General features: G+C 44.1%; 37 protein-coding genes and 4 pseudogenes. 23 read left to right on the forward strand and 18 right to left on the reverse strand.

The genetic code is table 11. The annotated features are described in order from the left end of the window. Positions 1 to 448: 448 nt before the first annotated feature. The 3 genes from VTH8203_RS10345 (at position 449) to VTH8203_RS10355 (ending at position 1,877) form a co-directional block, all read left to right on the forward strand. Positions 449 to 1,048 carry a glutathione S-transferase family protein gene (locus tag VTH8203_RS10345; protein ID WP_096993607.1) on the forward strand — a complete coding sequence of 200 codons (600 nt, stop codon included), beginning with the start codon at positions 449 to 451 and terminating at the stop codon, positions 1,046 to 1,048. A 19-nt stretch (positions 1,049 to 1,067) separates the two neighbouring features. Next, a complete protein-coding gene (locus VTH8203_RS10350; RefSeq protein ID WP_096993608.1) occupies positions 1,068 to 1,355 on the forward strand; it encodes a hypothetical protein in 288 nt (95 codons plus the stop codon). Between the two features lie 168 nt (positions 1,356 to 1,523). Then, entirely contained in the window at positions 1,524 to 1,877 is a 354-nt protein-coding gene (locus tag VTH8203_RS10355) for a hypothetical protein (protein WP_096993609.1), read from the forward strand. A 512-nt stretch (positions 1,878 to 2,389) separates the two neighbouring features. On the opposite strand, the gene VTH8203_RS10360 is transcribed toward VTH8203_RS10355, so the two are convergent. The 4 genes from VTH8203_RS10360 to VTH8203_RS10375 all read right to left on the reverse strand — a co-directional run bounded on the left by VTH8203_RS10360 (position 2,390) and on the right by VTH8203_RS10375 (position 7,965). Further along, complete coding sequence (locus tag VTH8203_RS10360; protein WP_096993610.1) at positions 2,390 to 2,665, reverse strand: HU family DNA-binding protein; 276 nt, start codon at positions 2,663 to 2,665, stop codon at positions 2,390 to 2,392. Positions 2,666 to 3,150: 485 nt separating this feature from the next. After that, positions 3,151 to 6,015: an aminomethyl-transferring glycine dehydrogenase gene (gcvP, locus tag VTH8203_RS10365; protein WP_096993611.1), complete on the reverse strand. Its 2,865-nt coding sequence runs from the start codon at positions 6,013 to 6,015 to the stop codon at positions 3,151 to 3,153. A gap of 227 nt (positions 6,016 to 6,242) precedes the next feature. Beyond that, a complete protein-coding gene (gcvH, locus tag VTH8203_RS10370; RefSeq protein ID WP_006069462.1) occupies positions 6,243 to 6,623 on the reverse strand; it encodes a glycine cleavage system protein GcvH in 381 nt (126 codons plus the stop codon). 34 nt (positions 6,624 to 6,657) lie between these two features. Next, the gene (locus VTH8203_RS10375; protein WP_096993612.1) at positions 6,658 to 7,965 is read right to left on the reverse strand and encodes a serine hydroxymethyltransferase; all 1,308 of its coding nucleotides are present in this window, start codon (positions 7,963 to 7,965) and stop codon (positions 6,658 to 6,660) included. Between the two features lie 393 nt (positions 7,966 to 8,358). On the opposite strand from VTH8203_RS10375, the gene VTH8203_RS10380 reads away from it, so the two are divergent. The 4 genes from VTH8203_RS10380 (at position 8,359) to VTH8203_RS10395 (ending at position 12,987) form a co-directional block, all read left to right on the forward strand. Beyond that, positions 8,359 to 8,979 (forward strand): helix-turn-helix domain-containing protein, encoded by a 621-nt coding sequence (locus VTH8203_RS10380; RefSeq protein ID WP_096993613.1) that lies wholly within the window; start codon positions 8,359 to 8,361, stop codon positions 8,977 to 8,979. A gap of 392 nt (positions 8,980 to 9,371) precedes the next feature. Beyond that, entirely contained in the window at positions 9,372 to 10,505 is a 1,134-nt protein-coding gene (gene gcvT / locus VTH8203_RS10385) for a glycine cleavage system aminomethyltransferase GcvT (RefSeq protein WP_096993614.1), read from the forward strand. Positions 10,506 to 10,735: 230 nt separating this feature from the next. After that, a complete protein-coding gene (locus VTH8203_RS10390; RefSeq protein WP_158296115.1) occupies positions 10,736 to 11,809 on the forward strand; it encodes a S1 family peptidase in 1,074 nt (357 codons plus the stop codon). A gap of 128 nt (positions 11,810 to 11,937) precedes the next feature. After that, positions 11,938 to 12,987 (forward strand): S1 family peptidase, encoded by a 1,050-nt coding sequence (locus tag VTH8203_RS10395; protein WP_096993616.1) that lies wholly within the window; start codon positions 11,938 to 11,940, stop codon positions 12,985 to 12,987. Positions 12,988 to 13,011: 24 nt separating this feature from the next. Here VTH8203_RS10395 and VTH8203_RS10400 read toward each other — a convergent pair. The 4 genes and pseudogenes from VTH8203_RS10400 to fruB form a co-directional block, all read right to left on the reverse strand. Next, positions 13,012 to 13,257: pseudogene (locus VTH8203_RS10400) on the reverse strand (mechanosensitive ion channel domain-containing protein); the annotation flags it as partial. A gap of 165 nt (positions 13,258 to 13,422) precedes the next feature. Then, on the reverse strand, positions 13,423 to 15,159 hold the full coding sequence (gene fruA, locus VTH8203_RS10405; protein WP_096993617.1) for a PTS fructose transporter subunit IIBC: 1,737 nt from the start codon (positions 15,157 to 15,159) through the stop codon (positions 13,423 to 13,425). Positions 15,160 to 15,218: 59 nt separating this feature from the next. Further along, complete coding sequence (pfkB, locus tag VTH8203_RS10410) at positions 15,219 to 16,169, reverse strand: 1-phosphofructokinase (RefSeq protein ID WP_096993618.1); 951 nt, start codon at positions 16,167 to 16,169, stop codon at positions 15,219 to 15,221. 10 nt (positions 16,170 to 16,179) lie between these two features. Beyond that, complete coding sequence (fruB, locus tag VTH8203_RS10415) at positions 16,180 to 17,313, reverse strand: fused PTS fructose transporter subunit IIA/HPr protein (RefSeq protein WP_096993619.1); 1,134 nt, start codon at positions 17,311 to 17,313, stop codon at positions 16,180 to 16,182. A 311-nt stretch (positions 17,314 to 17,624) separates the two neighbouring features. Between fruB and cra the strand changes: the two genes are divergently transcribed. Further along, positions 17,625 to 18,602 (forward strand): catabolite repressor/activator, encoded by a 978-nt coding sequence (cra, locus tag VTH8203_RS10420; RefSeq protein ID WP_096993620.1) that lies wholly within the window; start codon positions 17,625 to 17,627, stop codon positions 18,600 to 18,602. 160 nt (positions 18,603 to 18,762) lie between these two features. Beyond that, positions 18,763 to 19,242: a hypothetical protein gene (locus tag VTH8203_RS10425; RefSeq protein ID WP_096993621.1), complete on the forward strand. Its 480-nt coding sequence runs from the start codon at positions 18,763 to 18,765 to the stop codon at positions 19,240 to 19,242. Positions 19,243 to 19,329: 87 nt separating this feature from the next. On the opposite strand, the gene VTH8203_RS24505 is transcribed toward VTH8203_RS10425, so the two are convergent. The 6 genes from VTH8203_RS24505 to VTH8203_RS10450 form a co-directional block, all read right to left on the reverse strand. Next, entirely contained in the window at positions 19,330 to 19,503 is a 174-nt protein-coding gene (locus VTH8203_RS24505) for a hypothetical protein (RefSeq protein ID WP_158296117.1), read from the reverse strand. A gap of 160 nt (positions 19,504 to 19,663) precedes the next feature. After that, complete coding sequence (locus tag VTH8203_RS10430; protein WP_096993622.1) at positions 19,664 to 20,500, reverse strand: carbohydrate ABC transporter permease; 837 nt, start codon at positions 20,498 to 20,500, stop codon at positions 19,664 to 19,666. Then, complete coding sequence (locus VTH8203_RS10435) at positions 20,490 to 21,494, reverse strand: carbohydrate ABC transporter permease (protein ID WP_096993623.1); 1,005 nt, start codon at positions 21,492 to 21,494, stop codon at positions 20,490 to 20,492. The genes VTH8203_RS10430 and VTH8203_RS10435 overlap by 11 nt, the downstream gene beginning before the upstream one ends. 26 nt (positions 21,495 to 21,520) lie before the next feature. Next, on the reverse strand, positions 21,521 to 22,606 hold the full coding sequence (locus VTH8203_RS10440) for an ABC transporter ATP-binding protein (protein ID WP_096993624.1): 1,086 nt from the start codon (positions 22,604 to 22,606) through the stop codon (positions 21,521 to 21,523). Between the two features lie 74 nt (positions 22,607 to 22,680). Continuing rightward, positions 22,681 to 23,931, reverse strand: a complete 1,251-nt coding sequence (locus VTH8203_RS10445; protein WP_096993625.1) for an ABC transporter substrate-binding protein — start codon at positions 23,929 to 23,931, stop codon at positions 22,681 to 22,683. A 119-nt stretch (positions 23,932 to 24,050) separates the two neighbouring features. Next, positions 24,051 to 26,159 carry an ADP-ribosylglycohydrolase family protein gene (locus tag VTH8203_RS10450; RefSeq protein ID WP_096993626.1) on the reverse strand — a complete coding sequence of 703 codons (2,109 nt, stop codon included), beginning with the start codon at positions 26,157 to 26,159 and terminating at the stop codon, positions 24,051 to 24,053. Between the two features lie 393 nt (positions 26,160 to 26,552). Between VTH8203_RS10450 and VTH8203_RS10455 the strand changes: the two genes are divergently transcribed. The 3 genes from VTH8203_RS10455 to VTH8203_RS10465 all read left to right on the forward strand — a co-directional run bounded on the left by VTH8203_RS10455 (position 26,553) and on the right by VTH8203_RS10465 (position 30,099). After that, positions 26,553 to 27,965 (forward strand): GH1 family beta-glucosidase, encoded by a 1,413-nt coding sequence (locus tag VTH8203_RS10455; protein WP_096993627.1) that lies wholly within the window; start codon positions 26,553 to 26,555, stop codon positions 27,963 to 27,965. An 89-nt stretch (positions 27,966 to 28,054) separates the two neighbouring features. After that, on the forward strand, positions 28,055 to 29,101 hold the full coding sequence (locus VTH8203_RS10460) for a substrate-binding domain-containing protein (protein ID WP_244181191.1): 1,047 nt from the start codon (positions 28,055 to 28,057) through the stop codon (positions 29,099 to 29,101). Then, positions 29,098 to 30,099 carry a LacI family DNA-binding transcriptional regulator gene (locus tag VTH8203_RS10465; RefSeq protein ID WP_096993629.1) on the forward strand — a complete coding sequence of 334 codons (1,002 nt, stop codon included), beginning with the start codon at positions 29,098 to 29,100 and terminating at the stop codon, positions 30,097 to 30,099. The genes VTH8203_RS10460 and VTH8203_RS10465 overlap by 4 nt, the downstream gene beginning before the upstream one ends. A gap of 74 nt (positions 30,100 to 30,173) precedes the next feature. Here the strand turns inward: VTH8203_RS10465 and VTH8203_RS10470 are convergent, their stop codons facing one another. Next, positions 30,174 to 31,565 carry a glycoside hydrolase family 1 protein gene (locus tag VTH8203_RS10470; protein WP_096993630.1) on the reverse strand — a complete coding sequence of 464 codons (1,392 nt, stop codon included), beginning with the start codon at positions 31,563 to 31,565 and terminating at the stop codon, positions 30,174 to 30,176. Between the two features lie 278 nt (positions 31,566 to 31,843). Here VTH8203_RS10470 and VTH8203_RS10475 point away from each other — a divergent pair, with 278 nt between their 5' ends. Then, on the forward strand, positions 31,844 to 33,592 hold the full coding sequence (locus VTH8203_RS10475; RefSeq protein ID WP_096993631.1) for an SgrR family transcriptional regulator: 1,749 nt from the start codon (positions 31,844 to 31,846) through the stop codon (positions 33,590 to 33,592). A gap of 48 nt (positions 33,593 to 33,640) precedes the next feature. On the opposite strand, the gene VTH8203_RS10480 is transcribed toward VTH8203_RS10475, so the two are convergent. Continuing rightward, entirely contained in the window at positions 33,641 to 33,907 is a 267-nt protein-coding gene (locus VTH8203_RS10480; RefSeq protein WP_096993632.1) for a DUF5062 family protein, read from the reverse strand. A gap of 381 nt (positions 33,908 to 34,288) precedes the next feature. Between VTH8203_RS10480 and VTH8203_RS10485 the strand changes: the two genes are divergently transcribed. Then, entirely contained in the window at positions 34,289 to 34,756 is a 468-nt protein-coding gene (locus VTH8203_RS10485; RefSeq protein ID WP_096993633.1) for an exoribonuclease R, read from the forward strand. Positions 34,757 to 34,859: 103 nt separating this feature from the next. On the opposite strand, the pseudogene VTH8203_RS10490 reads toward VTH8203_RS10485, so the two are convergent. Together VTH8203_RS10490 and VTH8203_RS10495 are read right to left on the reverse strand one after the other, a co-directional pair. Further along, positions 34,860 to 35,588 (reverse strand): annotated as a pseudogene (locus tag VTH8203_RS10490) (helix-turn-helix transcriptional regulator). Between the two features lie 13 nt (positions 35,589 to 35,601). Next, positions 35,602 to 35,901, reverse strand: a pseudogene (locus VTH8203_RS10495) (YbhB/YbcL family Raf kinase inhibitor-like protein); the annotation flags it as partial. Between the two features lie 279 nt (positions 35,902 to 36,180). Between VTH8203_RS10495 and VTH8203_RS10500 the strand changes: the two are divergent. The 9 genes and pseudogenes from VTH8203_RS10500 to VTH8203_RS10540 all read left to right on the forward strand — a co-directional run bounded on the left by VTH8203_RS10500 (position 36,181) and on the right by VTH8203_RS10540 (position 46,626). Further along, positions 36,181 to 36,714 (forward strand): RNA methyltransferase, encoded by a 534-nt coding sequence (locus VTH8203_RS10500; RefSeq protein ID WP_096993641.1) that lies wholly within the window; start codon positions 36,181 to 36,183, stop codon positions 36,712 to 36,714. Between the two features lie 144 nt (positions 36,715 to 36,858). After that, entirely contained in the window at positions 36,859 to 37,230 is a 372-nt protein-coding gene (locus VTH8203_RS10505) for a GntR family transcriptional regulator (protein ID WP_096993634.1), read from the forward strand. Further along, complete coding sequence (locus VTH8203_RS10510; protein WP_096993635.1) at positions 37,227 to 38,084, forward strand: ABC transporter ATP-binding protein; 858 nt, start codon at positions 37,227 to 37,229, stop codon at positions 38,082 to 38,084. The genes VTH8203_RS10505 and VTH8203_RS10510 overlap by 4 nt, the downstream gene beginning before the upstream one ends. After that, entirely contained in the window at positions 38,084 to 38,914 is an 831-nt protein-coding gene (locus VTH8203_RS10515; RefSeq protein ID WP_096993636.1) for a hypothetical protein, read from the forward strand. The genes VTH8203_RS10510 and VTH8203_RS10515 overlap by 1 nt, the downstream gene beginning before the upstream one ends. Before the next feature lie 437 nt (positions 38,915 to 39,351). Continuing rightward, positions 39,352 to 39,600 (forward strand): annotated as a pseudogene (locus VTH8203_RS10520) (immunoglobulin-like domain-containing protein); the annotation flags it as partial. Positions 39,601 to 39,755: 155 nt separating this feature from the next. Beyond that, positions 39,756 to 41,207, forward strand: coding sequence for an amino acid permease (locus VTH8203_RS10525; protein ID WP_244181192.1), 1,452 nt, complete (start codon positions 39,756 to 39,758; stop codon positions 41,205 to 41,207). Between the two features lie 85 nt (positions 41,208 to 41,292). After that, positions 41,293 to 42,396 (forward strand): efflux RND transporter periplasmic adaptor subunit, encoded by a 1,104-nt coding sequence (locus tag VTH8203_RS10530; protein ID WP_096993638.1) that lies wholly within the window; start codon positions 41,293 to 41,295, stop codon positions 42,394 to 42,396. Between the two features lie 10 nt (positions 42,397 to 42,406). Further along, entirely contained in the window at positions 42,407 to 45,517 is a 3,111-nt protein-coding gene (locus VTH8203_RS10535; RefSeq protein ID WP_096993639.1) for an efflux RND transporter permease subunit, read from the forward strand. A 77-nt stretch (positions 45,518 to 45,594) separates the two neighbouring features. After that, positions 45,595 to 46,626, forward strand: a complete 1,032-nt coding sequence (locus VTH8203_RS10540) for an IS630 family transposase (protein WP_167385813.1) — start codon at positions 45,595 to 45,597, stop codon at positions 46,624 to 46,626. Positions 46,627 to 46,927 lie beyond the last annotated feature (301 nt).

A 46,927-nucleotide genomic window follows, 5' to 3' on the forward strand; every position in this document is an offset into this window, starting at 1 on the left:
CATGCTGACTACCTAGCACTCACCCGATTTTGTGGTTATCAGGAGGATCGTCCTCTCACGATTTAGATCCCGATTGGCAAATGCCAACCTTCGTTACATTGTCAGAGCCGCTACTTTATTCAGGCTCCTAGGTTCATCTGGTGATACAGATGGTTCACTCGTTAAGCGGTGAACAGCGCTTCATACGACTTCACGTCGCACGCCCCAAAGCTTGTTAGATCACATACTCTACTCATTTTTGGGGCGTGCGTTTGACCTACTAAAACTTATCCGATTAACTTGATAACTTAGCATTCCCGTTTTAGGCGACATCTTGCAGCCTAATTTTCCCTTCATGTGGCATAACTTATTGATTATTAGTTGAGTCAATATGAAAAAGGCTGCATTATGGAAGGATGAAAGACGACAATTTATCGTCTAATAAGCGTTATGCTTTTCGGGAGGATGTATGGAAGTTTCGCTCTATAGCGCAAAAGGCTCGAATAGTTCTGAAAGGGTGGAGTGGGTACTCAATTTTAAGGGTATACGTTACGATAGAATTGAGATCAGCTCTGACGAACTAACGACAACATACCTAGATATAAATCCTTTTGGCTATGTCCCATCTCTTTGTGTTGATGGCTCGGTATTTTCTGAATCAATGGCAATTATTGAGTATTTGGAAGAACGCTTTCCTAATCCAAACTTATTTGGCAAAAGCCTCAATGAAAAAACTCACATCCGCAGAGTTTGTGAGTATGTGAACTCCAGTATTCACTCTCCCCAAAACAGAACAGTATTAAGGTTTATGCGTCCAGAGTTAGATGAGAGTTCAAAGCGAGGACTTCGTGGGGACTGGATTATGCGTTGCTTAGAAAAGTTAAGTATATCGATCTGTTGTGAGTCAGGATTTGCAGTAGGTAACGACTTTAGCGTAGCCGATATATTTGTGGCTTCAATCTACAAAAAAGCGTTGCAACATGGTTGTGCGAGAAACGGCTTTTACGACAAGCATTTGATGTACATTAGGGCAAATGACATTGTTGTGGTTTCAGAACCACAAGCATAACGTTTAAGGTTTCAAAGGTATGAGTGAAGAAGAACAATATGTTGAGTGTTGTACTCACGGAAAGCATCAGGCTACGTATGTATGTCAGCATGTCGTAGAAAGTCTTCGCGACGGAAAGCCGAGAGGGTTTTGGTCGGCAGAGTCGGAGTCTGGTAATGAACGCCCGGATTCTTGGTGCAATGCTTGTGAAGACAAGGTAAATAGCGATGGTGGTGAGTGGAATGATGAATCTGAAGCGTTTGCTGGCGTAACACTACTATGCGGTGCTTGCTATGACCGTGCAAAAGAAATGAACGTTAATAACTAGTTACATTACAAGAACCTTATAACAACAATAAATTTAAGCAGATTCGCAGTGCTTGGCACTTTCGGTTTGAATCAGCTTTAGTGTTTACAGCACAATGCTTTAGGTAGTAGGCAGCGTTGCTCACTACTTAATTTGGCGTTATTTAGCTAGGTCAGGAATGGAGTATAAATGCTTAGTTTAGTACGATTTGTAGTGGTTGCAAATGTAATAGCAGCCGGAATAGTTGTTGCGCTTGAGATGTCTACAGGCTTCTTTGGAATTAAGTTTGTTTCGGACTACGCATTTTTCATCGTTCTATTTTTATGGGGTACAACAGCCTTATTTTTCTTGTATCCACCTCTGGGTGGTATGGGGCAGTCTGACGACAAGGTTGATAGAGTTACAGACTCAATGGTTGACCGTAGTGTTGCGGACGAAATCGATGATGAGCGGTTATCAGAAAATACAGCCTTTTGTATCAAACTGCTTATAGCTGGGGTTCCTGCATTCCTGGTTTGTGTCCTTGCGAGCATCACAACATAACAAATAAGAATTAAGCGTTGCGTAGCCAACATTAAATCCCAAGTGTTGAACAAGCCCGAGCATTTATATAAATTGTGCGATCTGCTCTAGAAGGGTGGCGGCCTTGATGCTTTTCTCAAGGCGATCTTGGAAAGGCAGAGATTTCGACACATCATCCGGTGCGTTCTGCACGTCAGTTTTGCTATTTGCTACACCTGTATTTATTCATGGTTTACTAATGTTCGATTTTCCGAAACGCATTTTTGTCCAAAGACGTGCTGACGCCGATCTCCGCAAATTGTGATCTCCGCAAATTGTGATCTCCGCAAATTGTGATCTCCGCAAATTGTGATCTCCGCAAATATATTGAAGGTGTCCAATTGACGGCCTCACGTGTTTCCCTAGATGAAGCTGAGATATTCGTTGAGTGCTTACTATCGATTGATGTTAGCTGTATTACCAAGGAAAAACCCACCTTTAGTTGTGGGTTTTACTTAGGTGGTTATTTATCTTAATAGTGCCAAGTGAATATCTTAATGATTACAGGCTTCCTTTAAAGCTTTGCCTGCTTTAAAAGCGGGGACTTTTGCGGCGGGAATATTTAACTCCTCGCCAGTTTTTGGATTTCTACCAATACGAGCAGAACGGTCATTTACTTTGAACGTCCCGAATCCTACTAATGATACCTCACCTCCATCAGACAGGGCTCCGACAATTGCATTTATTGTAGAACTTAAAGCCCTTTCAGCATCTGATTTTGATAATTCAGCGTTTTTTGCAATATGCTCAACCAGCTGAGATTTATTCATGTATCACTCCTCATTTGTGAACCAGCATCAATTATTAGATAGGCATTAAACTTGGTAAATGCAAACTTTTTAAATATAAACCCTTAACTTACATATGTTTTGATGAAACTTTGACCATTTTTTTAGAATGACAGTTGTCAGTATGACACATGTTGAGTATTATTGGCTATGCATACTTTGCTTGAAATAGTAGTAATACCTACTTTACCCACTCTCATCCAGTTTGACAGTGGGCTTTTTTTCATCCTGTCATACCTATAGTTATTCATGATTTGCTAATGTATGGTTTTCCGAAAATGATTTCTGTCCATTTTCGAGTTAGAGAGCCTCTAATTTGATTAACGCCAGATAGTTTAGTCCACAAAGCAAAAAGCGAACCTTGTAAGGGTTCGCTTTTGAATTATTAGGAATTAACCAACTCCATTAAGATAACCATCTTCATTAAATCGTTAACCAACTTAATTAGTTATCCTCAACAGAACTGCCTAGTCTTCGTAGTTCTCGATACCAGGGCAAGAACAGATCAGGTTGCGATCACCGTACACATTATCGACGCGGTTTACTGTTGGCCAGTATTTCCAGGTTCTTTGATGCGTTGACGGGAAGCAACCTAGTTCGCGAGAGTATGGGCGATCCCATTCTTCTTTTGATAGGTCTACTTGCGTATGCGGCGCGTTAACAAGCGGGTTGTTATCGAGCGGCCAAACCCCTTCTCTCACTTGTGTCATTTCGTTGCGGATAGCAATCATTGCGTCACAGAATCGGTCTAGCTCTTGAAGGTCTTCAGACTCTGTTGGCTCGACCATTAGCGTGCCAGCAACCGGGAATGACATCGTTGGTGCGTGAAAGCCATAGTCCATGAGACGCTTGGCAATGTCTTCTTCACTGATGCCTGTTTCTTCTTTAAGTGGACGAATGTCGATAATACATTCGTGCGCTACACGGCCATTAGTGCCACGGTAAAGAATAGGGTAGTGCGGAAGTAGACGTTCCATGACATAGTTCGCGTTTAAAATCGCGACTTTCGTTGCGTCAGTTAGGCCTGCTTCGCCCATCATTGCAATGTATGCCCAAGAGATAGGTAGGATAGATGCACTACCTAAATCTGCTGCAGATACTGCGTAATCGTTCCCTTCAACACCATTTTCGATGTGACCCGGAAGGAAAGGCGCTAGGTGCGATTTAACACCGATAGGCCCCATGCCCGGACCGCCACCACCGTGTGGAATACAGAAGGTTTTGTGAAGGTTCAGGTGAGAAACGTCAGAGCCGATGAAACCAGGGTTAGTCAGACCAACCTGTGCGTTCATGTTCGCGCCATCAAGATAAACCTGACCGCCAGCTTCGTGAACCATCTCGCACACTTCTTTCACATGCTCTTCGTACACGCCGTGTGTAGAAGGGTAGGTGATCATGATGCTTGATAGGTTTTCGCGATGTTTTTCAATCTTCGCTGCTAGGTCATCAGTGTCGATGTTACCGTTGTCGTCACACTTCACTACGACTACTTTCATTGACACCATTGATGCTGTTGCTGGGTTAGTACCGTGAGCAGAGCTTGGAATCAAACAAACGTTACGGTGACCTTCGCCGCGGCTTTCATGATAGCGTTGAATCGCAATTAGACCTGCATATTCGCCCGATGCACCTGAGTTAGGTTGTAGCGAGAATTCATCGTAGCCAGTGATTTCACATAGCTTTTTCTTCAGATCGTTCGCAAGCGCTGTGTAGCCCGTCGCTTGCTCAATTGGTGCGAACGGGTGAATAGAACCAAACTCTGGCCAAGTCACTGGAATCATTTCAGCCGCTGCGTTTAGCTTCATGGTGCAGCTGCCCAGTGGAATCATACCGTGCGTCAGTGAGAAGTCTTTGTTCTCAAGCTGTTTTAAGTAGCGCATCATCTGTGTTTCGCTGTGGTGCGTGTTGAACACAGAGTGAGTTAGGTAACGAGAAGTACGACGGCAGTTCTCTGGAATTGCAGCAAACTCATTATCCGCGATTTCAGCCGATAGAGTTTCTACTTTCTCTTTCACTTCGAAGACAGCAAACAGAACGTTAATGTCTTCAACTGTCGTTGTCTCATCAAAGCTGATACCGATTTGACCATCGAGTTTACGTAGGTTGATGTCAGACGCGACTGCTTTTTGAAGCAGTTTATCTGTGTTTTCGCCAGTATTGACGGTGATGGTGTCAAAGAAGCTGTTGTGAGCCAGTTCGTAGCCAGATTTAGTCAGTCCCGCGGCGAGGATTGCTGTTATGTGGTGTGTACGACGAGCGATGGTTTTAAGGCCTTTTTCACCGTGGTAAACCGCATAAAACGAAGCCATGTTGGCAAGCAGTGCCTGTGCAGTACAGATGTTTGATGTCGCTTTCTCGCGGCGGATGTGTTGCTCGCGAGTTTGCATTGCCATACGAAGAGCTTGGTTACCATTAGTATCGATAGACACACCGATAACACGACCAGGCATAGTACGCTTGTGCTTATCTTTTGTCGCCATAAACGCGGCGTGTGGACCGCCGTAGCCCATTGGTACACCAAAGCGTTGTGCAGAGCCGATAACCACATCAGCGCCCATTTCACCCGCAGGCTTAAGTAAGGCAGAAGCAAGAAGGTCAGTTGCCACTGTGACTAGCGTTTTGTTTGCTTGAGCTTTGGCAATGATATCAGTGAGGTCACGTACTTCGCCTGTTGTGCCAGGGTATTGGACAAGGGCACCGAATACGTCTTGTTCAGGCAGTGACTCTAGAGAACCTACTTGAACGTCGAAGCCAATGAACTTTGCACGAGTTTTTACGACTTCAAGTGTTTGCGGGTGAACATCGTCAGCGACGAAGAAAACACTACTCTTGCTCTTACCTGCGCGCTTGCACAGCGTCATCGCTTCTGCTGCCGCAGTTGCTTCATCAAGCAAGGAAGCGTTCGCGATTTCCATACCAGTTAGGTCCATGACCATTTGTTGGTAGTTTAAAAGTGATTCAAGACGACCTTGAGAGATTTCAGGCTGATAAGGTGTGTAGGCGGTGTACCAGCCTGGGTTTTCAAGAACATTTCGCAGAATCACGTTTGGCGTGAAGGTGTTGTAGTAACCCTGACCGATGAATGTGCGTTTAACTTGGTTCAAATCCGCAAACTTTTTCATTTCAATCAACATGTCCGCTTCGCTCATTGGAGCATCTAGCGTCATTGGTGTTTCAAGGCGGATTTGTGCTGGGACAGTCTCTTTAATTAGCGTATCTAGATTCAATACGTTAATCGCGTCCAGCATCTTTTGTTGGTCAGATTTGTTTGGCCCATTGTGGCGTGCAACAAATTCATTTTGCGTACTTAGGCTTTGAAGTAATTCAGTCATGATTCCTTTACCTTCTCAAAGATCCTCTGCGAGATCTTTAAAATCGTTGCTCGAATCTTATACGTCATTCCCGCTTTTTATGTCATTCCTGCGCAGGCAGGAATCTACAAAAAGCATGTGCCCAACTAACATAAGATCCCTGCCTACGCAGGGATGGCGACGTTTTTACGAATACGCTGATTCAAGTTAGGCGACACTAAAGCTGACGAGCAACGTCTGTATGATGCTTACTCGTCTTCGATAGAAGCTTGGTACTCTTCTGCACTCTTAAGGTTTTCAAGCTCAGAGGCGTCAGACATTTTCACCTTAACAATCCAGCCGCCTTCGTACGACTCTTCGTTGATAAGCTCTGGGCTGTCTTCAAGCTCTTCGTTGATTTCAACGATTTCACCTGAAACTGGCGCGTAAATGTCGGAAGCTGCTTTTACTGACTCGACTAGAGAGAAGCTTTCGCCCGCTTCGATTTCATCTTCGACTTCTGGTAGGTCAACGAACACTACGTCACCTAACATTTCTTGAGCGTGCTCTGAAATACCGATAGTCACAGTACCGTCACCGTTGTCACGTACCCATTCGTGGCTGTCAGAAAACTTCAAAGTGTTATCCATTGCTTTATCTCCAATATTAAGGATGTTTTATTCTTTAAGTGTAAAGTGGGAAGCGTGCACACAGTGCCTTCACTTCTTTACGAACGCGTTGTTCGACTTCTGGGTTACCCTCTGGGTTTTCTACCAGACCGTCAAGAACATCGCCAATCCACTCACCGATGAGTTTGAATTCTTCAGTGCCAAAACCACGCGTGGTTCCAGCTGGCGTCCCTAAACGAATACCAGAAGTAATCATAGGTTTTTCGGTATCAAACGGTATGCCATTTTTGTTACATGTGATCCCGGCACGCTCTAACGCTTCTTCAGTTTGATTGCCCTTCAAACCTTTAGGGCGAAGATCAACAAGCATAAGGTGCGTATCAGTACCGCCAGTGACTATGTCACAACCGCGAGTTTGCAATACTTCGGCGAGAACTTTTGCGTTCGCGATCACTGAATCGATATAAGTTGAGAACTGAGGACCTAAAGCTTCGCCAAATGCCACAGCTTTGGCTGCAATGACGTGCATTAGTGGGCCACCTTGAAGACCCGGGAATACCGCTGAGTTAATCTTCTTAATAATGTCTTCGTGGTTAGTCAGGATCATGCCGCCGCGAGGGCCGCGTAGTGTTTTGTGTGTTGTTGTAGTGACAACATGCGCGTGTGGCAATGGGCTAGGGTGAGCACCTGTCGCAATAAGACCCGCGATGTGTGCCATATCTACCATCAGGATTGCCCCCACTTCGTCAGCGATTTCACGGAACTTGGCGAAATCAATAACACGTGGAATGGCACTACCACCTGCAATAATCATTTTTGGTTGATGTTCAATAGCGAGAGTACGAACGTCGTCGTAGTTGATCTCTAATGTTTCTTTATCAACCCCATATTGAACGGCATTAAACCATTTGCCAGACAGAGCAGGTCTTGCACCGTGAGTTAGATGGCCGCCAGCGTCAAGCGACATACCCATGATGGTGTCGCCCGGTTGTAAAAGAGCCAACTTAACCGCGCCGTTAGCTTGTGCACCGGAGTGAGGTTGAACGTTTGCGTACTCGCATTTAAAAAGAGCTTTTGCGCGTTCGATAGCGATAGCTTCGATGGTATCGACGTGTTCACAGCCGCCATAGTAGCGACGATTTGGGTAACCTTCTGCGTATTTGTTGGTTAGGCAGGTGCCTTGAGCTTGCATCACCGCTTTAGAAACAATGTTCTCAGAAGCGATAAGTTCGATTTGTTCATTTTGACGGACAAACTCAGCTTGTATTCCGGTGAATACCGCATCGTCTGTAGCAGACAGGTTGGTTGAGAAGAAGCTTTCTAGGCTGTGATTTTGGTAGCTTTTCAAGTACTGAGCATTCATGGCGGTAAACCTTCCATTGTTCAATCAGTGCCTTTTCTTACCTATTTAGCGGACTGACTGAGGCTTGTCTTAGTACTGCTTGGACCAAATATGAGTCCATTGTTGCAGCGCGAGAATATCCTAAATGTAGGACTAAATCATTCTTAAAAACGGCGCAGATCGATGTTAAAAACGCAACGAACCTGCACGGGCTAACGCATCTCTTCATCTAACAAGCTGATAACATACCTTTCTCGGCACCAATAATCAATCAAAAATTTCCTATAGGAAACACATTTTCCAAAACTGTTACCAAGAGCACGGTTTATTTTTGTACATGGTCTTTAATAAAGACATGGCTTCATGCAACAATGAAAATGAGTCACAGGAAGTCACTAGTAGAAGAGGGAAAGCATGTCAGAAGACATCTATGATGAATACCCATCGCTGACTTTAGCGAAGGATGGCTATGAGAACATTGAGCCTCTAAAACTAGGCGAAAGAATCAAAGATATTCGCGCGAAATTAGGTTTGACATTAGAAGAAGCAAGCCAAAGAACTGGGCTCGCACGTTCAACGTTAAGCAAAATTGAAAACGAACAAATTTCGCCGACCTTCCAAGCCATGCAAAAACTTGCACTGGGCTTGCACATAGATATGCCGCAACTCTTTGAACCGCCGAAGAAAAAAGTGGCTACGGGACGTCGTGATTTTACTCTCCGAGGTGAAGGGAAGCCACACCCAACACCAACATACGAGCATGAACTTTTGGCGACTCAGTTATCTAACAAAAAGATGATGCCTTTTAAGAGTACTGTTAGAGCACGCACGTTTGAAGAATATGGTGACTGGGTTAGACATGATGGTGAAGAATTTTTACTGATTCTTTCAGGGGAAGTGAAGTTCTTTTCTGAGTTTTACGAGCCGATGGTTATGTCAGCGGGAGACAGCGTATATTACGACGCAAATATGGGTCATATGTTGATATCGACCAGTAAAGAGGATGCGCATATTTTGTGGGTTACGGCGAAATAAACATCAAACAGACGAGTTTCCTATAATAAAGGCAAACGTTTGCTTTTGTCTCTAAATGTCTTGAATTAGCGTTCTTTTGGTGAAAATATCGTCGAAACCACGCTTTTTTGATATATGTGATTCTGTGAATGGAATGTTAAGTGTCACATTTTTGTGTGTTCATATCTTGTTAAAGGTGAAAAATGCGCGCATTCTTGTTTACTATAGGAAACAAGGTTTCCAGAAGACCAACATCTAATGTTCGTATAGGCGTCAATGACTAGACGTAAAGTGCGATAACTCACGTTCCGCTAATCTCACTGCCTAGCAGATAGAGGCCGAATAGTGGAATTTAGACATCCCCAATTTAGGAGCAGGGCTCGTCAAAGCGGTCCAACCCAATGGAGAATACAATGGCTCAAGAACAAGCAACCCAAGATTTGTTGAAAACACCACTGCATGCATTACACGTGGAAGTGGGAGCGAAGATGGTTCCATTTGCCGGCTATGATATGCCGGTTCAGTATCCGCTTGGTGTGAAGAAAGAGCACTTACATTGTCGCGACGCGGCCGGTCTGTTCGATGTGTCTCACATGGGGCAAGTACGTCTATACGGAGAAAAAGCAGCGACGATTCTCGAGTCCTTAGTGCCTGTTGATATCATTGATCTGCCAGAAGGCAAGCAACGCTATGCTTTCTTCACTAATGAACAAGGTGGCATCATGGATGACCTGATGGTTGCCAATCTGGGCGATCACCTGTTTGTTGTCGTAAACGCTGCATGTAAAGAACAAGACATCACTCATTTAGAAGCACACCTTACTGATGGCGTGGAAATGGAAGTGATTGAAGATCGTGCGTTGCTTGCGCTGCAAGGTCCAAAAGCCGCTGAAGTGTTGGCACGTTTACAACCTGAAGTAGCAGACATGCTGTTTATGGATGTGAGAAAACTCGACATCAATGGTATTGAGTGTATCGTGAGCCGTTCCGGTTACACGGGTGAAGACGGTTATGAAATTTCAGTGCCGTCTACCCATGCCGAAGCCTTGGCGAAAACACTGACAGACTTCGAAGAAGTAGAATGGATTGGTCTTGGTGCACGAGACTCACTTCGCTTGGAGTGTGGTTTGTGCTTGTATGGTCACGATTTGGATACCACAACGACGCCGGTTGAGGCGAGTCTATTGTGGGGTATTCAAAAGGTTCGCCGTACAGAGGGTGAGCGCGCTGGTGGCTTTCCTGGTGCAGACATTATCCTTAAGCAAATCGAAACAAAAGACGTTGCACGTAAACGTGTTGGTCTAGTAGGTCAGACCAAAGCACCAGTTCGTGAAGGTGCTAAGTTGTTCGATGCTGATGACAACGAAATCGGCATTGTTACAAGTGGTACGGCAGGCCCTACAGCGGGTAAACCCGTGTCTATGGCTTATGTCGCCACTGAATTTTCTCCGATTGGTACTGAGATTTTTGCCGATGTACGAGGTAAGAAGTTGGCAATGACGGTAGAGAAAATGCCGTTTGTCCCTCAGCGTTACTATCGTGGCTAAATTCAATCGATAGACGGAAAAAGCATCGCAATCGCGATGCTTTTTTTATAGGAAATGCGATTTCTAGCGCTCTTACAAAAGACCAGAAATACTAATCATGGAATAGTTTTTCTAAATTGTGACGTGGTTATGCACAAAAGTGCACACCTAATTTGTATGTATGGTGTGTAAATGATATCAAAAGTAAATGAATCTCAGTTCGTCGATAGTATATAAGGAGTAACTGTCTAGTGATTCTTTCATTACCAAGCAAACGTTCAACATACACTGTGCTCGCATCCACCGCGTTGTCACTCTCTATTATCTCATCGGTCCATGCTCAAACCGATGCAAAACCTTATATCGTCAATGGGAGTGCTGCCAATGTGGCCGACTATCCCTCGTTTGTCAGCTTGTATTTGGATGCTCAGGAGTACGGGGTAGGGTATTCAACGTCGCCATATTGCGGTGGGACCCTGCTTAACTCTCAATTTGTATTGACGACAGCACATTGCGTGTATGGCGATCGTCAGTCACAACTTCTCACTATGGCTGCACCAAATTTGCAGTATGAGTCAGATTATCGTTATTCAGAGAAAAGACGCGTAGTCGAGATATACCATCCTATGGGATATATCGATGATATTGATAAATTGATCCCCAATGACATTGCGATACTTAAACTAGACTCCCCCCTTGGTACAGGCATAGCCATCAACCGCCCAAACAATGAAAGCTACCGAAATGTTGGCGCTGTATTTACTGCTGTCGGTCATGGGAATACCAAATATGGTTATGATGCATTCGATATTTTACAGAAAGTGAATCTCACTTATGTAGACAACGCCGTGTGCGCAGGTGCTTTCTCTGACGGCAGCTATTTGACCCAAAAACAAATCTGTTTTACCGGTGATTACAGCAACGTGACTGATCTGTTAGCTGGGACTTGCCAGGGTGATTCCGGCGGCCCTATCTACTGGGATAATAATGGACTACAAGTTCAGATAGGCGTCACGAGTTTTGGCCCACTACCGTGTGGCGATAAACAGCGTGCTGTTACGTCAGTCTTTACTGAGATTGCCGATTATTCAGATTGGATCAATCGTGTGCTCAATGGACAAGAGACACCTAATTATGTTTCTGATGATCAAGCAAGGCGTAATTACCTGATTAGACAAGGCTATACCATTAGCCCATCGGGCAATAATGGTTCGTCAGGTGGAAGTTCGAGTGACTCTGGTGGCGGTGGGGCACTACACTTTGCACTTACAGCCTTGCTAATCGGCCTAGGTCGGATCAGGCGCCGAGGGTTCAATCACGTTTGAATGCTATGTCGGTACTGAGCATTGGACGACATTTACACCAACTCTCTAGTGAAACGTCTATACTTATCATTGAACGAACACACTGATGGTGTCGTAGATAAAGTTGAGTCGCAAAAGGAGTTGTTACTATGAAATCTTGGCTTTTAACCCCCACCCTTTTCTTGTTGCCCTGCGTCTGTGCATTGGGGACGTTTGCTTGGCCGGTCAAGGCGAGCGGGGTTGATATTGCTCGAATGATTGTTAATGGTGAAAATGCCTCTATCAACGATTTTGATTCTTTTGCTAGTCTATATATTGAGTCTATAGATTATGATGGACGTTATTCAAGCGCTGCCTATTGTGGAGGCACATATCTAACCTCTGAATATGTAATGACCGCAGCTCATTGTCTGGAAGGGGATATGGGCGCACTGCTTTTTACTTCTGCGGTCGCTATGTTAGAAAATGAACAAGACTTCTTGAACGCTGACCGACGTCGTGTAGTTGAAGTGTATATCCATCCTGACTTTACCAACAATGTCAACTTACTGCTTCCTAACGATATCGCTATTTTGAAGTTGGAGACTCCTGCCTCATCAGGCAGTAATGTGACTCGAGCTACGACACAAACATATCGCAACATTAATGAGACTTTTGTTACTGTTGGCCACGGCAATACTCAATCGGGAGTCGATGGCACTCCTATTTTACAGAGGGCGAACTTGCTCTGGGTCAGTAATGCAGATTGCGCCACAAACTTTGATAGAGGCAATGAACTGACCGGTAAACAAGTTTGTTTTACTGGTAGTCAAAGTCAATCAACAGGTCTTAGAGCGGGAACGTGTCAGGGTGACTCTGGTGGTCCTATTTATTGGTATCACAACGGCATGTATGAGCAAGTGGGGATCACGAGCTTTGGGCCTACTATCTGTGGTGACCCGAGCTCGGATGTAACGGCAGTGTATACCGAAGTGGCGAGTTACAGCTCTTGGATAGATAGCGTACTTGCTGGTTCACAAACGCCATTTATTACTTCAGATGAGCAAGAACGTCTTGATTATCTAGCCGCTAATGGGCGGGTTGTTTGGACAGGAGGCTCAACCATTAATTCATCAGACGGTGGGGGCGGGGGCTCAGTAGCTTGGTTCCTGTCACTGATGCTGGCAGCGGTAGCCTATTACCGTCGTTCTGTTCACTAGTTAGGGATTTTTCTGAATCCGAGTTTAGATCTGCCTCGCCGTGCTCCGATTTTTCTTGGCTGAGAGTTTTATCACGCTTTTCTGAGGCGTTAGGTTGTTTGGATAAGTAATCAAATTACCACTGTCGTGTTTAATCAAAACGTGAAACATTCGTATATCTTGGATAATGCCTGAAATATCCTCATCTCGGTCAACGACCTTAATGCGATCCCCAACACGATAATGAAAAACCAAGAAGATCAAAAAGCTTACGGTAATGATACTAAGCATTCAAAGATCGTTAGCAAGATATAGGGAATATGGAGCCATGAGGAGTGGAATACAAGAAAATAGCCAGATACGACAAAAAAGCGCTGCGAGGAGCAGCGCTGAAAAATGCCTATTTTGGGGGAGGCATTGTGCCAAGTGAGCATGCTCACTTGGACTTTTACAAAGTTAAGCTGTCGCCACGTCTTTGCTTTCTTCACGACGCTTTAGGAAAGCGTAAGTGAAGCCCGTGACGGCTGTACCTGCTGCGATAGCCACCAAATACATCAGCACTGGTGAGATAGCACCTGGAATCAGTAAAACAAACAGACCACCATGTGGCGCCATGAGCTTCGCACCGACTAGCATAGACAGCGCACCTGTTAACGCACCACCAAGCATACAAGATGGGATAACACGCATTGGGTCTTTTGCTGCGAATGGAATCGCACCTTCAGAGATGAAGCACATACCCAGTACAAAAGAGGCTTTACCCGCTTCACGCTCAGCTGCTTCGAACTTGTCTTTAGCTAGGAACGTTGCCAAGCCCATACCTAACGCAGGAACCATACCAGCAGCCATGATTGCTGCCATCGGCGTGTAAGTTTGAGAGGCCAGTAGGCCAACTCCAAAGGTGTATGCTGCCTTGTTGACTGGACCACCTAGGTCGAAACACATCATTGCACCAAGGATAATACCCAGTAGTACTGCGTTCGTGCTACCCATGTTGTTTAGGAAGTCAGTCATTGCTGCCATGATGCCTGCAACAGGACCACCAACGATGTAGATCATGACCAAACCAGTGAATAAACTTGCTAGGAATGGGATGATCAAAATAGGTTTAAGCGCTTCCATTGACTGTGGCAGAGACACTTTGTCAGCAATCAACTTCGCTGAATAACCCGCAATGAAACCGGCTGCAATACCCCCAAGGAAACCTGCACCTGTAGAGCTTGCCAGCATACCGCCGATTAAACCCGGAGCAAGACCCGGACGGTCTGCGATAGAGAAAGCGATAAAACCTGCTAATACAGGGATCATCAGAGCGAATGCACTGCCACCACCGATGGTCATTAGCGCAGCCGCTAGTGTGCCTTCTTCTTTAAACGCTTCGATACCGAATACGAACGACAGAGCGATGATCAAGCCACCTGCTACAACAACAGGTAGCATGTGAGATACGCCAGTCATAAGGTGCTTATAAACGCCTTTTTTCTCTTCCGTTGCGCCTGCTTGGTTGCTTGCACCAGAGTGAGTATAAGTGGTCGCTTGAGCAAAAGCTTTATCGATTTCTTGTTCGGTTTTCTTAAGCGCTAGACCTGTAGTGGTTTTGTATAAACGCTTGCCGTCAAAGCGGTCAAGTGGCACTTCAATATCAGCGGCAATGATGACTAAATCAGCATCTGCGATCTCTTGAGCCGTCAGTTGATTTTTTGCACCTACTGAGCCGCGAGTTTCCACTTTAATTGTGTGACCTAAACGCTTACCGTGCTCTTCTAGTGCTTCCGCCGCCATAAAGGTATGTGCAACACCTGTAGGGCAAGCCGTGATAGCAACGATTTTCTTCGCGCCACCAGTTTGTTCAACTGCAACTGGAGTAACTGATGTACTTTGGGTTAGCTCAGTTGCTTTTTCGATTGCGTTAGCTAGGAACGCTTTTGGATCCGTTGTGCACTCGGAAATGCTAGCTTCGTAGACTTTCTTACCTACTAGGCGCTGTGTATCCACAGGCGCATTTGTAGCAACAATCACCACTTCCGAGTCAGCAATTTGCGCGTCAGTCAGTGTTTGTGTTTCAACAACACTAGAGTGACATTCGATAGAAGCATCGTGTTCAAGTGCTTTAGCCGCTTGATCGAGCAATCCGGCTGCGATAATGCTGTTTGCTACCCCACTAGGGCAGGCTGTAATAATTGAAATTTTCATAGGTTTGACCTTTGTGTCCATAAGTGCCACACAACATCAGAATCAAAGATTCAGAAAGATTAGCGGCTCAGCTCTTGTAACAGTATTTGTTGTTGTATTGATTTAACTTCTTCAATGCTTGGTACACCAACACCTACCTGGCTTACAGCCAACGCAGACAGTGCGGTTGCAAAGGAGAGCAATTCTTTTTTAGCGAATGATTGCATGTGACCCCAACATAGTCCTGCAACCAGAGTATCGCCCGCACCAACGGTGCTAACGACATTCATTCTTGGTGGTTTTGCTTGTAGCCATTGGTTGTTTTCAAGCCAAAGCACGCCATCGGCACCCATAGAAACAACAATATTGGTAATGCCTTTGTCTGAAATTGACTCTGCTGCTTCTAAACATTGTTCTTGAGTTTCTAAATGACGACCAACGAACTGAGACAGTTCTTCGTCGTTAGGTTTGATTAGCCATGGCTTAGAATCTAGACCTTTGGCGAGCGCTTCGCGGCTGCTATCGAACAGTACGCGTTTGCCTTTTTGCTCTAATCGCTTAATCCAACTTGCACATTGCTCGCTACTAATACCGCGAGGCAAACTCCCCGCGAAGACAAAGTAATCGTGATCTTGCATCAGTTCATCAAGCGTGGCTTCAAATTGACGGATTGCTGCTTCGTCGACTTCTACACCTGGGAAGTTAATGTCGCTCACTGCGCCGTTCTTCTCGACCAGTTTCACGTTGATGCGAGTAGAGCCTGAGACTCGAATAAAATGGTCTTTGGCACCCATCTGCTCGAAAAGTTGGCAGAACAGCTCTTGGTTGTCGCTGCCTAGGAAACCTGCCACAGTAACGTTTGCGCCTAAATCACTAAGTACTTTCGCTACGTTTACACCTTTTCCCGCAGCATGTAGAGAGCTTTGATTAACCAGACTCACCGAACCTGTATTTAAGGTATCTAAACTCCCTGTGAGATCTAGTGCGGGGTTAAGTGTAATAGTTACCACTTTATTAGTTTGTGCTGTCATGACGAGCTCCTTAACCTTCACCAAGGCCGGAAGCGATCGCTTTACCAATGGCTTCTAGTGCCTCTGCTGCATCAAGGCCTTCAGCAGAGAACTGCAATTCGTGACCATGTTTTACCCCTAGAGCAATCACTTTCATTAGGCTCTTCGCGTTAACCGCTTTACCTTCACCGTTTAGGTTAGAAACCGTAATGGTTGATTCGAACTTCTTCGCTTCTGCCACTAACATTGCACCTGGACGAGCGTGCAAACCATGCGCATTCTTAATCTTAAATACGGCAACGTTTCCGTCATTTGCATCGGCACTTGCTACTTCTTCGCCAGTGAAGAAACCCAGCACCTGTTCTGCGGATAGTGATAGCAACTTCTCTTGCTCTTGTTTGAATACCACTTCAGTGATTTTGTCGAGCATAGATTGGTGAGCATTGTTACAAGCTGCGAATGCGATCAGAGCGTGTACTGGTGTACCGTCTAACTCACATTGATTGATAGTTGAAACAAACGCCATACCTGTGCGAGTCACTGCCTTGTCGCTGCTCACTAGCCACAAACCTTTACCTAGGTGAGTAGGGGATTTAGTCACTAGGTCTGCAACGAATTCTGTTCCAGCACCGCCAGTATTTTTTAGCAGACCGCCAGCGACTGCTGCCATTTGAACCATGTCGCTTGCAGGGAAGTTAAGTTGGATAAGTGATGCGTCAAAATCTGCTTCAAGCTGAACATCACCATTAAGTAGGGCGATGATTTCGTTTGTTGACTTCGCATGCTTAAGCTTTTGTTCAACGCCGTCAGCAGACAGTACTTTGGTAAGCTGTTTTAGGATGCCTAAGTGCTCATCTGATTTTGCGGCAATACCAATTGCGACGTAAGCAGTGTTGCCGTCGCCCCAATCCACACCGTTAGGGAAGTGATGAACCGCAACGCCAGTTTGCTGAACTAGGTCGCGTGTGTCTGTCGTGCCGTGTGGAATGGCAATACCGTTGCCCAAGAAGGTAGAGTTTTGACCTTCACGATTAAGCATCCCGTCGACATAACCTTCCTGAACTAATCCCTTTTCTGTGAGATCAGCTGCGATCACTTTGATTGCGCTTAGTTTGTCGTCCGACGATTGATTGAGTTTGATGTTGTTATTGTTTAGTTCAAGCATGTTCGCTTACCCACGTTGTTCTGTTCTTGAATCGATTTTTGGTTTTTCTTTACGCTAACTGAATCGATTCAGCAAAATTTTAAAAAAATTCAGCAAAGCGTGTTTGTTACCCTCCGACTTTGCTGTCGCTAGTCCCTATGTAGACAGACACGTTGTGTTGTTCGTGTCGCTGTAAATATAGGCCAGTTTTCAAAACTGTGAACTTTGCTGAATCCTTTCAGCTTTTATACTGAACCGATTCAGCTTATAATTCAACTTGTCAGTTAGGTTTGAATTCATTTATATGATCTAAAGCACAAAAAGGATCGAGTATGACTTTAGATGAAATAGCGAAGTTAGCAGGGGTGTCAAAGACCACAGCAAGCTATGTAATCAATGGTAAAGCGCAGAAATATCGAATTTCTGAAAAAACCCAAAAAAAGGTAATGGCGGTTGTCGAACAGCATAATTACCGTCCCGATCACGCTGCGTCATCACTACGTGCTGGCCATAGTCGTTCATTTGGCTTAATCATTCCTGATCTAGAAAACACCAGTTACGCACGCATTGCAAAACTGCTTGAACAAAATTCTCGTAAAGCAGGGTTCCAAATTCTTATTGGCTGCTCGGACGACGATCCTGAAACGGAAAAGTTGGTGGCAGATGCCTTAGTCTCGCGTCGAATTGATGCATTGTTTGTGGCCAGTGCGATTACCGAGGCCAGTGACTTTTATCTCACCATCCAAAATCGTGGTACTCCAGTAATAGCGATTGACCGTTCGTTAGACGATGAACACTTTAGTTGTGTGATTAGTGAAGATTTTGGCGCTGCGTTTGAGCTGACTCACTCGGTTATCGACACCAGCACTCAATCTATTGGGCTTATCGGCGCGTTGCCTGATTTGAACATCTCTCGCGAACGACACTTAGGTTTTGAGTCTGCTGCGAAAGAGGCGGGTATTAAGTGCTTCTTCACCTATGGTGAGCATTTTAACAATGATGAAGGTAAGCGGGTGTTTAGTGACTGGGTCAAGTCGAACTCTATACCTGACGCGATTGTTACGACGTCCTATACCTTGCTGGAAGGTGTCTTGGATGTACTTATCGAGCAACCCGAATTAATGGGTAAGATTAAACTTGCCACATTCGGTGATAATCGGTTACTAGATTTTCTACCAACAAAAGTGAATTCATTACCTCAGCAGTTTGAACTGATTTGCGATAGTGCCTTGGAGCTGGCATTAAATGCCTCTGCAAAACGCTATAAGCATGGTGTTGAATTGATCCCTAGAAAACTGAAAACTCGCTAAAAGATAAAAACTATCATGTCGTGGTAGTGACGATAGAAGGCACCGAGACGGCACAGTTTGCAAACAGAACCAGCTCCCAACTCATCACACCCTCAACTCATAACAATAGACAGGTGGCCTATAATTAATGGGACACAGGTTATTCGTAGGAGAGAAATCGATGGTTTTAAGAAACGTTCTAGGACTAGGGGTGACCGGGTTTGGTATTTATGTTGCGCCTAAGATCATTGAAAACTATGAGACAGCAATCTCCATGCAAGGCCCATATAATCCAAACGGCAGTACTCGGGTGGATGCAATTCTTGCCACAAATCATTGCCGACATGGTCAAGTGGGATTTGGGGTCAATGGTTGTATCAAGATGATTTATATCGGGATGAAAACATTTGGCGAAGCGGAGATCGTCAGTGTGTTTTGCAGTCGTAACGTACAGAGGATGCTGTCTGCGCCGAGTACGTGGCCCGATCATTTGGCGGTTGCGAAAGCGGAAGTCAAATATTGGCAAGGTATTGCAGACAATCCTAAAGATTGGGAGCAGACCATCGGCTCTAGTGTTGCGACTATGTTTAATGCTCAGAGTAGGGTGGTGATACAAGGAACGATGGAACAGTTCAGAAATAAATTGCTTGGCAAGAGTTAGTGCTGTTCTGTGGGAAATGTAAGGGTCTTAACCGTTCTTGCTTGAGGAAAAAATCCCTTGTTACTTAATGCAACAAGGGATCGTTTATTACTGTTGAGCGCAGTTGATATCGCCTAAGGCCGTGCAAATCTCTTTCTCACGCTGAGCATCTTGCTCCATTTTGTTGCCAATTTCTTGGTTATTGCGATATTCATTTGATGGGGCGCAACCAGCGATCAAAATGAGCGCGCCCATTGCCAATAATGCTTGATACTTCTTCATGCTACCACTCCTCATCCTTGGGTCATTTATTCTGTATTTATAAGCAAACACTATAGATTGAAAGAGATTGCTGTACAACCATATGAAATTTGGTTGGTGGTGAATTGAGCAAATGGGCGCCAACAATGGGTACTAACCCAGTAGCACCCGAAAGGCTGACTTAACCCTTTACCGCACCGGCGGTCAAACCGTCAATAAGCTTACGAGAGCTAATCACGAACATCACCATAAGAGGCAGTACGGCAATGGTAACGCCACTGAAGATTGCGCCATAAGGGACTAATCCAGTGCTTCCTTGCAGCGCTCGCAGCGCGAGAGGTACGGTGTACATCTCCATGTCGTTCATTACCACTAGTGGACCCATGAAGTTGTTCCATTGACCAATGAAGACGACAAGCCCCAGCGTGCCCAACGCAGGTTTGATCAATGGTACGACGATACGCCAGTAGATGCCGAATTCACTGCATCCATCCACTCTTGCCGCTTCAATGAGCTCTCTAGGTATGGCACTGCCAATATATTGTCTCATCAAAAAGATGCCCATCGCACCGCACGCCATGGGGACATAGAGTGCTTTGGGAGTATTCATCCAACCAAGAATCGACATGATTAAAGCGGTTGGAATCATGCTTAAAAACGCAGGCAGCATGAGAGTACCCATAATAAATACGAACAACACCTTTTTATACCGAAACTCAAACATGGCGAATGCGTAACCGGCTAACGAGCAAAACAATAAGTTTAATGCAGTGGTAATAGCAGCGACGTAAAAACTCCAACCTAAGTTTTTCCAAAAGTAAGGTAAGTATTCGATAAGGGCTGCCAAATTATTGCTTAGTTCATTGCCAAACCACATGGGTGGCGGAACAGACATAATGGCCGTGTTATCGTGAGTTGCGAATACAAACATGAAGTAAAAGGGCGCTAGCATAACGATTGCACCGAAGGCGACAAAACCATACGCCGTGATTTGCCCAGCGGAGAAATTAGTTTTCATCGCTCTCTCCTTGGTTTTTATCTGAGAACAGTTTGTTATTGCCCCAAGATAAAGTGGCAATGATCATAAATAGAATCCAAGAAATTGCTGATGCCGTACCAAAATCCCCTTCTTGGAACGCGGTAATGTACATGTGCATAGCGGCAGATTTTCCTGCTTGATCTATACCGCCTGTACCATTGGTGATGATAAACGGTTCTTCGAAGATCTGCAGACTGCCAATGATAGACAGCGTAATGGCAAAGAACATCATTGGTTTGAGCATGGGCAGCGTAATGTAGAAGAACTGCTTTATTCTGCTTGCACCATCGATAGTGGCAGCTTCATACAGATCTTTTGGAATAGTTTGCATTGCTGACAGGTAAAGAATGGTATTCCAACCGACATAGCGCCAAAACACAACGAATGAAATCATGCCTTTGGTATATTCAGGTTGGTTCCAATCGATATTTTGTGTTGGGAAAATCCAAGCAAAGGGCTCGATGCCGCCGATAGAGATAGTGCCAATAGAGGTAAGCACCATATTCACCAAGCCGTAATCTCGAGAGAATAACGTCGTAAAGATCATCGCGACAGCGACGGTTGAGGTGATGTAAGGTAAAAAGTAAACGCCGATGACCCCATTTCTGGCGCGTTTAAAACTGGTATGGATGAAGAAAGCCAGTGGTATAGCGACGAGGTGCTGAGGGACACCTGATGCTAATGCCATCCAAAATGTGTTGTAGAGTGACTTGTGAAACCAGTCATCAGTGAGGGCAAATTGATAGTTCTCCCATCCTACCCATTCCATGGCACTGAGTCCCGCAGCAGGTTCCCAATAATGGAAAGAGAGGTAAAGGGAAAATAGCATCGGGAAAATACCAAATACCAAGAATATAATGAAAAACGGGCTGATAAATAGGTAGGGTACCCATTTATGGCTTTTGGCTCGCCATTGATGCCAGGTCGTCGTTTTTTCAGTCGGTTTACTAGTGGAAATAATGTTAGCGGACATATAAAACTTCCTGTAACTATTCTCGATTAGGCAGCATGCAAAACTTTGCCTTCAGTGTTAAAGACATGCGTTCGTTTCACATCAAAAAACAGCTCGATGTCTTCACCTTCAAGTCGAGTGAGAGAATCCGAAGAGTCGATTTCTGCAAGGATTTTGTTGTCGCCTAATTGACAGTGTAAGTGGTACATTGACCCAAGAAGTTCAGCATGAATCAAGCGCACTTTAACGCTGGAAACGTGGTCAGACTCAATGGCTTGTCGATTAAGGTACAGATCGCTTGGGCGCACGCCATATTCAATGCCTTCGTGCGAGTTATGCAAACTGCGGTCAAGCTCCACCACTTGATCATTAATATGCAGTCCCCGTGAACTCGACATGCTGGCAGGAATAATATTCATCTCTGGGCTACCAATAAACGTCGCGACAAACCGACAGGAAGGGGAGTCGAAAATCTCCTTTGGTGTGCCAATTTGGGCAATATAACCATCTTTTAAGATAACGACGCGATCCGCTAGGCTCATAGCTTCTACTTGGTCATGCGTTACATAAAGTGTGGTGGTTTTAAGCTTTTGGTGCATGGCTTTAATTTCCGCGCGCATGCTACCCCTTAGTTTGGTATCAAGGTTGGAAAGTGGCTCATCAAATAGAAATACTGATGGCACACGGACCATAGCACGGCCCATGGCAACACGTTGTCTCTGACCGCCAGAAAGCGCTTTAGGATAACGTTTAAGCATCTGAGTCAGCTCTAAGGATTCTGCGACAGCAGCGACTTGTTGTTTAATATCCTCTTTACTGTGGCCTGCCATTTTGAGTGGGAAAGCGATGTTTTGCTCTACGGTCATGTGTGGGTAGAGGGCGTAGCTTTGAAATACCATCGCGGTATCGCGGTCGGTAGGGTGGAGGTCATTTACTAAACGATCACCAATATAGATTTCACCTTCAGAGATGTCTTCCAATCCAGCGAGCATTCGCAGTGTGGTGGACTTCCCACAGCCAGATGGCCCCAAAAATACGACAAACTCGCCATCGTTAATGTGCAGGTCAAACTGCTTAACGACTTCAGTTTTGCCATAGCGTTTTTTCAAATTCTTAAATGTTACAGAAGCCATAGTTATCTACTTACCTAAGATGGAGGGCCTCCTAACAATGGCTAGGAGGCGCTTTGAATATTGATGAAACTAGGTTAGCGGCGTGCGCGACGTTTAATTTGACGAGCGGCATCGGATAACGCTTGATCAATCTCGACGTTACGTGTCAGTACAGATTGAAGCGCATCATCGACAATCTGCTCAGCGATAGGGTCGTGGCGATGTGCTTTGATAGCTGGAATGTTGGCAGCAGCCAGTTTCCACTGCATGCGAGCTTGAGTACCGCCTAAGTATTCAACAGGCTGTTCCATAAACTCAGAGTTTTGCGCTTCGATTAAAGAAGGGAAGATATTGAGCTGTTCGAATACTTCCATCTGAATATCAACACGTTGACTCATAAACTCAATAAACTTCCACGCTTCATCTTTGTGTTCTGCGCGTTTTGGAATAGCCAAGAATGAGCCGCCCCAACTGGCGAACGTATTGGCAGGAAGATCCGCGGTACGCCACACATTTTCTCCCGGAGAGATCCACCCATTAAAATGACCGCCAAGCCACGACCCCATCATTTGACTGGCAATATCACCACGGCGAAGCCCTTCGGTCCACTCGGTACTCCACGCTTTAACCTGAGCATCTAGCTTTGCATCGCGCACTTGTTTAGCCAGCTTGAAGGCTTGTTTGAAACGGTCGGATTCGACCATGATTTTGTTGTTTTGGTCAAAGTAGATAGATTCGCCATCTTTTAAACCGGAGCGAATGACAATGTCTTTCACATCCACCGCATCAGCCACGAGATAGGAGCCGGTTTTCTCTTTGATCTTCTTACCAGACTCAATGAAAGAATCCCAATCGCGAAGCAGCTCTTCTTGAGTGACACCAGCTTTTGCTAACACTTCACTGTGATAGAAAATCGCACCTGGGCCGATATCCACGGGTAGGCTGGACTGTTCACCTTTTGTATTTTGACCGAGTGGAATCGTAAATGGTGAAAACGAATCAGCAAACTGACCAGCATTGTAAGGTGGCAAGTTAAGATCTTCTAAACCGCCAGCATTGGCAAAACGGCCGATGTAACCGACTTCAATCGCCATCACGTCTGGGACGTTCGCACCAGTGGACAGTGATGTTGTCATCGCCGTGTGATGGTCATCAAATGCTAATGAGGTTAGGTTTATCTTAATGTCTGGGTTTTCTTTCTCAAACATAGGGATCGCCATGCGGATCGCTTGGTCATAGTTAGCAAACGCTGCCACATTTAATGTCGTTTGCGCCCATGCCGTGCCAGATAGTGTTGCTAGCGCGATAGCAGAGACAAGTTTGGAGTATTTAATTGCTGTTTTCATTGCTATATCTCTTTAATGTTAGGGTAAGCGCTCAGTTTTTTATTGTTGTCCGCTGAGTCACTTTAGTGTTGATGCTAGTGACCAATCAAGTCACTAGGTCAGGTAAGCGTAAGTTTGTTCTAGAGTGCGACCACCGTCATATCTGTAAAGTGAACCGGGCCTAATTGGTTATAAAAACCTACACCGCCGGAGTAGTAATTTTCTGGCATGGCGTCATCGGTCGCAGTCAGAATGGTGCTACCGTTAATCGAGCAAGCAAACTGATTTCCAATCACTGACAGATCGAACTGATAGCTTTGGTGAGGCTGCCAATGGAACGACTCAGCGGCAATGACAACGTCGTTTCCATAGTCTCGACGTATCAGTGTTAACTGATTCTGTGCATTGAGTTCAAATCGGTAATAGCGCTCAAGTCCTTGATATCGAACGATGGGGCCAAAGGGCTGTTTAATTTGTGGCTTAAGCTCAATAGATAGCGTGTAATCTTGCCAATCATTACTTCCGTAAACGTAGACTCCTGGTCGAGAAGCATCATTGTTCACCAAACGATAGATGTTCTGATTGTCAAACTTAATGCAGGTATCCATGGTATTAATAAAACTGCTTCCCCAGATTTCATGGATTGGATTGCAATCGATACCGATGGTTTGTGATGGCGTGCCATGCCAATCCAACGAGTGCAGTTTTATGTGTCCTGAATCGTTACCCGAGTGAGGGTTGCTAATTTGAAGTCCAACCGATGCAATCATGACATTATCGAGTTTTGGTAAAGTCCACTTGTGACACTCTGGCTGTACGTCGATGTCAAATGGTTGGCTGAAAATACGATTGGTACCCATCTGGCTATCGTAGGTCTCTATGAAGAAATGAACACGAGCGTAGTTACAGTCGGTGGCACCAGATAGCGTGGCTTCAATCACTTGCGAAGGGTAGAGCGTCGGGCTGCCAACAATGTGATATGAAGACTCGTTGACTTTACTCCCTAAAGGCGTGTGCGTGGCGGTACTAACTTGCAACGGTACACCACAGACCAAATGCGAGAAATCTAGACGCAGCGCTTGCTCACTATTACTAAGACGGGCATTTTGGTTGTAATTCAAATCAGGATTGATGGAAAATCCTTGCAATGATCCTTTAGGCGTGAAGTGGAACCTTGGACGTCTCGGTAGTCGCTCGTTGTTATGTAATTGATGAGCGATGGCATAAAGCTTGTCTGCTTCTTGAACGGCATCAAAAATGTGATCTTGAATGTTGGCACTTGGAAGAAGAATTCTGTCTGCAACAGGTGTGCGCCAATCAAAACCGTCGTCAAGAGCCGCTAAGCCCAGTCGTATGCCGTTTAGGCAACCCACATTGGCTGCGTTGCAATCAGTATCCCAGCCTAGTGTATTCACAATTTTCATCGCTTCATGGAAACTGTCTGCGCCGTATAACAGGGATAAAATAATTAATCCGTGGTTTGGCACGACGTGACAGGTGCCGTTGAACTTGTCATAACCATAATTCGCCTTAAGCTGTGAGAACGCCCAATTCCAATCGTGCGGGTTTTCAACATGCCAGCGGCGAACAGCGTTAATGACCTCAGCAATTTTCGAGTCTGTTGGAATATAGCTCAGCCCAAGATCGATTAAGGTTTGCAGGTCGCTTTCGATGAAGGCTTGTGACTCCATCACGGCCAGTAAAACTGCAGCATAAACCGCTTCACCGTCGTGGCTAACTTGAGCCGCTTGTGCTGCCAAGTACGCTGCTTTGTCTGGCATTGCAGGGTTAATCAGTGCCCAACCATCAATAAAAATTTGGGCACCGATTTGTTCAGCAACGGTCTTTCCATTCGTTTCGATGGAGCCACTTTGAGGAGCCTCAATCCCATTGCGTAAGTTGATCCATGCGGTGTGCTCAGTAGATTGTCCATAACCACCCCACCAAAGAATCGTTTTTCCTTCAATTAGGTTATCTAACCAAGATTGGCCAATGTGACGGCTAGAAAAGTCTGGTCGATAATGGTGGTCTGCCAGCGCATGAGTAAATAAGAAAGTCCCTGTAATATCATCGTCACTAACGATAAGAGGGTGATTAACTTGTTCGTTGACGTAACGATTTATCTCTCCGAATTTGTCGACAATGCTCTCGTTAATCCAACCTTCAAAAGGTCTTCCTGCATATACGCCAATTATTTTTCCTAAGATGCCAGCGTATAGCTTTTCGTAATACGTATTATCTAATTTCATTCTTGTTTTAGGTCTCTATATAAATCCGATTGAAAATGCACAGGACAAACATGCGGTGACTGAACGTCTAAAATTATGCTATCGAACAATAATGTGAGGTTTTGTGATCTAATCCACTCTGTCTAATTTGCATAACTCACAGGTTATGAAATATTTTTCATGATAAAGTATTGATATAAAGAGGTTTAATGTTCTGATTTGGAAAATATTTCATGGCATTGTCGTAATTCTAAATATTGTTCATGGTTTCGATATAAATAAAAAATACGGCGAATGTAGTGAGACAAACATCACTCAATTAAAACAACAATTTGTTTAGCCTTGTCGTATTACCGAGCCGAGGAAGGTGTAGCGAACTGCATTGACCAAAGCCTATAAGAACAAGGAGCAACAATGGCGTTTAGAGACGATTTTATTTGGGGTGCTGCTGCAGCGAGTTATCAAATTGAAGGTAACACCCAAGGTGTGGATGGTTGCGCAGAGTCGGTTTGGGACATGTGCTCTCGACGCAACGGATTTGTGAAGGGGACCAACACAGGCTTCATGGCTTGCGATCATTATCACCGTTATGAGGAAGACGTAAAAATCATGCAATCCATCGCTTTACAAGCGTATCGGTTGAGCATTATGTGGCCAAGAGTGATGCCTGAAGGAACGGGTAAAGTGAATACTCAAGGTCTAGATTTTTACGACCGTTTAGTGGATGAGTTGCTTGCTAAAGGGATTTCCCCTTGGGTGACCTTATTTCATTGGGACTATCCGATGGCTCTGTTCCACAAAGGAGGATGGCTAAATGATGACTCTAGCGATTGGTTCGCTGAGTATACCAAAGTCATCGTCGACCGTTTGTCAGACCGTGTGGAGAATTGGTTTACCTTAAACGAACAAGCGTGTTTTATTGGTTTAGGTCACCAAACTGGCGTGCATGCTCCGGGTCTTGAACTGCCTGTAAAGGAAGTCAATCGTGCGTGGCATAATGCGTTACTTGCTCATGGTAAAGCGGTGCAAGTGATTCGTTCACATTCGAAACGCCCAGCTAAGGTTGGGGCAGCGCCTTGTTTTAGAACGGCAGTACCTATGACTAACAGTCCGGAAGATGTTGCGGCTGCAAAAGCTCATACGTTCAATGTTATTAACAAAGAAATGTTTAACGCGAGCTGGTGGATGGATCCTGCTTTTAACGGTGAATACCCAGAGGATGGATTAGCGTTGTTTGGTGCAGATGCTCCGGTTGTCAAGCCTGGTGACATGGAAACGATTTGCCAGCCATTGGACTTTGTTGGCTTTAATGTCTATCAGTCAGAAATGGTGCGTGCCACAGCCGATGGAAAACCGGAAGTGGCCTATCCAAACAACTATCCGAAAACCCATTTCGATTGGCCGATCACCCCTGAAGCACTTAAATGGGGTACTGAGTTCTTATATGAACGTTATCACAAGCCGATTATTGTGACCGAGAATGGACTCAGTACCAACGACTGGGTCAGCTTAGATGGCAAAGTGCATGATACGACACGTATCGACTTCCTACATCGTTATTTATTAGGTCTAAAAGAAGCGTCTGCGAATGGCGTCGACATTATGGGTTACTTCCAATGGTCAATACTCGATAACTTTGAGTGGGCTGAAGGTTATAAGCAACGCTTTGGTCTGGTTCATGTTGATTACGAAACGATGAAGAGAACGCCAAAGGAATCCGCGCTTTGGTATAAGTCTGTGATCGAATCGAATGGAGCCTCACTGGGAGAGGCGAGTGCGCTGCAAGGCTGGATGAAACCGAGCGACTTTAATCGAAATACTTGTTAATGCTCTCGGTTTAATTTTGTCAACTCGGGTAAGCTATAAAGCGTCTATGTTTAGGCGCTTTTTTTATGGGCGCTGATGTTGGTAGGACCATGAAAAAAGAAAAGGAAAGTAAAGTTACCTCAACTGAGGTCGCAAAACGCGCAGGTGTCTCTCCTAGTACCGTTTCCCGTTATTTGAATCGAACCAGTTTCATTGCCAAAGACAAGGTGCTCGCCATTGAAGAAGCGATGTTCGCCTCCGGCTTCAAAAGTAAACCTCGAAAATCGCAACCTGTCACTAAACGTAGTATGTCTATTGGCGTGGTTGCAGCATCATTTGATAGTCCACATATTGCAAGAATCTTAAAGGGCATGGACAGCACTGTGCTCAACCATTCGTATCAGATTATTGTTGAGACAAGTCATTGGAATAAAGCGCGTGAAACAGAAATCCTTAAGCAGTTTAAACACCGAAATGCTGATGCGATAGTGTTAATTGGTAGCTACCTCAATGATGCGGAAGTCAAAGCAATCTTAGGTAAAACGCCAGTCCTGCTGCTAGGAAGTCCGGTCTACCTTGCACCAACAGATACCATTACCGGTATACCTCAGGTACTCGTTGATAATGAGCTAGGGGGATATTTAGCAACAAATCATCTGATTCAACTAGGGCATACCAGAATTCTTCACCTGCGCGGCGCTATTGGCAACAATGATGCAGATGAACGGGTAGTGGGATACCGACGCAGTTTAGAGAAAGCAGGTATTGAAGTGTTGGATGAACTCATCATTGAAGGCGGGTTTAAGTCAGAACAGTCACTTGAAGCTGTGAAAGCAACGATAGACCAAGGCATAGAATTCAGTGCTATCTTCGCTTCTAACGATGAAAGTGCTTATGGGGCGATTCAAGCGCTGGATCAACGGGGTTACAAAGTGCCAAATGATATGTCGTTAATTGGCTTTGATGACTTGCCCTTTTCGAGCTACTTGATACCGCAACTCACCACAGTAAAACAGCCGCTCGAGATCATGGGGTCCATTGCAATACGCTATGCACTTGATTTGATTAGTGGAGTTAAGCCAAACTACCAAGTCCCACCAGTGGAAGTGATTGTCCGAAACAGTACACAAAGGAATGCGGTGAAATCGGCCATATGAAAGAGAAGAAAGCCACCATATACGATGTTGCTAGAATGGCTGGCGTATCGCCAAGCACCGTCTCTCGATATCTAAATAGAACGACTTTTATCGCTAAAGATAAAGTTGATACCATCGAAAATGCGATTTTTGAGCTCGGTTTTAAACCTAAAGGCCGCAAAGCACAGCCTAAAACCAAACGAAATATGAAGATCGGTGTCGTCGCACCTTCATTTGATACTCCTTATGTCAGTCGCATTTTATACGGTATGGACCGAAGGATGCGTAACCACAGTTACGACATTATTATCGAAACTACGAACTGGGAACAAAGTCGTGAACGTCACGAGCTGCAAGATCTGGTGTCGCGACAAGTGGATGGCATCATTGTTGTCGGTGGTGATTTGGCGGAAGAAGATATCGCAGCGCTGACGGGGAAAATCCCAACGTTGTTGATGTGTCGAAGAGGTAAGGGGATCCTGCCTCTTATTAACGTTGATAATGAAATGGGAGGCTACCTAGCCACTAACCACTTAGTTCAGCTAGGCCACAAGAAAATCATGCACTTAGCTGGTCCTAGCGGCAATATAGATTCAGAAAATCGGATTGCAGGCTATTTACGCTCGCTACAAAACGCAGGATTGGTCGCCGAACCTGGTATGGTTATCGACGGTCACTTTGAATCAAGAAACGCCTTTCAAAATTTGACCACGGCCTTAAAAGGCGGAATTAAACCCACCGCAATATTTGCCGCCAATGATCATAGCGCTTTTGGTGCAATTCAAGCTTTACATCAATACGATTTGCGAGTCCCTGAGGATGTCTCGGTAATTGGCTTCGATGATCTCCCCATTGATGAATACTACATTCCCCGATTAACGACGGTACGCCAACCGTTTGCTGAAATGGGAGAAATAGGAGTCAGATACCTGCTCGACCTAATCAGTGGCAACAAACCAAACTACGATATTCCTCCAGTTCAAGTCATTATCCGCGATAGTACCCAAACTCAGAGTTAATGAATGCGCCTTTTGGCTTACAATCAATCCGGTAAACAAAAGCCAGACGTGTTGTCTGGCTTTTTTCTTTTGGGTTATTCGCTTAGTGATTTACCTTGGGTTTTAATCACTTCTTGATACCAATAGAAGCTTTTTTTACGCTTCCGTTCTAGTGTGCCGTTGCCGTCATCATGTCGGTCGACATAAATGAAACCGTAACGCTTACTCATTTCTGCGGTGGAGTTCGCTACAAGATCGATAGGACCCCAACTAGTGAATCCCATTAGTTCAACACCATCTTCAATCGCTTCTCTCGCTTGTACTAAATGGTCATTTAGGTACTTGATGCGGTAGTCATCGTCAATATTGCCATTTGCATCAATTTCGTCTCGCGCACCTAGGCCATTCTCTACAATAAACAACGGCTTTTGGTATCGATCGTGCAGGAAGTTAAGCAAAATGCGCAGTCCTTTCGGATCGATCAACCAACCCCACTGACTTTTCTCAAGGTATGGGTTTGGCACACTATCAACGATATTACCCACTTCTTTTTGCTTTGGATCGGCACTTGCACAGCCACTGGCGTAATAGCTAAATGAAATGAAGTCAACAGATGCAGCAGCGATGGTTTCTAGATCACCTTCGTGAATATCGAGTTCGATGTGATTTTCACGGAAGTAACGCAGCATGTAGCCTGGGTATTGACCACGAGTTTGTACATCTCCGAAGAAAAGCCATTTGTTGTTTTCGTGCATAGCAGCAATAACGTCGTCAGGATTGCATGTGTATGGGTAGTTTAACGCCCCCAACAGCATGTTACCGATCTTGCCATCTGGAATGATTTTTTGGCAAAGTTTGACTGCTTTTGCATTGGCGACCAATTGATGATGGATAGCCTGATAGATTTCTTGTTCTGTAGCATCTTCTTGCAAACCTACACCAGTAAAAGGCGCGTGCAATGACATGTTGATTTCATTGAATGTCAGCCACAGTTTCACTTTGTCTTTGTAACGTTCAAATACTGTTGTAACGTAACGTTCAAACATTTCAATCAGTTTTCGGTTACCCCAGCCACCGTAGTTTTCTACTAACGCATAAGGCATCTCGTAGTGAGACAAGGTCACGAATGGTGTCATGTTGTACTTCGCTAACTCATCAAATAGACGGTCGTAATAAGCAAGTCCCGCTTCGTTTGGTTGTGCGTCATCACCATTTGGGAAAATGCGAGTCCAAGCGATGGAAAGTCTTAAGCAGTTAAAGCCCATCTCATCAAAAAGCGCAATGTCTTCTGGATAACGGTTGTAGAAGTCGATAGCAAGATCCTTGATACCAGGTGTACGTTGATCGCGAGTTTGGTGAGGACTCAAAATGCCTGAAGGCAGCATGTCTGAGGTCGAGAGTCCTTTGCCATCAAGGTTATAAGAACCTTCAACTTGGTTAGCAGCAATGGCGCCACCCCACAGGAAGTTATCCGGAAACTGAGTCATATGAAACCTCTAAGCTTATTTGCTTTGTTGATTGGGATTTGTCGCTAATGAGCTTGCTGTCAGCAACAATCTGTAAGTAAAACGACTATAGACCTAGTATTGAATAATATAGGGAATGAAAAAAGAGCGAATGTTTTTTTATAATCTTCCTCAATATATACTTTTAAACGAATTTCAGCGCTATATAAGGGGTTCTGGATTTAAATGGGGAATAAAATGTATCGTTATTTTCCCGGTTGTGCTTCGAAAACAGTATTCTTAGGTAATTGAGGGATGAGATGAAAGACCAACGCGCACTGCATTATTATGAACGTTTACTGCCGCTAGGAACCAAGTGTGATGTGTTGATTTCTCTGTCTGAAGTGGCGGAGAAACTTTGTACTACGACTCGTCATAGTCGAACCTTGTTACAAGAACTTCAGCAACGACAATGGCTTACTTGGCTACCTAAAGTTGGTCGGAACCAACGCTCAATGATACACCTTGCTTTTGAACGTGCTGAACTTCGCCAACTATTGGCAAGGGTACAAATAGAGGCTGGATACTATGAAACAGCGATGGCGTTTCTCGAAGAGGATCAACGCCAGTTCGGAGCTTTATTGCGTCAGACTTCAGGTGCCATTGTGCGTGAAGATCAGTTGCATATTCAACTTACTTATCAACGGGTCTTTAGTGAATTACTGCCTCATATTCCACTGAGGAACAGTGAACGATTCTTAGTGAGACAAGTCTATGCCTGCCTAACAGGGTGTGACAAAAATGGGCAGCTAACCCCTCAGCTTTCTCATGCATGGACCAGTAATGAACACGCGACCATTTGGCGCTTCTATGTTCGTCCACAACTTAAATTTCACTCTGGTGAGATTATCTCTGCCGCACTTATCAAAGACCTATTTGAGCAGTTGCGCCATCTTCCAGAATATCGTGAAGAACTGTCGCATGTGGTGGCTATCTCCTATACGAAGCAAAGTGTGACGTTTGAGCTTAGCAGTCCAGATCTTGGTTTTGCCGCCTTGCTGTCTGATTTACGCTATTCCATTCAGCCACCTAAGCAAATCGGCTCTGATCTCCTAACGACAGTCGATGGATCTGGCGCGTTCCAAGTTGTCGAGCAATCGGGTGAGCGCTTGAGGTTACAAGCAAATGACTTTTATTTTGGACTGCGCGCTTTGACCGACACGGTAACAATTTGGCAGTTAGCCAATACGCCGAGTGAACGCATTCAGTTAGGCCATTATGACCAGCCTAATCTTTTAGATAGGCCTGACTACTTAATTGAAAACCGCAGTGATGTTCGGGAAAGCACCCAGACTAGAATCGAAAATGGCTGCCTGTATATGTTGTTTAATGCAGCCAGCACGCAACAGTTAACGCTTGCACAGCGGCGTTGGTTGGTGAGCGTACTTTCACCTGAAACGATATTGCAACATGATCAATTGTCAGAACTGTTAATGGCGTCGATTCCAGCTTATAACTTCTTACCTAGTTGGACACAGATTAAACCCTGTCAACCTGAACCGGCATCGCTTCCAAGTTGTTTGGATATAGCGGTTTACGACCATCTAGTAATCAAAGATTGCGCTCAAGTGATGAAACACACTTTGAATCAATTGGGTATCGACTGCACCATCAATGTCTACTCACTAGAAGAACTGCATAAGTTGTCGCAACACCGTGAGCTCAATGAACCGTTAGTGATTGCCAGTTTTAATGTAGATGATAATTTGCCTATCTCTGTTTATCGATGGTTGATGTCAGATTCTATTTTGCACCAAGGTTTATCGGATGATGCTTCAGCGTGGCTAAGAGCTGAAGTGGTCAATGTTCGTGAACATAGCCAAGTGACTCATTATTTGGCGAAGCTAGAGTCTATTGCGACAACGATGCATTACCAGAACTGGCTTACACCTCTATTTCATCATAGACAGACATTACGTTGGAAAGGGGTGCTGCAGGGGGTATCTATTACGGATTGGTCTTGGCCAGATTTTAGAAATGTTTGGATTGAGGATGACATCGAGCACTAGTGAAAGTGTCATGGTGCCTGCGAAACAACAGGCTCCATGACATATTGGCTATTTTAGAGGGTCATTATCAGGCAAGGCACTGTGAAGCCAGATAGCGAGTCGTTTTTTGATGTGAGGTCCATCTTCTTTGTCTTCTGGGAGAGGGACGATTTGTTTTACTTCTATAAGAAAATGATAGAGAGCTTTTGCTTTGGTTGCGGGGGTTGCCGATTGATCCTGAATCGGATAACCCTGCATCGCTGCCATTTTGCAGCCTACTTCCAATGCCTTTTTGAATAACTTGTCTTCGTTTTCGAGCTTCGTTGTTTTTGACATTTTTTACCTCGCACGCTGATAGCTATGATGTTATTCGATGGTGGTCATTACGTGATGGTGCACTACCACCGTGATGAGTATTAAGCTTAGTCGAATCCATTTACGTAGTATTTTTTTAGAAGACGAAAAATAATAAACCTCACGGTATCGCAAGGCTCAACCGAGATTCTTACCTTTTTATGGTCTTCTTCAAATTCTGCAAAGACTTAGCCATATTTTCTGCCGTTGCGGATGCGAAGACGGATAACTTAACGAATTAGCGTTGTAATTTAGATAGTGTGGGACACAGTCAACCCCGGAACTTTAAGGAAACAGTGGAAAATTGCCGTAATCTTATTAGAATGCGCGGTTCAATTTGATCGTTAACCAGAGCGACTTTATATGCTTCGTGATTACACCTTTAACTGCCTAGTAACCATGCCACGTCATGAACTGGAAGAGTTCAGTCTTCGAATGATTAGCCGAATGGTGCCAGAAGATGTGATGACTGAGTTGTTTACCTTTGAACACGAAGAAGTAGACAGCGAAGAGCGCATGATGACAGCGCGCCTTGACGCAACGTTGCGAATGACAGCGATTGCTCTAAGCGAGATTCAACAAGCGTTTGATGACTCTGACAACGCTAAGCAGAACAGTGAGCGAATGACTCGATTAGTGCTTTGGCACTTTTACGCCATTTCATTCAATTTAGAGACGGCAATTACGTTGGAAGCGCACTGTGAACAGGTCGAAAAACTATTGATTGACCCTCCACAAGATGCGTTTGGCTGGGTGAAAACATTGACTGAGTTGCTGCACACGTATGCGAAGATAAACGCTGATCTTAATCCGCAACAAGACGCGGAATAATTTACTGACAACTCGAATGTAGTTAGGAGTACGCCTTGAGAGCTGGGGACGTTGTCCTAGAACTTAGAGGCTTAACAGGTCCAGTTAGAGCGGGTTCCTAAAACTATGTCGTGACGGTCTTAATATAATCCTTGGGGGTTAAGCCAAACTTGCCTTTGAAGCGTTGACTAAACCTTCCTTCCGACTGGTAACCACACGACTGCGCCAACAAAGCGATATTACGAGTCCCACCCTGTATTCAAGACAAAGCATGATTTAATCGCACTTCTACCAATAGTTCTCGGTACTGTGTGCCTTCTTGTTTAAGTTTACGAATCAAAGTGGCACGACTCATCGCAAAGTGGATCGCAATGGTTTCTAGCGCATGCTCTTCACTGGGAGAAAGTGAAAGGTAGCGACTTAACTTTTGACTAAATAGGGTGTTTACGTCGGAGAATAACTGATGCAATGCACCGATTTCCGCTAATTGTTGGTAAAACCCCATCACCCAAAAGGTACGTGTTTCGTTGCTCATGTTGTACTGATCAAACGAGAACAAAGCATTGAGTATGTCTTGCAGGCCGCTGGTTGCACTTAGCAGCGGTGTTTCCTCTCCTTGACCATTATTTCTACTGAGCTCGAGCATAGATTCCGGCGGTAAACAATGAAAGCTGAAGACTCGAGATAAAAATCGTCCTTTTTGTGGTAAATTTTCGAAACTGAGTGAGGCAGACGCATCACTCAGCAACAATTTTGAATGGGATACGTCTATAACATTATCTTTCCAAAACAGTCGCTTACTGCCGGAAATAATTTGAATAATACTAGGGGAATGCATTCGCACGTTTCTCAGTTTTTGGCTTTGCTCCTCGTGGTAGTTCCGTCACAGAAGCGGGGATGTTAAAAGCAATCCAGTGCCAAAAACCACTGCCAGTAGGTGCATCTGGGTCATAAGCAGTGATGGCGAAACTCTTAGTACCAGCTGGAGCATCGCTCCATGATAGCTGAGGTGATAGGTTGCCGCCATCGCAACCCCAGCTGTTATATTCAAAGGTTTTGGCCATTGGGTGCCCTTCTTGAATATCTTGACTCTTCAACTCAAATGCGTGCGCTGACCCCATAGCTAATAGGCTTAATGTTAAGACTGATTTGGTGATGATTTTCATTGTGATGCTCCGATGTTTAAGTTCGGAGTTAAGTCTATCGCCTCAATAGTATCGAAATATAACAATAAGTATCACATTTTGTTTTTATGTCCATTTTAATGATACTTATTGTGATTTTTGTGCGATTTTTCGATGAAGCCTGAACATTCCATGGCGTTCTTTTATCACGACTCATTGTTGATAAAGCGAATGCAGCAAACAACCATTATCTATGGCATAATCGCGCGCCGTAAAAGCCGAGCTTTTTCTTTTTCAATGTACTTAACTAGAACGATACCGATGACAACTAAATCAACCGTGATTATTGGATTGCATAATCCAAAAAGTCCAACCAATGTAGGCGCAGTGATGAGAGCTGCAGGCTGCTATGACGCATCTCAAGTTCGCTACAATGGGACTCGTTACAGTCGAGCGGTCAGATTTCAAACAGACACACAGAATACTCAGGAACGAATCGCTTTGGTTGAGATGGATGATCTTACCGCTGAGCTGGATAAAGGTGTGGCTGTTGTTTGTGTTGAGTTTGCTGTAGGGGCGACCTCATTGCCTTCATTCTGCCACCCAGAGAACGCGGTATATATTTTTGGACCAGAGGATGGATCGCTCCCTCAAGACATAGTGGATAGGGCCGACCACGTGGTTTATGTGCCTACGCATGGTTGCATGAATCTTGCGGCGACGGTTAATGTAGTGCTTTACGACCGCTTAGCCAAATCCATAGGTCAAGTTGATGATTATCAACAAGTGATCGCGAATCGAGACAACAAAAATCGCCTCAAAGTGAAGGCGGCATCAGACCAAGTTACACAGTGATAAACAAGTAATCGTATCGCAAACCGCGTTCGCCAACTGTCGTTGGCGCGGTTTGCGCATATTGTTGTGAAAAACAATTCCCTTTTGTTTCTGCATCCTTGGTGTTATACATATATATAACACCAATTCAGCTAAGGGGCGCTAATGACGCATTGGCATGATCGTCAACCGATTTTTCGTCAGTTGGCTGACCAAATTACTCAGCAAATCCTTCAAGGGATATGGCAAGAAGGCCAACCACTACCATCTGTTCGTAATGTCTCGGCAGACATGAAGATTAACCACTTAACGGTAATGAAAGGTTATCAGTTGCTAGTGGATGAAGGGCTGGTAGAAAAGAGGCGGGGTCAAGGTATGTTTGTTGCGACTGGGGCTAAAAGCCGACTATTGAACGACGAAAAAGCGCGCTTTCTAGAACAGCAAATACCTCAAATTGCCGCAACACTGCAGCGTCTGGATATGTCTTTAGAGGAGTTTGTCCAGCAAATTAAACCACATATTAAAGGTGACCAATGAGCGCTTTAGTTAGTGTGCAAAATGCATCCAAGCAATATAGCAAGCAAGGTGAAGGCTTGCACGACATCAGTTTTGAGTTACAGGCTGGTCAGGTACTCGGCTTGCTAGGACACAACGGTGCCGGTAAATCAACACTCATTAACGCCTTACTTGGCGCACACGAATATAGTGGAACCATACGCATCAATGGTTTCGAGCCATTAACACAGCGTGACAAGATCATGCAAAGCCTGTCCTACATTTCAGATGTCAATGTACTTCCTGGTTGGATGACGGTGGCACAGCTGCTGAACTATACCGAAGGAGTGCACACAGGGTTTGATCGTCACAAAGCCGATGAGCTACTTCGCCACACTAATATCAAGCTGCGTACTCGAATCAAGGCGCTGTCTAAAGGTATGAAAGTTCAGCTTCATTTAGCGGTGGTGATTGCAACTAATACGCAAATACTCATTTTAGATGAACCGACATTAGGGCTAGATTTAGTCTATCGAGAGACGTTCTATCGTCACTTGCTAGAGTGGTTTCACGATGGAGAGAGAGTGTTAATCATTGCCAGTCATGAAGTGAGTGAGATAGAGCATCTACTTGCTGATGTGCTGATTCTGAAACAAGGTCGCTCAGTATTACAAAGCTCGATGGAAGCCATCAGTGAAGATTACTTTATCCTTGATGCTAATGATGAACATCGAATGCAAATTGAAACCATGAACCCGCTCTCATTTCAAAAAGGATTAGCAAGTACGAAATGGCTTCTGTCCTCGCACCACGCAAAGCAAGCTGAAGCATTAGGTGCGATATATGAGGTGAAGTTAGCCGATCTGTTTTTGGCTTTACAAAAGGAGGCCGTATAATGCGTTCAATTATTGCAATGCTGCGTAAAGAGTGGATAGAAAACCCACTGGTAACACGAGTGCCTCTATTCATGCTTGCGTGTAGTTTGCTTTTATTTATCAGTGTAATGAGCAGTTCGACGTTACAAACTAATATGTTTTTTCATATGAGCTATAGCGGCGATGTGAGTGATCTTCACAAAGATATGGCAAATGACGTGAGTATGTTAGTTATGGGTGGAGCAGGGTTGTTGTCAATTTTGCTCGGTACTCAGTATTTCCCAAGAACGTTGCGTAAAGAGCGTTGTGAAGGCAGCATCATGTTTTGGCGCAGCATGCCAGTTAGCGATGTAAAAACGCATCTAGTCAAATTGGCCTTTGGTCTTCTAGTCATTCCTTTCGTGTGCTCTGCTTTGGTATTTTGTGCTGATTTACTATTGTGGTTACTCAATACTTCAACGGACCATCAGTTAGCCTTACTGCATCGACAGTCCTCACTGTTTGACGTGGTGATTAACTGGTTGGTTTTTTGTATGAAAATGACGGTTGCGGGAGTATTACTGCTGCCGTTAGCACTGAGTGCAATGGCACTATCGCAAAAAGTGAATTCTCCGTTACTTGTTATGTTAATCGCTATCTACGCTTTGCGTTGGATGCCGATTGCTATGTTTGGTTTTTACGGAATTGACCAGTTTTTCTCAGATATTTTCTATCTGCCTTTGCATGCGATTCTTGCCGTTAACCCCTTTAGTGCAATACCGCAAGCAGGTTGGTTTAATGTAGGTATTTACACCTTAATAGGCATAATGGCTTGGTTCACTAGCATTAAATTTAGTCGCACAGTGAGTTAACCACTTATAGTGGCGGCAATGTATAGAGCCCCTGCAGCTCAGGGGCCAATACAGGTTGGGTTATTGATACTCAATCACTTTAGCGACCAACGGTTTGATTTCTTCATCGCTGCTTTAACTAGAGCAGTCAACGACGTTAGCGACTCATTAACATTATTTACGCAATAAAATATATGTCGGATAACTGGCTTGTAACGATAGAATTATCGTTAAAACCCGCATGTATGCCTTAATTATTCTTTCAGGTCTAGAGTTTTTAGATAATTCACTTTTCTTCGTGAATTAAGATCACGATATCGAAAATCCAAACAAAACTATGATACATGCCGTATGAATAATTGATTGCTTCAATCATATAATTTCAGGTGAACTCAATGCGTTACTGTATCTAAATGCTGAGTGGATCCCATCATGGAATTGAATGAATAAGAGGTAATATCGTGAAGCACAAAACGCTCTCTATTGCAGTAGCTCTAGGTTTAGGCTGTATTGTGAATGCCGCATCAGCGAATGAAATGGTCAACCCAGAAGCTGGTGTAGTGGTAGGTTATTGGCATAACTGGTGTAATGCCGTTGGTTATAAAGGTGGTAACTCACCTTGTGTTACGTTGGATGAGGTTGACCCTATGTACAACGTAGTCAACGTTTCATTTATGAAGGTGTTTAATACTAGTGACGGTCGCATCCGGTTTGCAAATTAATGACGAATACTCTTGGTGAGTTAATTGAGTTGACGATAGCTTGTGATAGTTCTGAGTATCCATAGAAACACTGTGTTATTTAAATTTTTGTATGAGTCATTTGTATACAGAAAAATGAGCTGCACTTTAGCCAATCGAATATGCGTATAGATCTTACAGGGAATTTGATGATGAATGAGTCGGTAAGCAGTCGCAAGCATCTTAGCTTGTTTGGATTCTTTGCCTTAACCGCAACGATGGTAATGACGGTTTATGAATACCCAACCTTTGCGTCTTCAGGTATTTCTTTAGTCTTTTATCTTGTTGTTGCTGGGCTGTTTTGGTTCCTTCCTGTTGCATTGTGTGCCGCAGAAATGGCAACGATAGAGGGCTGGGATAAAGGCGGGGTCTACACATGGGCGGGTAAGACACTCGGAGAAAAATGGGGTTTTGCTAACATATTCTTTCAATGGTTCCAGATCACTGTCGGGTTTGTCACCATGATTTATTTCATACTTGGTGCACTGTCTTACGTCCTTGACTGGGATGCACTAAACAACGACCCGATGATACGTTTTATTGGCGTTATGGTGATCTTCTGGGGACTGACTTTATCTCAGTTTAAAGGCACAAAGTTCACAAGTACGATAGCAAAATATGGCTTCATTCTGGGCATTGCTATTCCGGCAATCATTTTGTTTACGTTAACAATGGGCTTCTTTTTGACTGGCGGCGTAAGTGATATGGATCTATCACTTAGCAACATGGTTCCAGACTTTACCCAATTAAATACTGTTGTCGTCTTTGTGTCGTTTATTCTTGCCTATGCAGGTATTGAAGCGTCAGCAACACACGCAAATGAAATGACAAATGTCAAACGTGATTATCCAATTGCGATTATTTTACTTGTCTTATTGGCAATTGGCTTAAACACTATTGGTGGTATTGCTATCGGTGCCGTGGTACCGGAAGAATCTCTTGGTTTATCCATAGGGGTAGTACAAGGTTTTGAAGGCTTATTTGCCCATTTTACGGACCACGCAGGTTGGGTGGTTAGGATTGTCGCTGTATTTATCGCATTTGGAGTATGTGCTGAGGTATCTGCGTGGGTAGTAGGTCCATCGTGGGGTATGCTTGAAGCGGGTAAAGACGGTCTGTTACCTAAAAAGCTAGCAGAGACTAATGAATATGATGTCCCAGTCAAGTTTCTAATTATGCAAGGAATTATAGTAAGTATTTGGGCAGCAGTACTTACCTTTGGCGGGAGTGGCGCCAATGTATCATTCTTTACTGCAATATCGTTAACCGTAGTTATTTACTTAGTCGGTTACATTATATTCTTTATTTCATACCTAACAGTAGTATTGAAGTTTAAAGAACTACCAAGAGCGTTTGAAATCCCTGGTGGAACACCCGTAAAACTAATTTGTGCAATAGCAGGGCTTGCTATCTCATTTGTCGCGCTTGGTATATCATTCATTCCACCTGCTCAGTTAGGTGGAGGTGATGCTTCTACCGCTTACTTGACAATTCTCATTATAAGTTTTGCCATAACCTTATGTATTCCATTTTTTGTGTATCGAAGAATGAGAGCAAATAAAACCTCAAAATGAATGAAATTTTAATATATGTTGGGCTCATAATGTAAGTTCAACATATATTCTATTTTAACATTACTATCATTATTAGGAGGTTACGGTGAAAAAATGGATTTTTGGTGTTATTATCATCGCTGTTCTTGCCTTCGGGAGTGTGATTGGATTTAATCTATTTGTGAATAATAAGATTAAAACGACGATAGCAAACCTACCCGAGCCTATTTTCCCAGTAACTGTTGAGCAATTGAAACCAACAGTATGGCCTCAGAATATTAGAGCTATTGGATTTATTGAACCATATCAAGGTGTTGATGTTTCGAATGAAGTCTCTGGTATCGTGACTGAAATTAATTTTGAAAATGGTGAGCGCGTAACTGCAACGACAATATTAGCCTCATTAAATGATCAGGTACAGCAAGCTGAGTTAAAAGAGCAACAGGTGCAACTACCCGCTGTTAGAAATGATTATTTAAGGGTCAAAAGTCTCTATAGTGAAAAATCTGTCTCAGAACAGAGCCTACAAGCCGCAGAGGCGAAATATCAAGCCTTATTAGCGAACATCGAAAGTTTAAAAGCCAACATTGAGTTACGTAAAATCCGCGCGCCTTTCGATGGAAAACTCGGTATTCGCAACATTAACCTTGGGCAATACGTACCTGTTGGCACTGATATAGTAAGACTCGAAGATTTATCTGTGATGCGAGTCAGATTTAGTGTACCGCAATCGAAAATTGGTCACTTAAAAATAGGGCAGCGCATCTCACTGAGTGTTCAATCTTATCCAAACAAAAACTATGAGGGAAAAATCAACGCAATAGAACCAGTAATTAATGACAAAACTGGTTTAGTTATGATTCAGGCAGAGATACCAAACGACGACAGAACCTTGATGGGTGGTATGTTCGCAGAGGTGAATGTGACGTTAAGTGATCTAGATAAACAATTTGTCGTTCCTCAAACGTCCATTGCGTTCGCGCTTTACGGCAACTCCGTGTTTGTTGTAGAAAAGGACGGAAGTGACCATCGTGTCAAACAAATCACAGTTGAAGTGCTGCAGAGAGATGGAAATTTCGCGCTAATAAAGGGCGATTTAAAGTTTGATCAACAAGTAGTCACAACAGGAATTTTGAATTTGGGCAACAATACAAAAGTGAACATTGTAGAGAGCCCGATAGACACGCCAGACAAAATGCCTAAGCTTTAGGAGTGCGATCATGAATTTTACTGACATTTTCATTCATCGCCCCGTGATGGCTGCCTCACTGAGTATCTTAGTTCTACTTCTAGGCCTTAATGCATTAAAAGATCTACAAGTTCGTCAGTACCCAGAAATGACAAACACAGTGATTAAGGTGACGACGCCGTATCCTGGTGCTGACGCTGAACTTATTGAGGGGTTCGTAACACAACCTTTAGAGCAAGCGCTATCTCAAGTTGATAATTTAGATTTCATGACATCGACGAGTCAACTTGGTTCTTCTTCTATAACATTAAATATGATGTTGAACACAAGCCCGGAAGAAGCATTATCTAGCGTACTATCTCAAATTAATTCTGTTACTAATCAACTCCCTAGAGAGGCCTATAATCCATCGGTAACTTCTTCAACCGGCTCAACGACGTCGATCATGTATATATCGTTTTATAGTAGTGATTTAGATTCGAGCCAAATAGTAGACTACCTCGAAAGAGTAGTTAACCCACAGATATCGACGGTGAATGGGGTGTCAAACATTCAGATGATGGGGGGAACACCATTTGCTCTTAGAATTTGGCCTAATCCAGAAAAGTTGGGACAGTTCAACTTGACCACTGGTGATTTGGTGAATGTATTACAGCAAAATAACTATCAGTCTGCAGTGGGCCAGTTCAATAGTTATTTGACAATATTAAATGGTACGATCGATACCCAAGTCGAGACCGTTGATGGCTTGAGAAGTCTTGTGATAGACAGCAGTAATGGGCAAGTAGTCCAATTACAGGACGTCGCCGAAGTGACGCTTGGTAAAAGCAGTGATGGAACCAGAGCGTTGGCGAACGGCAAAGAGGCTGTGATCATTGGCATCAATGCTACGCCAACAGCAAACCCACTTGATGTCGCTAAAGGGGTTCGTACACAACTCCAAGTTATTGAAAAGAATTTACCAAATACTATTCAGTCAACATTGATTTATGACTCTACTTTAGCAATCACAGACTCAATCAATGAAGTAATAAAGACCATAGTAGAAGCGGCGTTGATTGTTATCGTCGTTATTCTTTTGTTTTTAGGCTCTTTTCGTGCAGTGATTATTCCTATTGTCACCATACCATTATCACTGATTGGTGTTATTGCTGTTATGCAAGTGTTTGGATTCACCTTGAACTTGATGACACTCCTTGCCATGGTACTGGCGATAGGGCTTGTCGTTGATGATGCCATTGTTGTGGTTGAAAACGTCGAACGACACATAAAAATGGGGACGAAGCCTTTTCAAGCAGCGTTAGTAGCGACAAGAGAGATTGCGGTTCCTGTAATTTCAATGACCATCACGCTGGCAGCGGTTTATGCACCGATTGCACTAATGGGAGGCGTAACTGGCTCATTGTTTAAAGAGTTCGCGCTTACGCTGGCTGGAGCGGTTGTCATATCCGGGTTTATAGCATTAACACTCTCTCCAATGATGTGCTCCAAAATGCTCAAAGCCCACGCAAAGCCAAGTAAGTTCGAATCCATGGTTGAAAGGGTACTTGGAAGCATCACTGATACGTATCAAAGAGTGTTGTTAACGGTATTAGAGCGTAAAGCCGCAGTGGTTTTATTTGCTTTGCTGGTGCTGGTGTCCCTGCCAGTTATATTTAGTTTCATCCCCTCCCAGTTAGCACCGGATGAAGATCAAGGCGTAGCCGTTATTATCGGTTCAACACCTTCGACATCGAATAACGATTACATCCAAGCAAATATGCAGCTAGTGAATGATGTAGTAATAAAACAATCGCAAGTTGAAGCATCACTGGCATTAATTGGTGTGCCTACTAGCAGCCAAGGTTTAGCCATTGCCCCGTTGATTCCGTGGAGTGAAAGAACTCTCAGCCAAAAAGAGATCTCTGCGAATATAAATAAAGAAATCAAAAAAATTCCGGGTATAACTGCGACAACATATCAAATGCCGTCATTGCCAGGCGCATCCGGAGGCTTACCTATCCAGTTTGTTATAACCAGTCCGGCGAGTTTTGAAACGTTATATGCTATTGGTAACAAGCTGTTAGATAAAGCCAAAAAGAGTCCTCTGTTTGTTTATACTGATGTGAATCTTAAGTACGACTCGGGTTTGGTTCGTTTAAAAGTCGATAGAGAAGCTGCAGGTGCTTATGGTGTGACCATGCAAGACATTGGGGCAACATTAGGTACGATGATGGGAGGCGGTTACATTAATCGGGTCAATATTGATGGTCGCTCTTATGAGGTGATCCCACAGGTCGAGCGTTCGTTTCGTGACAACCCGAGTCTCATCGAAGAGTTTTACGTGACCGCACAAAATGGAAGAGCAATCCCACTGTCTAGTTTAGTCAGTTATTCCGTTGAAGGGCAGGCAAAATCTTTGCCTCACTTTAATCAAATGAATTCGATTTCAATTGAAGCCGTCCCTGCACCCAACGTCGCGATGGGAGATGCGATTGCGTTCTTTGAACAGTTGGCTAAAACCGACCTCCCAGTGGGATACGGTTATAATTTTATGGGTGAATCTCGACAATTTGTTCAAGAAGGGAGCTCTCTTTATGTCACCTTTGCGTTGGCGCTGGCGATCATATTTCTGGTATTAGCGAGTCAGTTTGAAAGTGTGCGCGACCCACTAGTTATTATGTTCACTGTTCCACTTGCAGTCAGCGGCGCATTAATTGCTCTGGGTTGGACGCATATATCAGGAGAGACCTCTCTTAATATATATTCACAGGTTGGTTTAATTACCTTAGTGGGTTTAATTACCAAACACGGCATTCTCATGTGTGAGGTCGCCAGAGAAGAACAAATGTTCAAGGGAGCCACGAAACATGAAGCGATCTTGGAGGCGGCCACGATTCGATTGCGTCCTATCTTAATGACGACCTCGGCAATGATTGCCGGGTTAATACCGCTGCTTCTGGCCACAGGAGCAGGGGCAGCCTCACGTTACAATATTGGATTAGTTATCGTTGCGGGCCTTGCAGTCGGTACTTTATTTACTTTGTTCGTTCTTCCTGTCATGTACACTTATATCGCAAGTGAACATAAACAAAATATTCTGAAAGAAGAGCAAACTGATGCTGAAGGTATCGGATTAATATCAAAACCGAAAGATACCTAGAAATAACGCCTTGGTTCTATACCCGTGATCATTGAAGTTGCTTGATTTTCAATAGAATCAGGATCATGCTACGCACCATGAAAATTACACTGACTCCTCAACAGAAACTACAACTCGAACAAACACACGATTCGACTCGTGATGGTCGAGTGCGTGATCGCATTAAAGCAGTTTTGCTTGCTTCTGAAGGTTGGAGTCAGACCATGATTGCTCAAGTTCTTCGTATCCATGAATCGACTGTTGCACGCCATCTCAGCGACTACGTTCTGTCTGAAAAACTGAAGCCTGAAAATGGTGGAAGTCAAAGCAAGCTTTCTGCCACTCAAACCATGCAGTTAATCGAGCATTTGACTGAGAAAACCTATTCCCACACCCATCAAATTGTCGCCTACGTTAAAGAGACATTTGGACTTGATTACACGGTTTCTGGTATGAACAAATGGCTTCACTACAATGGTTTTAGTTACAAGCAACCGAAAGGCGTTCCACATAAGTTTGATGAAGCAAAACAACAAGCATTCATAGAGGCTTATGAAGCGCTAAAGACAAGCTGTGGCAAGGATGAGTCGATAGTCTTTATTGATGCCGTTCACCCAACACTATCAACAAAAATATCTCATGGCTGGATACGAACTGGTCAAGATAAAGTGATTGAAACAACGGGCAATCGCAGTCGATTAAACATTATTGGGGCACTGAACCTTTCGGATATTGGTGCAACCATTGTTCACGACTATGAGAGCATTAACAGTGAATCGATGGTTCGTTTTTTCTGTGAGTTAAGAAAGAGTTATCCCTTAGCCCATAAGCTTCATACCATCTTGGACGGTGCGGGGTATCACCGAAGTGACTTAGTCAAAGATGCGGCGTTTGTCCTGAATATTGAACTGCATTATCTTCCACCTTACAGCCCAAACCTCAACCCAATAGAGCGGCTATGGAAAGTTATGAATGAGAAATCGAGGAACAACGTTTACTTCAAAAGGAAACGGGATTTCAAAGCTGCAATAGACCAATTTTTTGCTGTGACTCTTCCAGAGATCGCAGTTACTTTGACATCTCGAATTAATGATAATTTTCAGGTTCTCAAGCCTGCATCTTCAAGTTGATTCGGTATATCAATGAATGCAAAAATTCAGTTAAGAACGTCTTCTTATTGGAGACCGAGTGGCAACATAGGAGCTTCTAGCATTAGCAAATGTGGCTCTTCTCCGCTTTGTTGAGTCATAACGCAATACTTATGACTTCTACCATACTGACTAATAACCCTTTTTTAGTCAGTATGGATGAATCCTATTTTGACCCAGTTACTTTCTCAGCTTTTACATATTCAGGGGCAGGCAATCCAGTCGATTAAGGTCGATGAATCCACTCAAACTGTTGACGTTTACTGTCGTCGAGACCGACGAT

Origin of the sequence: Vibrio thalassae, assembly GCF_900089835.1 — a bacterium.
Lineage (GTDB): Bacteria > Pseudomonadota > Gammaproteobacteria > Enterobacterales > Vibrionaceae > Vibrio > Vibrio thalassae.

Excerpts from the sequence above, each read along its gene's own strand:
- VTH8203_RS10435 (WP_096993623.1), bottom strand. The coding sequence starts at position 21,494 with ATGTCCGCTAACATTATTTCCACTAGTAAACCGACTGAAAAAACGACG.
- fruA (WP_096993617.1), bottom strand. The coding sequence starts at position 15,159 with ATGAAAATTTCAATTATTACAGCCTGCCCTAGTGGGGTAGCAAACAGC.
- VTH8203_RS24505 (WP_158296117.1), bottom strand. The coding sequence starts at position 19,503 with ATGAAGAAGTATCAAGCATTATTGGCAATGGGCGCGCTCATTTTGATC.
- VTH8203_RS10460 (WP_244181191.1), top strand. The coding sequence starts at position 28,055 with ATGAAAAAAGAAAAGGAAAGTAAAGTTACCTCAACTGAGGTCGCAAAA.
- VTH8203_RS10480 (WP_096993632.1), bottom strand. The coding sequence starts at position 33,907 with ATGTCAAAAACAACGAAGCTCGAAAACGAAGACAAGTTATTCAAAAAG.
- VTH8203_RS10455 (WP_096993627.1), top strand. The coding sequence starts at position 26,553 with ATGGCGTTTAGAGACGATTTTATTTGGGGTGCTGCTGCAGCGAGTTAT.
- pfkB (WP_096993618.1), bottom strand. The coding sequence starts at position 16,169 with ATGACAGCACAAACTAATAAAGTGGTAACTATTACACTTAACCCCGCA.
- VTH8203_RS10440 (WP_096993624.1), bottom strand. The coding sequence starts at position 22,606 with ATGGCTTCTGTAACATTTAAGAATTTGAAAAAACGCTATGGCAAAACT.
- cra (WP_096993620.1), top strand. The coding sequence starts at position 17,625 with ATGACTTTAGATGAAATAGCGAAGTTAGCAGGGGTGTCAAAGACCACA.
- VTH8203_RS10355 (WP_096993609.1), top strand. The coding sequence starts at position 1,524 with ATGCTTAGTTTAGTACGATTTGTAGTGGTTGCAAATGTAATAGCAGCC.
- VTH8203_RS10470 (WP_096993630.1), bottom strand. The coding sequence starts at position 31,565 with ATGACTCAGTTTCCGGATAACTTCCTGTGGGGTGGCGCCATTGCTGCT.
- VTH8203_RS10540 (WP_167385813.1), top strand. The coding sequence starts at position 45,595 with ATGAAAATTACACTGACTCCTCAACAGAAACTACAACTCGAACAAACA.
- VTH8203_RS10450 (WP_096993626.1), bottom strand. The coding sequence starts at position 26,159 with ATGAAATTAGATAATACGTATTACGAAAAGCTATACGCTGGCATCTTA.
- VTH8203_RS10350 (WP_096993608.1), top strand. The coding sequence starts at position 1,068 with ATGAGTGAAGAAGAACAATATGTTGAGTGTTGTACTCACGGAAAGCAT.
- gcvP (WP_096993611.1), bottom strand. The coding sequence starts at position 6,015 with ATGACTGAATTACTTCAAAGCCTAAGTACGCAAAATGAATTTGTTGCA.
- fruB (WP_096993619.1), bottom strand. The coding sequence starts at position 17,313 with ATGCTTGAACTAAACAATAACAACATCAAACTCAATCAATCGTCGGAC.
- VTH8203_RS10500 (WP_096993641.1), top strand. The coding sequence starts at position 36,181 with ATGACAACTAAATCAACCGTGATTATTGGATTGCATAATCCAAAAAGT.
- VTH8203_RS10430 (WP_096993622.1), bottom strand. The coding sequence starts at position 20,500 with ATGAAAACTAATTTCTCCGCTGGGCAAATCACGGCGTATGGTTTTGTC.
- VTH8203_RS10505 (WP_096993634.1), top strand. The coding sequence starts at position 36,859 with ATGACGCATTGGCATGATCGTCAACCGATTTTTCGTCAGTTGGCTGAC.
- gcvT (WP_096993614.1), top strand. The coding sequence starts at position 9,372 with ATGGCTCAAGAACAAGCAACCCAAGATTTGTTGAAAACACCACTGCAT.
- VTH8203_RS10465 (WP_096993629.1), top strand. The coding sequence starts at position 29,098 with ATGAAAGAGAAGAAAGCCACCATATACGATGTTGCTAGAATGGCTGGC.
- VTH8203_RS10380 (WP_096993613.1), top strand. The coding sequence starts at position 8,359 with ATGTCAGAAGACATCTATGATGAATACCCATCGCTGACTTTAGCGAAG.
- gcvH (WP_006069462.1), bottom strand. The coding sequence starts at position 6,623 with ATGGATAACACTTTGAAGTTTTCTGACAGCCACGAATGGGTACGTGAC.
- VTH8203_RS10445 (WP_096993625.1), bottom strand. The coding sequence starts at position 23,931 with ATGAAAACAGCAATTAAATACTCCAAACTTGTCTCTGCTATCGCGCTA.
- VTH8203_RS10360 (WP_096993610.1), bottom strand. The coding sequence starts at position 2,665 with ATGAATAAATCTCAGCTGGTTGAGCATATTGCAAAAAACGCTGAATTA.
- VTH8203_RS10345 (WP_096993607.1), top strand. The coding sequence starts at position 449 with ATGGAAGTTTCGCTCTATAGCGCAAAAGGCTCGAATAGTTCTGAAAGG.
- VTH8203_RS10395 (WP_096993616.1), top strand. The coding sequence starts at position 11,938 with ATGAAATCTTGGCTTTTAACCCCCACCCTTTTCTTGTTGCCCTGCGTC.
- VTH8203_RS10375 (WP_096993612.1), bottom strand. The coding sequence starts at position 7,965 with ATGAATGCTCAGTACTTGAAAAGCTACCAAAATCACAGCCTAGAAAGC.
- VTH8203_RS10485 (WP_096993633.1), top strand. The coding sequence starts at position 34,289 with ATGCTTCGTGATTACACCTTTAACTGCCTAGTAACCATGCCACGTCAT.
- VTH8203_RS10525 (WP_244181192.1), top strand. The coding sequence starts at position 39,756 with ATGCGTATAGATCTTACAGGGAATTTGATGATGAATGAGTCGGTAAGC.
- VTH8203_RS10425 (WP_096993621.1), top strand. The coding sequence starts at position 18,763 with ATGGTTTTAAGAAACGTTCTAGGACTAGGGGTGACCGGGTTTGGTATT.
- VTH8203_RS10475 (WP_096993631.1), top strand. The coding sequence starts at position 31,844 with ATGAAAGACCAACGCGCACTGCATTATTATGAACGTTTACTGCCGCTA.
- VTH8203_RS10535 (WP_096993639.1), top strand. The coding sequence starts at position 42,407 with ATGAATTTTACTGACATTTTCATTCATCGCCCCGTGATGGCTGCCTCA.
- VTH8203_RS10510 (WP_096993635.1), top strand. The coding sequence starts at position 37,227 with ATGAGCGCTTTAGTTAGTGTGCAAAATGCATCCAAGCAATATAGCAAG.
- VTH8203_RS10515 (WP_096993636.1), top strand. The coding sequence starts at position 38,084 with ATGCGTTCAATTATTGCAATGCTGCGTAAAGAGTGGATAGAAAACCCA.